43 protein-coding genes are annotated in these 45,436 nt (G+C 62.9%); 25 read left to right on the top strand and 18 right to left on the bottom strand.

Going from position 1 to position 45,436, the window contains the following annotated elements:
- Positions 1-270 precede the first annotated feature (270 nt).
- Complete coding sequence (locus VK98_RS15455) at positions 271-2,466, top strand: ATP-binding protein (protein WP_197083066.1); 2,196 nt, start codon at positions 271-273, stop codon at positions 2,464-2,466.
- Positions 2,467-2,470: 4 nt separating this feature from the next.
- Here VK98_RS15455 and VK98_RS15460 read toward each other — a convergent pair whose 3' ends face one another.
- The 5 genes from VK98_RS15460 to VK98_RS15480 all read right to left on the bottom strand — a co-directional run bounded on the left by VK98_RS15460 (position 2,471) and on the right by VK98_RS15480 (position 6,726).
- On the bottom strand, positions 2,471-3,475 hold the full coding sequence (locus VK98_RS15460; RefSeq protein WP_048414905.1) for a GlxA family transcriptional regulator: 1,005 nt from the start codon (positions 3,473-3,475) through the stop codon (positions 2,471-2,473).
- 90 nt (positions 3,476-3,565) lie between these two features.
- The gene (locus VK98_RS15465) at positions 3,566-4,354 is read right to left on the bottom strand and encodes an ABC transporter ATP-binding protein (protein WP_048414906.1); all 789 of its coding nucleotides are present in this window, start codon (positions 4,352-4,354) and stop codon (positions 3,566-3,568) included.
- Between the two features lie 27 nt (positions 4,355-4,381).
- The gene (locus VK98_RS15470) at positions 4,382-5,113 is read right to left on the bottom strand and encodes an ABC transporter permease (protein ID WP_082159062.1); all 732 of its coding nucleotides are present in this window, start codon (positions 5,111-5,113) and stop codon (positions 4,382-4,384) included.
- Entirely contained in the window at positions 5,110-5,799 is a 690-nt protein-coding gene (locus tag VK98_RS15475; RefSeq protein ID WP_048414907.1) for an ABC transporter permease, read from the bottom strand. Before VK98_RS15475 ends, VK98_RS15470 begins: the two co-directional genes overlap by 4 nt.
- Positions 5,800-5,961: 162 nt before the next feature.
- Positions 5,962-6,726: an ABC transporter substrate-binding protein gene (locus VK98_RS15480; RefSeq protein WP_048407703.1), complete on the bottom strand. Its 765-nt coding sequence runs from the start codon at positions 6,724-6,726 to the stop codon at positions 5,962-5,964.
- Between the two features lie 514 nt (positions 6,727-7,240).
- Here VK98_RS15480 and VK98_RS15485 point away from each other — a divergent pair.
- The gene (locus VK98_RS15485; RefSeq protein ID WP_048414908.1) at positions 7,241-12,052 is read left to right on the top strand and encodes an NAD-glutamate dehydrogenase; all 4,812 of its coding nucleotides are present in this window, start codon (positions 7,241-7,243) and stop codon (positions 12,050-12,052) included.
- 79 nt (positions 12,053-12,131) lie between these two features.
- Here the strand turns inward: VK98_RS15485 and VK98_RS15490 are convergent, their stop codons facing one another.
- The 3 genes from VK98_RS15490 to coaBC form a co-directional block, all read right to left on the bottom strand.
- Positions 12,132-13,145, bottom strand: a complete 1,014-nt coding sequence (locus tag VK98_RS15490; protein ID WP_048414909.1) for a GGDEF domain-containing protein — start codon at positions 13,143-13,145, stop codon at positions 12,132-12,134.
- Between the two features lie 149 nt (positions 13,146-13,294).
- Entirely contained in the window at positions 13,295-13,750 is a 456-nt protein-coding gene (gene dut / locus VK98_RS15495; RefSeq protein ID WP_019101154.1) for a dUTP diphosphatase, read from the bottom strand.
- 48 nt (positions 13,751-13,798) lie between these two features.
- Complete coding sequence (gene coaBC / locus VK98_RS15500) at positions 13,799-14,983, bottom strand: bifunctional phosphopantothenoylcysteine decarboxylase/phosphopantothenate--cysteine ligase CoaBC (protein ID WP_048414910.1); 1,185 nt, start codon at positions 14,981-14,983, stop codon at positions 13,799-13,801.
- A gap of 157 nt (positions 14,984-15,140) precedes the next feature.
- Between coaBC and radC the strand changes: the two genes are divergently transcribed.
- The 6 genes from radC (at position 15,141) to VK98_RS15530 (ending at position 19,409) form a co-directional block, all read left to right on the top strand.
- Entirely contained in the window at positions 15,141-15,815 is a 675-nt protein-coding gene (radC, locus tag VK98_RS15505; protein WP_048414911.1) for a DNA repair protein RadC, read from the top strand.
- Positions 15,816-15,915: 100 nt separating this feature from the next.
- A complete protein-coding gene (locus VK98_RS15510) occupies positions 15,916-16,167 on the top strand; it encodes a hypothetical protein (protein ID WP_019101157.1) in 252 nt (83 codons plus the stop codon).
- Positions 16,168-16,323: 156 nt separating this feature from the next.
- On the top strand, positions 16,324-16,701 hold the full coding sequence (locus tag VK98_RS15515; RefSeq protein ID WP_019101158.1) for an oxidoreductase: 378 nt from the start codon (positions 16,324-16,326) through the stop codon (positions 16,699-16,701).
- Positions 16,702-16,955: 254 nt separating this feature from the next.
- Positions 16,956-17,405: a DUF2844 domain-containing protein gene (locus tag VK98_RS15520; RefSeq protein WP_197083067.1), complete on the top strand. Its 450-nt coding sequence runs from the start codon at positions 16,956-16,958 to the stop codon at positions 17,403-17,405.
- Between the two features lie 17 nt (positions 17,406-17,422).
- Complete coding sequence (locus VK98_RS15525; protein ID WP_082159065.1) at positions 17,423-18,655, top strand: DUF3443 domain-containing protein; 1,233 nt, start codon at positions 17,423-17,425, stop codon at positions 18,653-18,655.
- 190 nt (positions 18,656-18,845) lie between these two features.
- The gene (locus tag VK98_RS15530; protein WP_048414912.1) at positions 18,846-19,409 is read left to right on the top strand and encodes a flavin reductase family protein; all 564 of its coding nucleotides are present in this window, start codon (positions 18,846-18,848) and stop codon (positions 19,407-19,409) included.
- 58 nt (positions 19,410-19,467) lie between these two features.
- On the opposite strand, the gene tyrS is transcribed toward VK98_RS15530, so the two are convergent.
- The gene (gene tyrS / locus VK98_RS15535) at positions 19,468-20,742 is read right to left on the bottom strand and encodes a tyrosine--tRNA ligase (RefSeq protein ID WP_048414913.1); all 1,275 of its coding nucleotides are present in this window, start codon (positions 20,740-20,742) and stop codon (positions 19,468-19,470) included.
- A gap of 287 nt (positions 20,743-21,029) precedes the next feature.
- Between tyrS and VK98_RS15540 the strand changes: the two genes are divergently transcribed.
- A complete protein-coding gene (locus VK98_RS15540; RefSeq protein ID WP_048414914.1) occupies positions 21,030-21,689 on the top strand; it encodes a cytochrome b/b6 domain-containing protein in 660 nt (219 codons plus the stop codon).
- A gap of 80 nt (positions 21,690-21,769) precedes the next feature.
- Here VK98_RS15540 and VK98_RS15545 read toward each other — a convergent pair whose 3' ends face one another.
- Together VK98_RS15545 and VK98_RS15550 are read right to left on the bottom strand one after the other, a co-directional pair.
- A complete protein-coding gene (locus VK98_RS15545; protein ID WP_048414915.1) occupies positions 21,770-22,207 on the bottom strand; it encodes a cytochrome c in 438 nt (145 codons plus the stop codon).
- Positions 22,208-22,298: 91 nt separating this feature from the next.
- Complete coding sequence (locus tag VK98_RS15550) at positions 22,299-22,727, bottom strand: cytochrome c (protein ID WP_048414916.1); 429 nt, start codon at positions 22,725-22,727, stop codon at positions 22,299-22,301.
- Positions 22,728-22,899: 172 nt separating this feature from the next.
- Between VK98_RS15550 and VK98_RS15555 the strand changes: the two genes are divergently transcribed.
- From VK98_RS15555 to VK98_RS15575, 6 genes are read left to right on the top strand one after another with little or no spacing between them, the layout of a single operon-like run.
- Positions 22,900-23,334, top strand: a complete 435-nt coding sequence (locus VK98_RS15555; protein WP_019101166.1) for a Fur family transcriptional regulator — start codon at positions 22,900-22,902, stop codon at positions 23,332-23,334.
- A gap of 20 nt (positions 23,335-23,354) precedes the next feature.
- Positions 23,355-24,272 (top strand): GTP-binding protein, encoded by a 918-nt coding sequence (locus tag VK98_RS15560; protein WP_048414917.1) that lies wholly within the window; start codon positions 23,355-23,357, stop codon positions 24,270-24,272.
- The gene (locus VK98_RS23805) at positions 24,269-24,439 is read left to right on the top strand and encodes a hypothetical protein (RefSeq protein ID WP_156187902.1); all 171 of its coding nucleotides are present in this window, start codon (positions 24,269-24,271) and stop codon (positions 24,437-24,439) included. The genes VK98_RS15560 and VK98_RS23805 overlap by 4 nt, the downstream gene beginning before the upstream one ends.
- Positions 24,436-25,179 (top strand): metal ABC transporter ATP-binding protein, encoded by a 744-nt coding sequence (locus VK98_RS15565; protein WP_048414918.1) that lies wholly within the window; start codon positions 24,436-24,438, stop codon positions 25,177-25,179. The genes VK98_RS23805 and VK98_RS15565 overlap by 4 nt, the downstream gene beginning before the upstream one ends.
- Before the next feature lie 2 nt (positions 25,180-25,181).
- Entirely contained in the window at positions 25,182-26,054 is an 873-nt protein-coding gene (locus VK98_RS15570; RefSeq protein ID WP_197083069.1) for a metal ABC transporter permease, read from the top strand.
- Positions 26,055-26,076: 22 nt separating this feature from the next.
- Positions 26,077-26,982, top strand: a complete 906-nt coding sequence (locus VK98_RS15575; RefSeq protein ID WP_048414920.1) for a metal ABC transporter solute-binding protein, Zn/Mn family — start codon at positions 26,077-26,079, stop codon at positions 26,980-26,982.
- Here the strand turns inward: VK98_RS15575 and VK98_RS15580 are convergent.
- A complete protein-coding gene (locus tag VK98_RS15580) occupies positions 26,975-27,640 on the bottom strand; it encodes a sulfite exporter TauE/SafE family protein (RefSeq protein ID WP_048414921.1) in 666 nt (221 codons plus the stop codon). The two genes, VK98_RS15575 and VK98_RS15580, sit on opposite strands and share 8 nt — an antisense overlap.
- Before the next feature lie 308 nt (positions 27,641-27,948).
- On the opposite strand from VK98_RS15580, the gene VK98_RS15585 reads away from it, so the two are divergent.
- Complete coding sequence (locus tag VK98_RS15585; protein ID WP_048414922.1) at positions 27,949-28,734, top strand: enoyl-CoA hydratase; 786 nt, start codon at positions 27,949-27,951, stop codon at positions 28,732-28,734.
- 249 nt (positions 28,735-28,983) lie between these two features.
- Here VK98_RS15585 and VK98_RS15590 read toward each other — a convergent pair whose 3' ends face one another.
- The 4 genes from VK98_RS15590 to VK98_RS23810 all read right to left on the bottom strand — a co-directional run bounded on the left by VK98_RS15590 (position 28,984) and on the right by VK98_RS23810 (position 33,378).
- The gene (locus VK98_RS15590; protein ID WP_053077421.1) at positions 28,984-31,059 is read right to left on the bottom strand and encodes a prolyl oligopeptidase family protein; all 2,076 of its coding nucleotides are present in this window, start codon (positions 31,057-31,059) and stop codon (positions 28,984-28,986) included.
- Positions 31,060-31,238: 179 nt separating this feature from the next.
- Positions 31,239-31,937, bottom strand: coding sequence for a DsbA family protein (locus VK98_RS15595; protein ID WP_048414923.1), 699 nt, complete (start codon positions 31,935-31,937; stop codon positions 31,239-31,241).
- Positions 31,931-32,797 carry an MBL fold metallo-hydrolase gene (locus VK98_RS15600; RefSeq protein ID WP_048414924.1) on the bottom strand — a complete coding sequence of 289 codons (867 nt, stop codon included), beginning with the start codon at positions 32,795-32,797 and terminating at the stop codon, positions 31,931-31,933. Before VK98_RS15600 ends, VK98_RS15595 begins: the two co-directional genes overlap by 7 nt.
- Positions 32,798-33,054: 257 nt before the next feature.
- Positions 33,055-33,378, bottom strand: coding sequence for a hypothetical protein (locus VK98_RS23810; protein ID WP_156187903.1), 324 nt, complete (start codon positions 33,376-33,378; stop codon positions 33,055-33,057).
- Between the two features lie 222 nt (positions 33,379-33,600).
- Between VK98_RS23810 and VK98_RS15605 the strand changes: the two genes are divergently transcribed.
- From VK98_RS15605 to VK98_RS15620, 4 genes are read left to right on the top strand one after another with little or no spacing between them, the layout of a single operon-like run.
- Entirely contained in the window at positions 33,601-34,524 is a 924-nt protein-coding gene (locus tag VK98_RS15605) for a branched-chain amino acid ABC transporter permease (RefSeq protein ID WP_043594245.1), read from the top strand.
- A gap of 18 nt (positions 34,525-34,542) precedes the next feature.
- Positions 34,543-35,643, top strand: a complete 1,101-nt coding sequence (locus VK98_RS15610; RefSeq protein WP_019101278.1) for an ABC transporter ATP-binding protein — start codon at positions 34,543-34,545, stop codon at positions 35,641-35,643.
- 2 nt (positions 35,644-35,645) lie between these two features.
- On the top strand, positions 35,646-36,416 hold the full coding sequence (locus VK98_RS15615; protein WP_019101279.1) for an ABC transporter ATP-binding protein: 771 nt from the start codon (positions 35,646-35,648) through the stop codon (positions 36,414-36,416).
- Positions 36,413-37,123, top strand: coding sequence for an ABC transporter ATP-binding protein (locus VK98_RS15620; protein WP_048414925.1), 711 nt, complete (start codon positions 36,413-36,415; stop codon positions 37,121-37,123). The genes VK98_RS15615 and VK98_RS15620 overlap by 4 nt, the downstream gene beginning before the upstream one ends.
- A gap of 48 nt (positions 37,124-37,171) precedes the next feature.
- Here the strand turns inward: VK98_RS15620 and VK98_RS15625 are convergent, their stop codons facing one another.
- Positions 37,172-38,062: a LysR family transcriptional regulator gene (locus tag VK98_RS15625; RefSeq protein ID WP_019101281.1), complete on the bottom strand. Its 891-nt coding sequence runs from the start codon at positions 38,060-38,062 to the stop codon at positions 37,172-37,174.
- Positions 38,063-38,189: 127 nt separating this feature from the next.
- On the opposite strand from VK98_RS15625, the gene htpX reads away from it, so the two are divergent.
- From htpX to VK98_RS15650, 5 genes are all read left to right on the top strand, one after another.
- Positions 38,190-39,071, top strand: coding sequence for a protease HtpX (htpX, locus tag VK98_RS15630; RefSeq protein WP_048414926.1), 882 nt, complete (start codon positions 38,190-38,192; stop codon positions 39,069-39,071).
- A gap of 101 nt (positions 39,072-39,172) precedes the next feature.
- On the top strand, positions 39,173-40,159 hold the full coding sequence (locus VK98_RS15635) for a TerC family protein (RefSeq protein WP_048414927.1): 987 nt from the start codon (positions 39,173-39,175) through the stop codon (positions 40,157-40,159).
- Positions 40,160-40,448: 289 nt separating this feature from the next.
- Entirely contained in the window at positions 40,449-41,168 is a 720-nt protein-coding gene (locus VK98_RS15640) for a response regulator (RefSeq protein ID WP_048414928.1), read from the top strand.
- The gene (locus tag VK98_RS15645) at positions 41,165-42,616 is read left to right on the top strand and encodes an ATP-binding protein (protein WP_048414929.1); all 1,452 of its coding nucleotides are present in this window, start codon (positions 41,165-41,167) and stop codon (positions 42,614-42,616) included. Before VK98_RS15640 ends, VK98_RS15645 begins: the two co-directional genes overlap by 4 nt.
- Before the next feature lie 494 nt (positions 42,617-43,110).
- Positions 43,111-44,193, top strand: a complete 1,083-nt coding sequence (locus VK98_RS15650; RefSeq protein ID WP_053077422.1) for a porin — start codon at positions 43,111-43,113, stop codon at positions 44,191-44,193.
- A 69-nt stretch (positions 44,194-44,262) separates the two neighbouring features.
- Here VK98_RS15650 and VK98_RS15655 read toward each other — a convergent pair whose 3' ends face one another.
- Positions 44,263-45,183, bottom strand: a complete 921-nt coding sequence (locus VK98_RS15655) for a LysR family transcriptional regulator (RefSeq protein ID WP_048414930.1) — start codon at positions 45,181-45,183, stop codon at positions 44,263-44,265.
- Between the last annotated feature and the right edge of the window lie 253 nt (positions 45,184-45,436).

A 45,436-nucleotide genomic window follows, 5' to 3' on the forward strand; every position in this document is an offset into this window, starting at 1 on the left:
GCCCCATTGCGAAGCCCAGCTCACACGAGCTGGGCTTTACGCATTGCGCCGCCGCGCCGGCGGCGCAGTGAAGCTCTCTTCCCCCCTTTCCCGGCCTCTTGGGCTTTCTCCTTGATTCTTAAGCCATTGTTCTTTTTTGTTCTGTCGGCTCACTTATTTTTACTGAAATTTCGGTTAATTACTCAGCAAAACCTATTGGTAATGAATAGAATTCCAGCATCAAGATTGGGAATCGAGGCGGGAATTTTGAGAAATTTCAGGCGGGACGGCGTGCATTTATTTGTATTGGCCTGGGCTCTCTGCGCGTTGTTGGTGACGGTGCTGTGGGGGATGGGCGAGCTGCAGCGTTTGAGGGACGAGTTCGAGTCGGTGGCGCAGCGGGCTCACGCCATGGTGGCGCGCAAGCTGGATCAGAACGAGTCGGTGCTGTCCTCCGTGGATGCGCTGATGGTGGCGAGCCGGCCGTTTGAGGCATCCGAGCTGTCCACCTTTGCGCGCGAATTATTGCCTCACTATCCGCAGCTTCATTCCTTTATCTTTTTTCAAAGCGTGCCTTTGGCTGAGCGGCCGCTCTTTTTGCGCCAGATGAGCAGCAAGTTCGGCGAAACTTTTTACATTCGCGATTTCGACGTGGCGGGAAGTCGCGCGTGGCGGCCAGCCGCCGCGCGTTCGCAGTCGCTGGTGATTTCCATGCTGGAGCCGGATCGACCTGAGGCCGGCCCGATGTTTGGCTACGATATTTGGGGCGATGCTTATTTCCGGCCGGCATTGAGCCGGGCTCTGGAGACCGGGCAAAGGATGGCCAGCGGCGCTTTCGAGTTGCACGAGGGCGGGGGGCGGGCTTATTTATTGTTCCAGCCCTTGTTCGAAGATAGGGAGAAGGCGCCGGGCAAGCTGGTGGGGGTGGTGGGCCTGGTCGTGTTTTGCGACCGCCTGCTGCAGGCGCCGGCCCTGGAGAGCTTGTTGCCCGGGCTGGACCTGACGTTGTATCAGGACGGGGTCCTTGCGCCCGGAGCGCCGTTGTTTCAGCGCCTGCATACTTCGTCCGAGCGTGATTGGTGGCCGGTGTTGCGCCGGCTGGAGGCTCGTCTTCCGCTGTCCAGCGTGGCGCAGCCTTTTGTGCTAGGGGTGGCCAGGGATGTCCGGGTGACGGACTTGGCGCTGTTGCCGTGGCTGTGGCAACAGTCTTTGCTGTTGGCCTTTTTCGTGTTCGCGGGCTTGGTCCACTTGCAGCGCATGGCCTTGCGGCATGAGCGTCAGCAGTCGGACGAGGCGATCTTCCTGCAAAGCGAGCGGGCTTCCGTCACGCTGAGCGCGATTCACGATGGGGTGATCATTCTGCGCCAGGACCATGCGATCGAGCTGGCGAATCCCATGGCCCTGGAGTTGATGGGGATGGCGGCGGAGGAGGTGGTTGGCCGCGTCTGTCACGAGGTGTTCCATTTGCAGGCCGAGTTGGCTGCGGAGTTGGCGGAGGATCCGATCCGCGAGTGTTTCCGGACCGCGCAGCCGGTGGTGTTGGCGGAGAGGATGCAACTGACGTCGGCGCGGGGGCAGATCCGATCGGTGGAGGGGGGCGTGTCGCCGCTGTTCTCGCGGGAGGGGCGCTTGATAGGCGTGGTGTGCGCCTTGCGCGATCTGGGACCTTTGCGACAGCGCACGGTGGCGGCGTTGGAGGCCAGCGAGAGCAAGGTCAAGGAGCACCTGGAGAAGCTGTCCCATGTGGCTAGGCTGCATACCATGGGTGAAATGGCGTCCGGCATCGCGCACGAGCTGAACCAGCCGTTGACGGCGATCGCCAACTATTGTCAGGCCAGCATCCAGTTGCTGGAGGGCGTGGAGGAGGCCCCGGCCCAGGTGAACGCGGCGTTGCGCCTGGCGGTGGCGCAGGCGGAGCGGGCAGGGGAGATCATCAAGCGCTTGCGCGCCTTGGTCAGCAAGCGCGCGATCGAGACGCGGCTGATCGACCTGAACCAGGTGGTCGGCAATTGCATGTTCCTGGCCGAGTACGATCTGAAGGAACGCGGCATCGAGGTGGTGCAGTTGTTGTCGGGTTATCCGGTGGCGGTGCTGGCCGACAGCATCCAGCTGGAGCAGGTGGTGTTGAACCTGTTGTCGAACGCGATGGACGCTCTGCGCGACGAGCCGATGATGAAGCGCCATGTGATCGTGCACACCCGGCGGGAAGGTAAGAAAGCGATTCTGGAGGTGCGCGACACCGGCCGCGGCATCACGCCGAACTCATTGGAGGTGCTGTTTCACCCGTTCTTTTCGACCAAGCCGAACGGCATGGGGCTTGGTCTGTCGATCTGCCAGACGATTGTGGAGCAGTACGGGGGCTTGATTTCGGCGGAGAACATCCCGGCCAGCGGCGCTTGTTTCCGGATCGAGTTGCCGCTGTCGCGGCAAGGCGAGCCGGATCGCTCCGCGGTGCCTTCGCCGGATGGTTGCGGCGCGGGAGTTTGAGCGTCTAGCTCTTGGCGGCAGGCGCGGGCGCCGCGGTCTGGGTGCGGTGCGAGCGTTCCTCGCGGGGGGTGATGCCGAAATGGTTGCGGTAGGTGCTGGAGAAATGCGGGCCGCTGGAAAAGCCGCAGGCAAGTCCGATCTGCACGATGGATTTGCTGGTTTGTTGCAGCAGTTGGCGCGCGCGGCTCAGGCGCAGCTCCAGATAGTATTTGGACGGCACCGTGCTCAGGTATTGCTTGAACAGGCGCTCCAGTTGCCGGCGGGAGACGCCGACATAGTAAGCGATGTCGTCGGTGCTCAGCGGTTCCTCGATATTGGCTTCCATCAGGCTGACCGCCTCGGTCAGCTTCGGTTGGCTGCCGCCGATGCGGGTGGCCAGGGGGATGCGCTGACGTTCATTGCCTGGGCGGATGCGTTCCATGCTGAACAGTTCCGACAGCTGGGCGATAAACTCGTGGCCGTGCAGATTGCCGACCAGGGTCAGCATGAAGTCGAAGGTGGCGGCTCCGCCCGCGCAGCTGAGGCGTTTGCCGTCGATTTCAAACAGGTTGGACGAGGTGATGATGTCCGGAAACTCTTCGGTGAAACGGCTGATCTCGCGCCAGTGTATGGTGGCGCGCAGGCCGTTGAAGTGCCCGGTGCGGGCCAGCCAGTAGCTGCCGCAGCCGATGCCGCCCAATTGGATTTTGTCGGGGCCGCAGGCGGAGAGTCCTTTGCTTAGGGCGTCCAGGCTAAAGTCGGGATTGATGTCGTCCGCCAGGATCAGCAGGCAGTCCAGTTTGGGCGCGCCGTCCAGCGGCAGGTCAACCGCCAGCCGTGTGCCGTTGGAGAGCGGCACCGCTTGTCCGTCCAACGACAGCAGCAGGGTTTCGTAGAGTTTTTTCTCCGCCAGCCAATTGGCGTGCAGCAGAACCTCGGAGGCGATGGCGTAATCCGCCATCGAGGCATGGGGCAAGAGCAGGAAGCCGTAGCGCAGTGGCTTGGCGGGGTGGGACGGATGCTGACCCATTGGTTTTCGCGGCGAAGGGTGGAGATTACAAAAACACACCATGCCGGGCATGAGGCCGGCATGGTGTGCGACATTTTCCTATTGTACGATTTATTTCAGGCTGCCGGAGAGGAATTGTACCAATCGCTCGCTTTGCGGGCGGATCAGCACTTCCTTGGGGTGGCCTTGCTCTTCTATCTTGCCCTGGTGCAGGAAAATGACGTGGTTGGACACCTCGCGGGCGAAGCCCATTTCGTGGGTGACCACCACCATGGTGCGGCCTTCGCCGGCCAGGTCCTTCATCACCCGCAGCACTTCGCCGACCAGTTCCGGGTCCAGCGCCGAGGTGGGCTCGTCGAACAGCATCACTTCCGGCTCCATCGCCAGCGCGCGGGCGATGGCGACGCGTTGCTGCTGGCCGCCGGACATATGGGCCGGGTATTTGTCCTCGACGCCGCGCAGACCGACCTTGTCCAGATATTTGCGCGCGCGGGCGCAGGCTTCGTCGCGGCTGAGCCCCAGCACGTGAATCGGGGCTTCGACTATGTTTTCCAGCACCGTCATGTGCGCCCACAGATTGAAGTGCTGGAACACCATGGCCAGCTTGGTGCGGATGCGGGCCAGTTGTTGGGCGTCGGCGGCCTTGAGCGCGCCGCTTTTGCGGTCGGAGACCAGTTTCAGTTCTTCGCCGGCGGCGAGGATGCGGCCGCTGTTCGGCTGTTCCAGCATGTTGATGCAGCGCAGGAAGGTGCTTTTGCCGGAGCCGGAGGAGCCGATGATGCTGATCACGTCGCCGGCGTGAGCGGTCAGCGACACGCCTTTAAGCACCTCGTGCGAGCCGTAGCTCTTATGCAGATCGCTGACTTGCAGCTTCAGATTCTTGTCGGTGGGGGTATGCATGATGATGTTCCTGTATCGCTATCCGCATTAGTGCTTGCGTGGCGCCAGATAGGCCAGCCAGCGTTTTTCCGCCTGCTTCATCAACCAGACCAGCAGGAAGGTGAGCGCGAGGTAAATGGCGCCTGCGGTGAGGAAAGGCTCGAAGGCCATGTAACTGTCCGCGTAGATGCGACGGGCCACGCCGGTGATGTCCGCCAGCGTCACCAAGCCGGCGATCGCGGTGCTCTGCAGCATCATGATGACTTCATTGCTGTAGGCCGGCAGCGCGCGGCGCAGCGCCGAGGGCAGCACGATGCGCCGCATCATCAGCCACTTGCTCATGCCCATGGCCTGGGCGGCTTCGATCTCGCCCCAGTGCGTGTTGCGGATCTGGCCGGCGATGATTTCCGTGGTGTAGGCCGCCGTGTTCAGGGTGAAGGCGAGGATGGCGCAGAAATAGGCCTCCTGCAGGTAGTGCCAGGCCCAGCTGTCGCGGACCCAGCCGAATTGGGCCAGGCCGTAGTAGATGATGAACAGCTGCACTAGCAGCGGCGTGCCGCGGAAGACGTAGCCGTAGACGCGGACCGCGCCGGAGGCCAGCCGGTTTTTGGAGACCTGCATCAGCGCCATCGGGACAGCCATCGCCATGCCCAGGGCCAGGGAGATGAACAGCAGCTCCAGCGTCATCATCAGGCCGTCGCGGGTGCTCATGACGGCCTGGCCGTCGTCGCCGCCGAAGAAGGCGGGCAGTTTTTCCAGAATCAGTTGGAAGTCGATCACAGTCCGCTCTCCTTGACGCCCAGCGAATAGCGTTTTTCCAGTTGGCCCAGCAAGAGGTTGGAGACTCCGGTGATCGCCAGGAACAGCAGGCCCACGATCAGATAGACGGTGAAGGGTTCCTGGGTGGTGGATTTGGCCGCGTCGGCGCGGTACATCACGTCGTTCAGGCCGATGACCGAAACCAGCGCGGTGGATTTGACCAGCACCAGCCAGTTATTGGAGAAGCTGGGCAGGGCGAAGCGGACCATCTGCGGAACGGTGATGCGGAAGAAGACGCGCAGCGGCGTCATGCCGTAAGCCATGCCGGCTTCCATCTGCCCTTTGGGCACCGCCATCATCGCGCCACGGAAGGTTTCCGTCATATAGGCGCCGAAGATGAAGCCCAGGGTCAGCACGCCGGCGACGAAGGGGTCGATATTGGGGCTTTCCCAGCCCATGCGGCCGCAGAAATCGTTGATCATCATCTGGACGCCGAAGAACAGCAGGAACATCCAGACCAGATCGGGGACGCCCCGGACCACGGTGGAATAGAGCTCCGCCAGCCAGACCAGCGGTTTGGAGTGGGCGGACTTGAACAGCGCGCCAATCAGGCCCAGCACGATGGATACCAGCAGTGCTGAGCCGGCCAGCTGCAATGTGAGCACCGCTCCTTGCAATATGCTGGGAAGGTAACCTTGCAAAAACATGGTGTTACTGCCTCATTCGTCAGCCTTGCGCGCAAGGCCGGTCCTTGCTCGGCCGGGTGAGCGGCCGAACAAAAAAGTCCCGGCTTGCGCGCGGAGCGGGCGGCAGCGAGCCGCCCAGCGCCGTGGGGCGCTCGGCCGGGACGGATGCGATAGCTGAGGAGCTTAGCCGCCGTAGACGTCGAAGCTGAAGTACTTGTCCTGGACTTTCTTGTAGCTGCCGTCCTTGCGTACCTGGTCTATCGCCTTGTTCAGGCGTTCGGCCAGCGCTTTGTTGCCTTTCTTGACGGCGATGCCCGCGCCCAGGCCGAAGTATTTGACGTCGGCGTAGTTCGGGCCGACAAAGGCGTAGCCCTTGCCGTTGGCGGTCTTCAGGAATTCCTGGTCGCCGACGGCGCCGTCGACGAAGACGGCGTCAACGCGGCCGGACTTCAGATCCAGGAAGGATTCGGGCGACTTGGCGTAAGGCACGATGGTGGCGCCGGATTTGCCCCAGTAGTCCTTGGCGAACTTCTCTTGGGTGGACGCGCGCAGCACGCCGATCTTCTTGCCCTTGAAGCTGTTCTGATCGACGGCGGTGCCGGATTTGGCGACGATGCGGCTGGCGATGTTGTAGTACTTGCGGCTGAAGTCGACGGCTTTCTTGCGTTCCTCGGTGATCTGCATCGAGGACAGGATGGCGTCGAATTTGTTGGCGTTGAGGGCGGGAATCAGGCCGTCCCAGTCTTGCGGAACGATCTGACAGCTGACTTTCATGGCGGCGCAAAGGGCATTGGCCATGTCGATGTCGAAGCCTTGCGGCTTGCCATCGGCGCCTTGTTTGGAGAACGGCGGGTAGTTGAGGTCAACCCCAAAACGCAGTGTCTCTGCTTGGACGGAAAAACCGGACAGCAGAGCTGCCGCTGCGGAGGCGATCAGGACTTTTTTCATGGCGTGGATTTCTACTTCTCTATCGGGTGTTCGCGTCGTTTGGACCAACGCGAACCCAAGCTTGTAAACCCGGCGCTTGGAACGAGGCTGCTCACGGTGTCTCGCCCAAGCCGGAACCATTGTAGTTATTTCTACTTTTGCCAGTAGTTGGCCGCAGCTTGCAACGGTTATCCGCCGTGCGCAAGATGGGGCCATTGTCTGGCAATCGGTGTGAGCAAGTGTTCGTATTTTAACCGATATTTCCTCTTCATGTGAAATGTCATAAAAATCAATAACTTATATTTCGTTTTTGGACTTGTGTACAATGTGGGCCTGGGAGAGAAACTTGTAAGCCGCCGTCGCATTGCTATAAGGCTAAAAGTGGCGTTCGCCACGATTTATTCTTGTGGCATTCGGTGGGGCGAGCGGGCTTTTCCATGAAAATGTACGTCCACGTCGCATTAAGGAAATCCCGGCATGATGGGGGTATCTACAATGCCTCGACACACTCCGTGCACACAACAAGAGAAGCAACATGTCGCTTACCAATAAGACCGAACTCGCGAGCCTGATCGCCGATATTCAGGCCGTAGCAGAGACCAAGCTTTCCGAAAAGGAGAAACACCAACTCGAGCCTTTCTTCCCGATCTACTTCGAAGAGGCCGAGCACGCCGACCTTAGACAGTTTTCGTCGCTGGATTTGTTCGGCGCCGCGTCGGCGCACTACGCGTTCGGCGCCAAGCGCGCGGGCGGCCAGCACAAGGCGCGCATTTACAACCCCGATTTCGAGCGCGATGGCTGGCAAAGCACCCATACCGTGATTGAAGTGGTCAACGACGACATGCCGTTCCTGATCGACTCCATCACCATGCTGCTGTCGCGCCATAGCCTGAACCTGCACCTGCTGGTGCACCCGGTGCTGTCGGTGGGCCGCGACAAGAACGGCGTGATCCAGGAGGTCAAGCGCACCGAGGACCGCAGCCTGCCGCTGGAGTCCTTCATTCATGTGCAGATTGACCGGGTTACCGATCCGGCGGTGCTGAAGCAGCTGGAAACGGATTTGAACCGCGTGATCGCCGATATTCGTCTGGTGGTGAGCGACGAACCCAAGATGCGCGAAGTGTTGGCGGTGATCAGCAAGGACCTGTCCCAGGTCAAGGGCAAACGCGCGGGCGAAGCCAAGGAAGCGGTGGATTTCCTGGCCTGGATGTCCAAGCGCAACTTCCTGTTCATGGGCTATTGCGATTACGACCTGGTGCGCCGCGACGGCAAGGACAGCCTGCGCATCGTCAAGCATTCCGGTCTGGGCATTTTGCAGGACCAGGGCGACAAGGAATACTCCGCCAGCTTCGAACAGCTGCCGCAGGAACTGCGCGAACTGGCGCACCTGCCGCAGCTGATCATCCTGAACAAGTCGCAGACCCGCTCCATCATCCACCGCCCGGCCTATATCGACTTCGTCGGCATCAAGCGCTTCAACGACAAGGGCGAGGTGATCGGCGAGCGCCGCTTCCTGGGCCTGTACACCGCCAGCGCCTATCAGGATTCGCCGAAGGACGTGCCCATCCTGCGTCAGAAAGTGGCCACCGTGGTCAGCAACTGCGACTACGTGGACGACAGTTACAAGTCCAAGACCTTGAGCTTTGTGCTGGAAGCCTATCCGCGCGACGAATTGTTCGAAATTCCGGCCGAGGTGCTGGGGCCGATCTCCGAAGGCATCGTCAGCCTGCAGGAACGCCCGCGCGTGCGCCTGTTCGTGCGCAAGGACCGTTACCACCGCTACGTCAGCTGCCTGGTGTACGTGCCGCGCGACAGCTTCAACACCGAAGTGCGTCTGAAAATAGAAAAAGTGCTGATGAACGCCTTCAACGGCACCAGCGCCGAGTTCAGCGTGCAGATCAGCGACGGCTCGCTGGCCCGCGTGCACTACATCATCCGCACCAACGCCGCCAAGCTGCCGGAATTCCACGAGGCCGACATCGAGGCTGAAATCGCTCGCCTGGTGCGCGGCTGGGTGGAGGAGCTGCACCAACTGCTGGTGGAGACCCACGGCGAGGAATTGGGCAACGCGCTGTTCAACCGCTACAAGGGCGCCTTCCCGGTGGCCTACCGCGAAGAGTTCGCGGTACGCAACGCGGTGCTGGACATCCAGCACATCGAATCGGTCAACGCCGACTCCCCGCTGGCGATGAAGCTGTATCGGCCGTTCCACCGCGGCGCTTCGGCCTTCAATCTGAAGCTGTTCCGCGAAGGCGAGGCGCTGGGCCTGTCCGCCAGCCTGCCGATTCTGGAGAATATGGGCGTCAAGGTCCGCGACGAGCATCCGTACTGCGTGCAGCGCGCCGACGGCAGCCAGGTGTGGATCAGCGATTTCGGCCTGGACGTGGGCTCCGCGGACGAGCAGATCGCCAGCGAGGAAGTGCAGCAGGACTTCCAGGAGCTGCTGACCCAGGTATTCGCCAAGCGCTGCGAAAACGACGGTTTCAACCGCCTGGCGCTGGTGGCCGGGCTGGACTGGCGTGAGATTTCGCTGGTGCGCGCCTTGGCCAAGTACCTGCGCCAGGGCGGTCTGACCTTCAGCCAGGCTTATATCGAGCAGTGCGTGGCCAACTACCCGGCCATCACCCGCTTGCTGGTCGAGCTGTTCGCCGTGCGTCTGGACCCGGCGCATGCCGACGACGCGCGCGCCGACGCCTTGCTGGCCAAACTGCGCGAGCAGCTGGACGGCGTGGCCAATCTGGACGAAGACCGCATCCTGAACGGCTTCCTGTCGGTGATCCTGGCCACCCGTCGCACCAACTTCTGGCAGAAGGGCGCCGACGGCGAGTTCAAGTCCTATATCTCGTTCAAGCTGGAATCCAATCTGGTTCCCTTCCTGCCGCAGCCGCGCCCGATGTTCGAAATCTGGGTGTACAGCCCGCGCGTGGAGGGCGTGCATCTGCGCGGCTCCAAAGTGGCGCGCGGCGGTTTGCGCTGGTCCGATCGCATGGAAGACTTCCGCACCGAAGTGCTGGGCCTGGTGAAGGCGCAGATGGTGAAGAACTCGGTGATCGTGCCCATGGGCTCCAAGGGCGGCTTCGTCGGCAAGCAATTGCCGGCGCCTAGCGACCGCGAGGCCTTCCTGGCCGAAGGCGTCGCCTGCTACAAAATCTTCATCTCCGCCTTGCTGGACGTCACCGACAATCTGGTGAACGGCCAGATCGTGCCGCCGAAGGATGTGCGCCGCCTGGATCCGGACGATCCTTATCTGGTGGTGGCGGCCGACAAGGGCACGGCCACTTTCTCCGACATCGCCAACGGCATTTCCGCCGATTACGGCTTCTGGCTGGGCGACGCCTTCGCTTCCGGCGGCTCCGCCGGTTACGACCACAAAGGCATGGGCATTACCGCCCGCGGCGCCTGGGAGTCGGTCAAGCGCCATTTCCGCCATCTGGGCGTCAACACCCAGGAGCAGGACTTCAGCGTGATCGGCATCGGCGACATGGCCGGCGACGTGTTCGGCAACGGCATGCTGCTGTCCGAGCACATCTGCCTGAAAGCGGCGTTCAACCATTTGCACATCTTCCTGGACCCGACGCCGGACGCGGCCAAGAGCTACGCCGAACGCGCGCGTCTGTTCCAGCTGCCGCGCTCCAGCTGGACCGATTACAAGCGCGAGCTGATCTCCAAGGGCGGCGGCATTTTCGAGCGCTCGGCCAAGTCCATCCCGCTGTCTCCGGAAGTGAAGGCCTGGCTGGAGACCGATAAGGACAGCATGGCGCCGAACGAGCTGATCCACGAGATCCTCAAGGCCAAGATCGACCTGCTGTACAACGGCGGCATCGGCACCTACGTCAAGGCGTCGACCCAGAGCCACGCCGACGCGCGCGACCGCGCCAACGACCCGGTGCGCGTCGACGGCCGCGAATTGCAGGCCCGCGTGGTGGCCGAGGGCGGCAACTTGACGTGCACCCAACTGGGACGCGTGGAGTTCGCGCTGAACGGCGGCCGCATCGCCACCGACGCCATCGACAACTCCGCCGGCGTGGATTGCTCCGACCACGAGGTCAACATCAAGATTCTGTTGGGCGGCGTGATGCAGGCCGGCGACATGACCTTGAAGCAGCGCAATCAGCTGCTGGCGGAAATGACCGACGAGGTGGCGCAGCTGGTGTTGCGCAACAATATCCAGCAGACCCAGATCCTGGCGATCAAGCGCCAGGAAGCCGCCGCGATGCTGACCACCCATGCGCGCATGATCGCGCACATGGAAAAAACCGGCGAGCTGAACCGTGAGATCGAGTACCTGCCGTCCGAAACCCAGATCAATGAGCGCCGCCTGGCGCGTCAGGGTCTGACCGTGCCGGAAATCGCGGTGCTGCTGTCCTACAGCAAGATTTCGCTGGATCAGGCCATCCTGGCCACCGATGTGCCGGACGACGCGGACTTCCTGTCCATCCTGACCAACTACTTCCCGAAACCGCTGCAACAGCGTTTTGGCGCGCAGATGCAGCAGCATCAGCTGAAGCGCGAGATCATCGCCAACCAGTTGGCCAACCAGATCATCAACCGCATGGGCACCACCTTCGTGTTCCGCATGCAGGAAGAGTCTCCGTTCTCCGCCGGCGACATCGCCCGCGCCTGGTGGATCGCCAGCCGCGTGTTCGATGGCGAGCGTCTGTGGAGCGAGATCGAAGCGTTGGACAACAAGGTGCCGGCGGATCGTCAGGTGGAAATGATGGTGCTGGTGCGTACGCTGGTGGAGCGCGTGACGCGTTGGGTGTTGCGCAACAAGCGTCCGTTCACCTCGGTGAACGCGGTGATCAAGCAGTACGCCGCCAAGGTGCAGGCGCTGTTGGCGCAGCTGCCCCTGCTGATCTCCTCCGACAGCTACCCGGCGGTGGCGGCGCTGGAAGCGCGGCTGAGCCAGCCGGGCATGCCGCAGCCGCTGGCGCAAGTGCTGGCGCGCCTGGAGTTCGCGGTGCCGCTGATGGACATCATCGAGATCAGCGAAGGCAGCAAGCTGCCGCTGGAACTGCTGGCCAAGAACTACTTCCAGTTGGGCCACGCGATGCAGCTGGATTGGCTGCGCGACGCGATCACCAGCCTGCCGCGCGACAACCGCTGGCAGTCGCTGGCGCGCTCGGCGCTGCGCGACGATCTGTACCGCGTGCATCGCAATCTGGCGGGGCAGGCCTTGCAGGACGCAGCCGGCGCGGAAGCCTTTGCGCAGCAGTGGATGGAGAAGCGCCATCACGAAGTGGAGGTGTGCGCGCAGATGTTCGCCGAACTGCAGTCGTTCAGCGTGCTGGACCTGGCGATGTTGTCGGCCGGCATGCGCGAGCTGAGCAACCACCTGCTGTCGTAAGCGACCGCCTGCGGATCGCGTCAATCGAAAACCGGCTCCTTGGAGCCGGTTTTTTTACGTCGGGCATACGGTCCGGGGCTTAGAACAGGTCGATTTCGCCAAAGCGTTGCGCGCTGTCGAGTTGGCCGCCGGCGACCAGGTCCTCGTAACCACATACCAGGTTGCGGCCATGCGTCTTGGCGTAATACAAGGCCCGGTCCGCCTGTTCCACCAACTGCCCCGGCAGCAATTGCGGCAGGATGCGGGTGAAGCCCAGGCTGACGGTCAGGCGGCCCACTTGGGGAAACGAGTATTGTTCGACCCGTTGGCGGAAGCGTTCCAGCGCCACCGCCGCTTCAGCCGGCGGCAGGCCCTGGAAGATAATGGCGAACTCCTCGCCGCCGTAGCGGAACAGGCTGTCGTCTTCGCGAAACGACTGCTGCATCAACTGCGCCAGCAGGAGCAGCACCTCGTCGCCCACCATGTGGCCGAACTGGTCGTTGACCTGCTTGAAATGGTCTACGTCCAGCAGCGCCAGCGTGCAGGCGTGGTGTTCGCCTGGCGATTGCAATTGCGCCGCCATTAGGTTGAACAGCCGCAAATCGAATTTGCGGCGATTGTTCAGCGCGGTGAGCACGTCGCGGTCCGCCTCGAACAGCAGGCGCAGGAAGTTCTCGTGGATCCTGGCCATGGCCTTCAGCATGGCCTTGTTGACTTTCTGTTCGGCGGTCACGTGAATGACCAGCAGGGAGACAATGCTGCCCATGCAGCGCAAGGGCAGGCAGAGGCCGTGAGGAATGCGGAAAATGCCGTCGTCCCTGTCCAGCGCGTTGAGCAGGTCGTAGAGGAAGATCGGAGGCGGCAGCCAGCTGTCGTTGGCGGTTTCGGTAATCTGGGTCTTGCAGTCGACGCTGGCGGCGCTCAGCCGCCGGCGGGTGTAGGGCACGCCGTTGACCCAGCGACAGGCGAACAACTCCACCTTGTCCACGCGCATCACCTCGACCAGGGTCGAGGCCAGGCTGCTTTCCAGCATGTCCTGTTCGCGCTGGGAGGTGAGTTCGACGAGATTGTCGAGAATCCGCTTGCTGTCGTCCTCATTGGGGCTTTGCTTCATGCCGGCGCATCCTTCTTTGCGAGCGGTGGGAGACAGCGTGGCGCTTCCGGCAGGATCCGGGGCCCGGCGGGAGCCGCGCGCGGCCATCGCGGCCGCGCGGGATCGCTCCCCTGACGGTGTGAGTATAGGCAATCGCGCGGCGGCCGGCCTCAGTTGCGTCCGGTGCTGCCGAAGCCTCCGTCGCCGCGTTCCGAGCTTTCGAAGTCGTCGACGATGTTGAAGCCCACCTGGACGATGGGCACGATGATCATCTGCGCGATGCGTTCCAGCGGCGTCAGCCGGAACGGCTCGTGGCCGCGGTTCCATACCGACACGAACAACTGGCCCTGGTAGTCGGAATCGATCAGCCCCACCAGATTGCCCAACACGATGCCGTGCTTGTGGCCCAGGCCGGAGCGCGGCAGCAGCATGGCGGCCAGGTTGGGGTTGGCGATGTGAATGGCCATGCCGGTGGGGATCAACTGGGTTTCGCCCGGGGCGATGGTGATGTCCTGTTCGATGGCGGCGCGCAAGTCGAGCCCGGCGGAACCCGGAGTCGCGTAATTGGGCAAGTTTTGTTTCAGGCGCGGGTCCAGAATCTTGACGTCGATGACGGGTTTTTTCATGAGAGTCCTTTCTTGGCGGCCGCGCGGGGCGGCCGCGGTGTCGGTTGCTTATCGGTTTTGCGGCAACAGCTTGCCCAGGTGCTCGACGATGGCCTTGGCCACCTCCGGCTTGGGCATGCTGGGCAGCGGATGGGGGCCGTCCCGGTCCAGCAGCACCACCTGATTGTCGTCGGCGCCCATGGCTTGCTGCGCCAGATTGGCCACCAGCAGCGGCAGTTTCTTGCGCTGGCGCTTGGCTTCGGCGAACTCCAGCAGGTTCTGGCTTTCCGCCGCGAAGCCGACGCAGAACGGGGCGGCGGGCAGGGCGGCGACGGTGGCGAGGATGTCCGGATTTTCCTCCAGCTCCAGGGTGGGCGGCGCCGCGCCTTTCTTGATCTTGTGGACGGACGGGTTCTTGACCCGGTAATCGGCCACCGCCGCGACGGAAATGAAAATATCGCTGCGGCCCACCTCGGCCATCACCGCGTCGTGCATTTGCCGGGCGCTGGCCGCGTCGATGCGGCGCATGCCCAGCGGAGCCTCCATGCCGGTGGGGCCGGAGATCAGCGTGACCTCGGCGCCGGCGTCGCGGCAGGCGCGCGCCAGCGCGTAGCCCATCTTGCCGGAGCTAATGTTGGTGATGCCGCGCACGGTGTCTATGGCCTCGTAGCTGGGGCCGGCGGTGAGCAGCACCTTCTTCCCGGCCAGCACCTTGGCGCGGAAAAACCCTTCCAGCAGTTCCGCGATCTCTTCCGGCTCCAGCATGCGGCCTTCGCCGGTCTCGCCGCAGGCCTGAGCGCCGTTGGCCGGGCCGAAGACGGCGACGCCGTCGGCGCGCAACTGCGCCACATTGCGCTGATTGGGCGGATTGTCCCACATTTGCCGGTTCATCGCCGGCGCCACGATCAGCGGGCAGGCGCGGGCGGCGGCCAGCGTGGACAGCAGATCGTCGCAAGCGCCGTGCGCCAGCTTGAACAGGGTGTTGGCGGTGGCGGGCGCGATCAGGAACACATCGGCGCGGCGCGACAGGTCGATATGGGCCATCGCGTTGCTGGGGCGCTCGTCCCACAGATCGGTGTACACCGCGTGGCCGGACAAGGCCTGGAAGGTGGCCGGAGTCACGAAGCGCGCGGCAGCTTCCGTCATCACCACTTCCACGCTGTGGCCGGCTTTGACGAGAAGGCGGGTCAGCTCCGCCGCCTTGTAGGCGGCGACGCCGCCGGTAATGCCTAGCAGGATTTTCTTGCTTGTCATGGACTTGTCGCAACAGGCGGTAAATGTCCAATTTTAGCGGATTTCCACGGACTGGGCGCGCTGGCCGGCATGCGGCTTCGATGATATGGTAGGCCATGCTTCATCGCGTTTGGTCTGACCATGAAAACAGTGCTATAGCCAGAGAAGGAGCGTGCAGATGTCTATCGCCCGTTGGCCGGAGGCCGAGCGTCCCCGTGAAAAGCTGTTGGCCCAGGGAGCGGCGGCCTTGTCGGACTCCGAATTGCTGGCCATCTTTCTGCGCACCGGCATGCAAGGCTTGAGCGCGGTGGAGATGGCCAGGCAATTAATGCTGGACTTCGGCTCGCTGTCCGGCTTGCTCAACGCCAGTTTCGATGAATTTCGCGCGCGCCGGGGGCTGGGCGCGGCCAAGTACGCGCAGTTGATGGCTTGCAAGGAATTGGCGCAGCGAGCCTTGGCGGAGGACATGAGCCTGACCGACGCCTTGCGCAACCCGCGGCAGGTGCGCGATTTCCTGAGGCTGGCGATTGCGGGCAAAGACGTGGAGGTGTTCGTCGCGGTATTCCTGACCGTGCAAAATCGAGTCATTGCGGTAGAAGAGCTGTTTCGCGGCACCCTGACCGAAACCCGGGTCTATCCGCGCGAGTTGGTGCGGCGGGCTCTGGCCAATAACGCGGCGGGGGTGATCATTGCCCATAACCATCCATCCGGCGTGTGCGAACCATCCGCCGCCGATCATTCTCTAACCAATACATTAAAAGCCGCGCTGCAGTTGGTCGATATAAGGTTGCTGGATCATTTCGTCGTGACCGGCGCGCGCGCGGAGTCGTTTGCCGAGCGCGGCTGGCTGTAGGCGTCGAGACGTTGCAAGGAGCGCTCGCGACGTTCGTAACCGGCACCGCGTTTGCTGTCTTGTTGGACCTTGTCTCTCACCGCATCATTAGGAGGTCGCCATGAACATCCTGCGTCTGCTGAATGAGTCCGACTATATTCAGGTTAACAATCAGTTCGTGAAGCCGGATTTCCATACGGCTTCCGAAGAGTTTTCCGATGACGACGATGTGGTGCTGGAAGCCAATCTGGACGGCCAGGAGCTGGTGTTGACCGTGGCGGATCTGGAGGAGGCGACGCCGCTGGCCGATGGCGGTTTCTGGTTGGAGGGCGTTGGCTATTTGCGTTTCCTGTCGCAGCAGAATCTGCATTGAGCCTCTCCGAGGCGTGGTGACCGCAGGCCCGGCGATGTCCGGGCCTGTCGCATTGTTGGACCTTCCCGCGATTCCGCTTGATTTGGCTCAAATAGCGACCGGGGTTAAAGCTGTTACAGTGCGGTGTTTATTTGATAGTCATATTCGGGTGGCCGCATGGAACAGATCAAAGTAGGCATGATAGGCGCGGGCGAAACCGGAACGCCGCTGTTGCGGCAGCTGTTGGACGCGCCGTTCGTCGGGATGGTGGGCGTCGCGGATTTGAACCTGGATTCTCCGGGCATTCTGCTGGCGCAGCAGCGTGGCATTTCCGTCACCGACAATTTTATCGAACTGGCCGAGCAGGGCAGCAGCATCGACATCATCATCGACGTGACCGGCTCGCGCAAAGTACGCGAGGATTTGCGTCGCTACATGCAGTTTTCCGGCAATACCCATACGGTGATCGTTCACGAGCGCGTCGCCTTGCTGATGCTGTCTCTGGGCGCGGGCAAGCTGGTGACGACCCGGCATGACGATTCGCTGGCGTATTGATTGAGAAATCCAGGATTTGACTGGCGGGCAGCTGGTTGAATTTTGAGGACGCTGGGGGGCTTTCGCCCCCCTTTTTTTTATCATTGGCCATCCTTCCCTCCGTTTGATCAGACCGCTAATCCATCCCTATTGTGCATGCCATAGTGCTATATCTTTATTTAGGTATGGCGATACACATATCCTGATTCCCGGGCAACGCATCCGGGTGCGGCTGTAGTTTCCATTCGACGGGGGTATTCATGCAGACGTCTTTCATGGCGAGACGAACCTTGATGTTCGGCCTCAGCTTCAGCTTGTTTTCCAGTCCCGTGTCGGCCACCTTGGGGCAGCCCTTGCCGGCCGGTCGCGAGCTCGTCGCTCCGCAAGCGCTGGCCTTGAAGGCCGCGCCGCCGGCGCTCTATTCCGTGGCGCAGAGCCGGGACGAGACCGGCCGCGTTATCCGCGAGTTCGCCCGGCAGGCGGACGGCGTGGTGTTCGCGGTGGCGTGGCAGGGGCCGGCGCTGCCGGACATGAGGCAGCTGCTTGGCGATTACTTCTCCAGCTATGTGTCCTCGCAACAGTCCAATCGCGCCGGCTTGAATCGCCTGGAGGGGCGAAGACCGGGGCTGACGGTGATTTCCGCCGGGCGCGCTCGCGCCTTCTTCGGTTTGGCCTATGTGCCCGCGCTGGTGCCGGCGGGCCTCGACATCGATCAACTCAAATAATCCGGGCGGGGTGCGAGATGAAACAGGCTATCTTTGGGCTGGCGCTGACGTGCGCGCTATTGCTGACGGCGTGCGGAGGAGGAGGGGGCGGCGGGATAGGCAGCGTCTCGCCGCCGGACAATGGCGGGTCGACGGCCAATTCGGTGACGATGACGGTGGACAGCGGCCCGGTGGCCAATGTCTATCAGATCAATATGCCCTATGTGTCGGTGACGGTGTGCGCGCCCGGCGGCAGCCCATGCCAGACGATCAGCCGGGTGCTGGTGGACACTGGTTCCAGCGGCTTGCGCTTGCTGGCCAGTGCTTTGAACGGCTCGACGCTGGGCAGCTTGCCCGGGGCGACGACGAACAGCCGGCAATTGGCGGAGTGCATGCAGTTCGCCAGCGGCTTCACCTGGGGCAGCGTCCGCTACGCCGACGTCAAAATGGCGGGCAAGACGGCGTCCTCCCTGCCTATCCAGATCATCAGCGACCCTGCCTACAGTTTTATCCCGGCCGCCTGCAGCGGGACGGGGAGTAATTTGGGTAGTCTGTCGACTTTGAAAGCCAACGGCATACTGGGCGTCGGCCTGCGGCAGCAGGATTGCGGCAGCACTTGCGTCAACTTTAGCAATAACAGCTATTACTATGCCTGCCCGACCGCCCTGAGCTGCCAGCCGGCCCAGGCGGCCGCGTCCTTGCAGGTGTCCAACCCGTTGGTGGGTTTCGCCAGCGACAATAACGGCGTGATGCTGCAATTGCCCGCGGTAGCGATCAGCGGCGCGCCCAGCGCCGCCGGGACGCTGTATTTCGGCGTGGGCACGCAGAGCAACAACGCGCTGGGTGCGGCCAAGGCCTTCCCCACCACGCTGGACGGCAACGGCGTTGACGTGATCTCGACCAGCTATAAATCGCTCAGTTACGGCAGCTTTCTGGACAGCGGCTCCAATGGCTTGTTTTTCCCCGACGCGACGATAGCCACCTGCGTGGTGGGCAGCAGCACTTGGTTTTGCCCCGGCGGCATCCTGAACCTCAACGCCACCTTGAGCGGCGGCGGCAACAACAGCGCGGTGGCGTTCAGCCTGGGCAATGCCGGCTCGCTGTTGCTACAGGGCTATTCCGCCTTGCCCGGCGTGGGCGCGCCGGCCAGCGGTCTGCTTCTTAGCGGTTACTTTGACTGGGGCTTGCCGTTCTTTTACGGCCGCAATGTGTATATCGGCCTGGAGGGAAGGAGCAATCCGCTGGGCAGCGGGCCGATGTTCCTGTTTTGAGAGGACCTTGCGGGTTTCTTGCAACGCAATATAAAGCGTCCTATATCTGGATAGTCATCTCGATGACTTCTCCTTTGTTGAAATTAGCAATCTATACGCCCGGCGAGCGCCGGGCTTTTTTTTATTCGCGCCGGATGGCTCCCCGCGTCTCCGGCTAGAATGTTCGCTTCATGTGTTCTCGAGTTTGCCCATGCCCCGTTTGCTCGCAGTCGATCTGGCGAAATCCTATCGTTTATTGAATCATGGTCCCACGGTGCTGGTGTCCAGCGCGGCCGGGGAGCGTAGCAATGTGATGGCGGCGGCCTGGGCGATGCCGCTGGATTTCGATCCGCCCAAGGTGGCGGTGGTCATCGACAAGGCCACCCATACCCGGGCGTTGATCGAGGCCTCGGGCGAGTTTGTGCTCAACGTGCCCTGCCGCGCCCAGGCCGAGGCGGTGCTGCGCGCCGGCGGCGCCGACGGCAGGCAGGTGGACAAATTCGCGCACAGCGGCTTGAGCCGGCTTCCGTCGCAGCGGGTGGCCGCGCCGCGCGTGGACGGCTGCATCGCCTATCTGGAGTGCAAGGTGATCAGCGAGCCGCGGAATCAGCAACGCTACGATCTGTTTATCGGCGAGGTGGTGGCGGCGGAGGCGGACGCGGAGGTGTTCGCCGACGGCCACTGGCGTTTCGACGGCGACGCCAAGCGCAGCTTGCACTATATTGCCGGCGGCGCCTTCTTCGCGACGGGGGAGGCTTTCGAGGTGGAGAAGTGAGGAGCCGGCGATAAAAAAAGCGGCCGTGACGGCCGCTTTGGTTTGAGAGGCGCAGCGCTTAGCGCCATTCCACCAGCGCGTAATTCTTCTTGCCGCGCTTGAGCAGGGTGTAGCGGCCGAACAGGCGTTCGGCGTCGCCGAAGCGCTGCTCCAGGCTATCGGCCTTGTCGCCGTTGACGCTGACCGCGCCGCTCTGGATGAAGGTGCGCGCCTCGCTCTTGGACTTGGCCAGGCCGCCGGCGGCCAGCGCGTCGATCAGGCTGTCGGCATCGCGTTCCAGCTGGATGCTGGGCAGGCCGTCCTGGGCCAATTGGGCGAAGTCGTCGGCGGTGAGGCTGCTCAGGTCGTTGTTGAACAGGCTTTGAGTGATGCGCTGCGCCGCCTCCAGCGCGGCCGCGCCGTGCACCATGGCCGTCATTTGCTCGCCCAGGATGCGCTGCGCTTCCGGTTTGCCGTCGCGGGCCTGGTCGGCGGCCTCGATCTCGGCGATCTCTTCCAGCGACAGGAAGGTGAAGTAGCGCAGGAATTTGTACACGTCGGCGTCGGCGGTGCCCAGCCAGAACTGATAGAAGGCGTAAGGCGACGTCTTTTTGGCGTCCAGCCAGATGGCGCCGGATTCGGTCTTGCCGAACTTGGTGCCGTCGGACTTGGTCACCAGCGGCACGGTCAGGCCGAACACCTGCTGCTGTTGCAGGCGGCGGGTGAGGTCGATGCCGGCGGTGATGTTGCCCCACTGGTCGGAGCCGCCGATCTGAAGCTTGCAGCCGAAGCGACGGTTCAGCTCGGAGAAGTCGTAGCCTTGCAGCAGGCTGTAGGAGAACTCGGTGAAGGAAATGCCCTGGTCCTCGCGGTTGATGCGTTGCTGGACCGACTCCTTCTTGATCATCGCGTTGACCGAGAAGTGCTTGCCGATGTCGCGCAGGAAGTCCAGCGTGTTCATCTGGCCGAACCAGTCGTAGTTATTGGCCATCAAGGCGGCGTTGTCGCCTTCGAAGCTGAGGAAGGGCTCGACCTGGCCGCGGATCTTCTCCACCCAGCCCTGGATCACGTCCGGAGTGTTCAGCTTGCGCTCGGCGGCCTTGAAGCTGGGGTCGCCTATCATGCCGGTGGCGCCGCCCACCAGCGCCACCGGACGGTGGCCGGCCTGCTGGAAGCGCCGCAACATCAGCACCGGCACCAGATGGCCCAGATGCAGGCTGTCGGCGGTGGGGTCGAAGCCGCAATAAAGGGTCACCTGCTCCTTGCTCAGAAGTTCTTCCAGCGCAACGGCGTCCGTGGTTTGCGCAATCAGGCCGCGGGCCTGCAGATCCTGAATCAGGGGGGCATGGTTCATTTATCGGGTCTCCAACTAAGGTGATGCGCGGCAATGGCGGGATGAAGGCGCCGCCGCAAAAAGTTAGGCCGCCCGTTGGCGGGCGGCGTAGCCGGACTCGCCAAGCGAGCCCAATCAAGGATATTAACCGAAAACCGGTGGTTTTTGCCCCCTTTTTGTCGGTAGAATCCGGGTAAAACCCCATTTGGATTAGGGTTTGTCGGCTCGGCACGGTATTATCATGTTGCAGTGCATGAATTCGGGTACGCCTGAGCGGGCGAGTTTTTGGATCAAGGAGTGAAAACGCGATGACGCAAATGGTAAAAGTGTGGGATGCGCCCACCCGCTTGTTTCACTGGGCGCTAGTGATTCTGTTCGCCGGTATGTGGTATAGCGGCGAGCAGGGCGGCGATTGGCTGCAATACCATATCTGGTGCGGCTCCGGCCTCGCCAGCCTGTTGCTGTTCCGCCTGATCTGGGGCGTGATCGGCAGCCAGACCGCGCGCTTCAGCAATTTCATCAAGGGGCCGCGCAGCATTGTCCGCTATCTGCGCGGCGAATTGAGCGAGAACGAGCAGCCGGGCCACAATCCGCTGGGCGGCCTGATGGTGTTGGCGATGCTGCTGGCCTTGCTGGCCCAGGTGAGCACCGGCCTGTTCGCCGCCGACGTCGACAGCTATCTGTACGACGGCCCGTTGGCCAAGCTGCTGAGCGGCGATGCGGCTGAAGCCGCCACCTCGTTCCACAAGAGCTTTTTCAATGTGATCCTGGGCCTGGTCGGCCTGCACTTGCTGGCCATCGTCGCTTATCGGGTGTTCAAGAAGAACAATCTGGTGAAGGCGATGATTACCGGCAACAAGGCCATCGCCGGCGATGTGCCGCGCTTGGAGTTCGCGCCCGTCATCATCGCGCTGGTGGCCTTGCTGGTGTCCAGCGGCGGCGTCTATGTGCTGTTGACGCGTTTGTGAGCGCAGAACGCGGCGCGTTGTTCGCGCCGCGAGGGACAAGCGGAAGGGCGGCGCGAGCCGCCCTTTTTCGTGGCCGCGATTTACTTCTCCGGGCCGCGGAAGGCGTCGTGGCAGACCTTGCAGCTCTGCGCCACCGCGCCGTAGCTTTTCTTGATGGCGGCGAGATCGCCGCCGCGGGCAGCCTGGTCCAGGTCGGCCACCGATTTCAGGAAGGCGTCCTTGTCGGCCTGGAACTTGGCCGGCTGGCTCCAGATTTCCGGCTTGGCGCGGCTCTTGCCGCTGATGCTGTTGGCGGGAAAGTGATTGAAGGGCTCGGCGGCGATCTGTTTCAAGGCGTCGGCCTGACGAATGAAGGCGTCCTTGCGATACGGGTCGCGGCCGCGCACCGCAGCGCCCATCGGCTCAAAGGCCAGCAATACTTTTTTGAAGGATTTGGCGCGGGTTTCGGCCGGTGTGTCGGCCAGCGCCAGCGGCGCCGCGACGGCGCCCAACAGCAATACGGTCAGCAGTTTTTTCATTCAGGGATCTTCGGGGCTGGGGTCTGGCGGCGCCGATGCAAGCAAACAGCCCGCTGACTAGCGGGCTGCTAAGGTCGCGGCGCGACGGGGCTCAATCCTTGCGGAAGGCGTCGTGACAGGCCTTACAGGTTTTCTGGGTGGCGCCGAACTGCACCTTGATCGCGCCCAGGTCGCCGCCGGCGGCCACTTGCTTCAGTTTGGCGGTGGCGGCCTTGTGGTTGTCGATGGCTTTTTGCCAGTCGGCGGGCTTGCTCCAGATTTCCGGTTTGGCGTCGGTTTTGCCGGCGGTGCTGCCGGCCGGGAAATGCTGCCACGGTTTCTGGGACAGAGCCTCCAGCTCGCCGGCCAGCTTGGCGAACTCGTCCTTGTTGTAAGGGGTTTCGCCCTTGACCATCTTGCCCATGCCGCCAACCACCGGCTTGTATTGCTTGAAGACGTCTTGGCGCTGAGCGATCGGATCGGCGGCAAGAGCCTGGCCGGCGAGTGTGGCGGCAACGGCTAGCATCAACAGCTTTTTCATGTCATTTCCTTATATGAGCGATGGGTGATAGGCCATAAGACTATCATGGACATTTCGGTGCACAAAGCTACCACGACGATGGATCATGATAAACCGATGAATGATTAATCCTTGTGAATTTGAGATGTTATACAGTAACATTGCGTCCTGATTAAACAAGCGGGTGTCCGGCATGGACCATCAAGCCTATCTGGCCGCGGCGGAGCGGCATTGCGAACGGCGCGGCAGCAAGCTGACCGCATTGCGCCGTCAGGTGCTGGAGCTGGTGCTGCGCTACAGCGGGGTGGTCAAGGCTTACCAGGTCCTGGCGGATCTGCAGCAGGAGCGCGGCGCCGCCGCGCCGCCCACCGTATATCGAGCGTTGGATTTTCTGGTGGAGCACGGCCTGCTGCACAAGGTGGACGCCTTGAACGGCTTCATTGTCTGCGATCACTTCGAATGCCAGCACGAAGGGCTGATCCTGGTCTGCGGCGATTGCGGCCAGGTGCAGGAGATCGACGCCGCGCCGGCCTTGAGCGCGCTGCGCCAGGCCGCGCAGGCGGTGGCTTTTTCCCTGTGTCCGCAAAACCTGGTGTTGACGGGGCGTTGCCAGTCCTGCAGCGCCTGAATCCACGAATTCCCTGATCCATGAAAAAAACCATAGTCAACTTGTTCACCGGCTTTCTCGGGGTGGGCAAGACCACGGCGTTGCGCCATTTGATCGAACGCCGCCCCGCGCATGAAAAGTGGGCGATCATCGTCAATGAGTTCGGCGAGGTCGGCATCGACGGCGCGGCCCTGAGCCAGGACGAGCTGGCGGTGGCGGAAATCGCCGGCGGCTGCCTGTGTTGCGTGGCCGGACCGCAGATGACCGCCACGGTGGCGACCCTGTTGCGCCGCGAACGCCCGGACCGTTTGCTGATCGAGGCCAGCGGCCTGGCGCACGCGGCCGGCGTCATCGACGAACTGCGCGCCAAGCCCTTGGGCGAGGCGCTGGAAGTGGGCGCGGTGTTGACCCTGGTGGATCCGCGCCAGTTCATTCAGCCGGATTATCATCGCCAGCCGCTGTACCGGGACCAGATTTCCATCGCCGACGTGCTGGTGGCCAACAAGATAGACACCGCCGACGTGCCGACGATGGACGCTTTCCGTCAACAGGCGGCGGCTTTGTTCCCGCCCAAGTCGCTGGTGGGCGAAGTGCGCAACGGCGAACTGGACCCGGCCTGGCTGGACGCCGCCGTCGCGCCCAAGCCGCGTTATCGGCCGTCGGTGCCGGACGACGCCGCCGCGCAATGGCGCTCGATGGGCTGGACTTTCGAGCCGGAGCAAGCCTTTGACGGAGAGCGGCTGACCCGCTTCTTCGATGCGCTGCCCGCCCTGGTGCCGGGCCTGGTACGCGCCAAAGGCGTGTTCAAAGTGCTGGACAGCTGGGTGTGGCTGAACTGGGCGGCCGGCCAGTGGGGCGCGGCTCAGGTGTCCTGGCGACGCGACAGCCGCTTTGAACTGATCGCCGAGGATTTCGACGCCGCCGCGGTCGAGGACACCTTGCGGAGGTGTTTCGAATGACGCCAAAACCTTCACATCAGCATGGGCACCAGCATCTGACGCCGGCCAATTTCAAGGCGCCGTTCAGTCTGCTGGCGATGTCGGCCTGGCAACGACTGGGCCTGGCCTGCGCCGCGCTGGCGGTTCTGTGGGTTCTGGTGGCCTGGGCCTTGCAGGAGGTCGCATGAGCGTCAGCCTGCGGAACCTGACGGTTTCCTATCAGCGCCATCCGGCGGTGCACCATGTCAGCGGCTGCTTCGCCGCCGGCGACGCCACCGCGATTTTCGGCCCCAACGGCGCCGGCAAGAGCACCTTGCTCAAGACCATGATAGGCGCTTTGAAGCCGGACTCCGGCTCGGTGCAGCTGGATGGTTTTAAGCGCCGGGACATCGCCTATTTGCCGCAGCAGTCCGAAATCGACCGCTCCTTGCCGGTCAGCGTGCTGGATCTGGTGTGCACCGGCTTGTGGCACGACACCGGCGTGTTCGGCGGCGTTAGCCGCCGCGGCCGCGACCAGGCTCTGCTGGCCCTGGAGCAGGTGGGCCTGGCCGACTTCGCGCTGCGGCCGATCTCGGCGCTGTCCAGCGGCCAGTTCCAGCGCGTGCTGTTCGCCCGCATCCTGGTGCAGGACGCCCGCCTGATCCTGCTGGACGAACCGTTCAACGCGGTGGACGCCAAGACCACCTACGACCTGCTGGAGCTGGTGCGCCATTGGCGCGAGGAGGGCCGCACCGTGGTGGCGGTGCTGCACGATTACGAGCAGGTGCGGGCCTATTTCCCGCACACCTTGTTGCTGGCGCGCGAAGTGGTGGCCTGGGGCGATACCGCCGAAGTACTGTGCGACGCCAATCTGAAACGCGCGGTGGACACCGCCGCGCATTGGCAATCCCAGGCCGCGGTCTGCGAAGTGGATGGAGCGCAAGCCTGATGCTGCACTTATACGATTTACTGGTGGCCCCGTTCGCCGAATTCGCCTTCATGCGCCGGGCGCTGGTCGGCTGCCTGGCCCTGGCCTTGGGCAGCGGGCCGATCGGCCTGTTTCTGGTGATGCGGCGCATGAGCCTGATGGGCGACGCGATGAGCCACGCGGTGCTGCCCGGCGCCGCGGTGGGCTTCATGATGGCCGGCCTCAGCCTGCCGGCGATGAGCCTGGGCGGTTTCTTCGCCGGCGTGCTGGTGGCGCTGCTGGCCGGCCTGGCCACGCGTTTCACCAGCATCAAGGAAGACGCCAGCTTCGCCGCTTTCTACCTGTTGTCCCTGTCCATCGGCGTCTTGCTGGTGTCGCGCGGCGGCAGCAATGTGGACTTGATGCACATCCTGTTCGGCTCGGTGCTGGCGGTGGACGACGCGGCCCTGTTCCTGGTGGCCGGCGTCGCTTCCTTCACCCTGCTGGCGCTGGCCTTGATCTACCGCCCCCTGTTGCTGGAAAGCCTGGACCCGGTCTACCTGCGCGCGGTGGGCGCGCGCGGCGGGCTGTGGCACATGCTGTTCCTGATGCTGGTGGTGCTGAACCTGGTGGCCGGCTTCCAGGCGCTGGGCACCTTGATGGCGGTGGGCCTGATGATGTTGCCGGCGATCACCGCCCGCCTGTGGACCGAGCGCATCGAAGCCCTGCTCGGCCTGTCGGTGGCCATCGCCTTCCTGGCCGGCCTGGGCGGTCTCTTGCTGTCCTATCACTTCGAATTGCCCTCCGGACCGGCCATCATTTTGCTGGCGGGCCTGGTCTATCTGCTGTCGCTGCTGTTGGCGCCGGTGGGCGGGGCTTTGCCGCGCTACATCCGCGCCCGGCATCTGGAATCCTGAACCCTTGATAAGGAAGTCGCCGATGAAGAAATCAATCATGGCCCTGTTGTTGCTGGGCCTGCCCTTGTCCGCCTGGGCCAAGCTGCCGGTGGTCGCCAGCTTCAGCATCGTGGCCGACATGACGCGCGAGATCGGCGGCGATCGCGTCGAAGTGTCCTCGCTGGTGGGGCCGGACCAGGACGCCCACGTGTTCCAGCCGTCGCCGGCCGACGTCAAGAAAGTGGCCGCGGCCAAGCTGTTGGTCACCAACGGCCTGGGCATGGAGGGCTGGATGGTGCGCTTGAGCAAGGCCGCTCATTTCAAGGGCGTGCAAGTGGAGGCGGGCAAGGGCATCAAGACCCGCGAAGCGGAAGACGAAGATCACCACGGGCACGATCACGGCCATGCCGGGCATGACCACGGGGCCATCGATCCGCACGCCTGGCACGATCCCAAGCGCGTGCTGACCTATATCCGCAACATCGAAGCCGGCCTGAGCCAGGCGGATCCGGCCGGCAAGCAGGAGTACGCCCGCCGCGCCGCCGACTACGCGGCCAAGGTGAAGGAACTGGACGCCTGGGCGGCCAAGGCCTTCGCCGCCGTGCCCGTCGCCAAGCGCAAGATGCTGACGTCGCACGACGCCTTCGGCTATCTGGGCGAGCGTTACCAGCTGCAAGTGCTGGCCATCCAGGGCGTCAGCACCGAGTCCGAGGCGTCGGCCAAGGCGGTGGCCCGGCTGGTGCGCCAGGTGCGGCAAGAGAAAGTGTCGGCGGTGTTCATGGAGAATATGACCGACAAGCGTCTGCTGGAGCAGCTGTCGCGCGAGGCCAAGGTGACGATAGGCGGCAAGCTGTACGCCGACGCGCTGTCCGGCCCGTCCGGCCCGGCGCCCAGCTATCTGGCGATGTTCCGCTACAATGTGGACACCATTCTGAAATCGTTCAGATAAGCGCCCGCAGCAACTGCCAGGCGCCGATGCCCGCAACGACCAGTCCCGCCGTCAGGCGGACTGGTCGTTGTTGCATCCAGCGGCGCAGGCTGTTGGCGAAAGCGCCCATCAGCAAGAGATTGGGCAAGGTGCCGAGCCCGAAAGCCAGCATGGCCAGCGCGCCGCCGGACGCGCTGCCGGTGGCCAGCGCCGACAGGGAGGCGCTGTAGACCAGGCCACAGGGCAGCCAGCCCCAGATCATGCCGGCCAGCAGGGCGGACTGAGGCGAGCGGACCGGCAGCAGGGGGCCCAGCAGCGGCTGCAAGCGCCGCCAGATCGGCACGCCCAGGCGCTCGATCAGATTGACCGCGCCGGACAGGCCGGCCAGGTACAGGCCCATGGCCACCAGCATCAGGTTGGCCAACAGCGCCAGCGCCAGTTGCAGGCCGCGGATGTCCAGCAGGGCGAGGCCGGTGGCGGCCAGGCCGCCCAACAGCGCGCCTATCAGCGCGTAGCTGCCGACGCGTCCCAGATTGTAGGCCAGCATGATGCGCCAGCGGCCGGTTTCGGGGGGCAGATTCAAGGTCAGCGCGGCGACGATGCCGCCGCACATGCCCATGCAGTGGCCGCCGCCCAGCAAGCCCGCCAGAAACAATATCCACCCGCTCGTTTCAATCATGCCGCAACCTGTCTCAGAAAGCTCTATGGTAACAGAGTGGCGGCCCGCGCTTGTGCGCGCGGCGGTCATATTTGCTTTTGGCATTTATTGCCTTTATCAAAATTTTACTTGGCATCTCCTTAAAGAAAGTTATAAAAAAAATGATGGTCTTGCCAGCCGACTACTGGTCAAAAGGTCAGTTTGCAATGAGAATGCTGCTTTGGCTTCGGACCTATGCGCAATGGGTCCCGCGCTGAGGATCCAGGCGCTCGACCTGGTCAAAACATATGCATCAGCGATGTAATCCATGGGGATAGAGTGAGGAAAATATGGCCAAGTATCTGACACTTGAGCGGCTGGGCCAGTCAGCGATCGTGACTCTCAAAAACGCGCCGGCAAATTTGCTGACCACGGAGAGCCTGAATGAGCTGGCTACGACGATGCGGTCGCTGGATGCGGATCCGGCTGTGCGTTCGGTGGTGTTGACCGGCGCGGGCGACGCGTTTTTTTCCGCCGGCGCCGATTTGAAGCAATTCGCGTCCGGCGACGCGGCCGAGGCCGACAAGGTGTTCGACGCCTTCGCCGAGGCTTTGCGTAGCTTGCAGCAATACCGCGGCGTTACGGTGGCCGCGATCAACGGCTACGCCTTGGGCGGCGGCCTGGAACTGGCGCTGGGCTGTGATTACATGGTGGCCGAGCGCGGAGCCAAGCTCGGGCTGCCGGAGGCCAAGGTGGGCATCATCCCGGCGGCGGGCGGCACCAAGACGCTGGCGGACAAGGTGGGCGTTTCCTGGGCCAAGCGCATCATTCTGGGCGGCGAAGTGGTGACGGCGGAAAAGGCCTTGACCATAGGTCTGATCGAGGAAGTGGTGGACCAGGGCTTCGCCAAGATCGTGGCGATCAGCCTGGCCAACAAGGTGGCGAACCAAGCGCCGGGCGCGGTGGCCGCCGCGCGTCGTCTGATCGAGGAAAGCGGCAACCTGACGCTGGCCCAGCATCTGGAGCGCGAGCGCGCCGCGGTGCGCCAGCTGATGGGCAGCGCGGAGCAGATCGAGGGCGTCAGCGCCTTCATCGCCAAGCGCAGCCCCAGCTGGGTCGAGTCCGGCGATGATTGAACATCCCGCGTCTCATGTAAAACCGCCTGTCGCCGTTTCGGCCGCAGGCGGTTTGTTTTGACGCTCCGCTCGCGCGGCTCCAGCCGTAGCCGGCGAGATCGCTGATCTTGCCGTCGTCGAAGCGGAACGCCGAGCGCCCGCTCAATTCCGGCGTGTCTCTCGCCTGGCCGCCGTCAGGCGGGTCCTGAGCCAACAGGGCCTGCTAACGGTTGCGGCCGCATTGGCGCGCGCCCTGTCTGGCGGGCGCCGTCAGCGCAGTTGACGCAGCAGGAAGGCGTATTCCATCGCCGCGATGTCGGCCTCTTGCTGATGATTGGCGGCGGCGCCGTGCCCGCCCTCGGTGCGCTCGAAATACTGCACCGGGGCGCCCATCGCCTGCATGGCCGCGAACATCTTGCGGGCATGGCCGGGATGAACCCTGTCGTCCAGCGTCGAAGTCATGAACAGGGTGGCCGGGTAGCGCGCGTCAGACTTCAGATTCTGATAGGGCGAGTAACGGCGGATATAGGCCCAGTCTTCCGGCAGATCCGGATTGCCGTATTCGTCCATCCAACTGGCTCCGGCCAGCAAGCGATTGAAGCGGCGCATGTCCAGCAGCGGCACCTGGCAGACCACGGCGTTGAACAGCTCCGGGCGCTGAGTCAGCATCACCCCCATCAGCAGGCCGCCGTTGCTGCCGCCCTTGATGCCCAGATGGCGGGCGTCGGCCACGCCGCGCTTGGCCAGGTCTTCGGCGATGGCGGCGAAGTCGTCGTAGGCGTTCTGGCGCAGGTGTTTGCGCGCCGCCTCGTGCCAGGCCGGACCGTATTCGCCGCCGCCGCGGATATTGGCCAGCGCGTAGACGCCGCCGCGATCCAGCCAGGCCTTGCCCAGCGCGCCGCTGTAGCGCGGCGTCAGCGACACTTCGAAGCCGCCGTAGCCGTACAGCAGCGTCGGATTGCTGCCGTCCAGCTTGATGTCCTTGCGGCTGACCAGGAAGTAGGGCACTTGGGTGCCGTCGCGCGAGCTGGCGAACCACTGCTGGATGCGGTAGGGGCTGGCGTCGAAAAAGCCGGGCTGTTGTTTCAGCGTCTGGCGCTCATCGCCGCCGGTCTCGGCCAGCGCCAGCGTCGGCGGGGTCAGAAAGTCGGTGTAGCTGTAGAAATAGCGGTTGTCGCGATCGGGATCGACCGCGCGTACGCTGATGCTGCCGAAGCTGGGCGTGGCCACCGGCCGCGATTGCCATTGGCCGGCCACGACCTTCCATTCCCGCAGGCGGCTGCCGACATTGTCCAGCGTGGTCAAGAGCAGGCTGTCGCGGGTGGGCGTTTGTTCCGCCAGCGAGACGGCGGCGCTGGGTTCGAACAAGGGGGTGAAGTCGCGCGCGCCGGCCAGGTAGGCGTCGACATCGATGGCCAGCAGGGAGCCGCCGCGCCAGGTTTTTGCGCCGATCTTCCAGTCCTGCTTGGGCGTCAGCAGCAGCCAGTTGTCGAAGAAATCGACGCCGGCGTGCTCGGGTTTGTCCAGCTTGCGCCATTCTCCACCCACCAGCAGCCGGGTTTCCGTGGTGAAGAAGCTGGGCGCGCGGGTGATCACGTCGTAGCGGCGGCCTTGAGCGTCTATCCTGGCCGCGTGCACGGCGACGTCGGCTTGCCGCCCTTCGAACACGGTTTGCGCCTGGGCCAGCGGCTGGCCGCGGCGCCAGGTCTTGACGACGCGGGGGTAGCCGGAGTCGGTCAGCGATCCGGGGCCGAAGTCGCTCATCACATACAGGGTATCGAGGTCCTGCCAGCTGACTTCGCTCTTGGCTTCCGGCAGATGGAAGCCGTCCTTGACGAAGGCCTTGGCGGCCGGGTCGAATTCGCGCACCACCGCGGCGTCGCCGCCGCCGCGGCTGAGCCGCAGCAGGCAGCGCTCTTGATTGGGACGCAGGCAGTCGGCCCCTTGCCAGACCCAGTTTTCCCCTTCGTCCTTGGCCAGGCGGTCCAGGTCCAGCACGGTTTCCCATTGCGGCGCGGACTTGCGGTATTCGTCCAGCGTGGCGCGCCGCCACAGCCCGCGCGGATGGTCTTTGTCGCGCCAGAAGTTGTAGTAGAGCTCGCCTATCTTCTCTACGGAGGGGATGCGGTCGTTGGAATCCAGGATGGTCAGCAGTTCGCGGCGCAGCGCCGGATAATCGGCTTGCCGGCCGATGTCATGGCGCGTGTTCGCGTTTTGCCGGCCGACCCAGGCCAGCGCTTCTTTGCCTTGAATCTCCTCCAGCCACAGATACGGGTCTTGAGCGGCGCTCGCCGTGGCGCAGAGCGCGAGCAGGGCGAAGGACAGGGTGGTGCCTAAGGTTTTCATCCGGACGGGTTTCCCTTATTTCAGCCAATGGCTGTAGACAGTGGATTGTTTTTGATGTGTCCGAATACTGTAGCGTTCGAGAATTTGTTTGTCATCAACCGTCGCGCGGACGGACAAGGCAAACGGCGGCCTTGATGGGACAGGGCCGCCGTTGGCGAGGAGGGGGCTAGGCGCGGCGCTTAGCAGCCGTCCAGCCCGCACATCGGCGGCAGGCCGACGGCGTCGGAGCGGGGGGCGGAGCCGAGCTGGGCCAGGTGCTGGCTGAACATCTCCGGTTTGCCCAGATAGGAGCCCAGGTCCAGCGCTTCGAAGCGGCCGTCCACTTCCAGCGCCGCGGACGGGAAGCCGTGCAAGCCCAGCCGGTTCATCAGCCGGCGGCTGTGGTCGATATGTTCGACGCTGCGCGCCAGGCCGCCGGCGTAGGCGTCGGCGAAGCGGTCGGCGGGCGCGCCCAAATCGGCGGCCAGCCGGGCGAGCACGGCGACGTCGGCGATCTCAAGCCCGTGCAGGTAATGAGCCGCCTGCGCGCTGGCCAGCATGGCCTGCGGCGGGATGCCCAATTCCTGCGCGGCCAGCACGGCGGCGATCGGCGGCGTCGAGTCCAAACGCGCGTCGCTGAGCAGCAGGCCGTCGAAGTAGGCGTCGCCGAAGGGCTGGCCGCTGAGGGCGGCGATGCGATGATCGTGCGGCATCACATAGCCGCGCCATTCCAGGTTCACGCGGCGGTTGTGCGGCGCGCTGAGCATGCCGCCGCCGTGCAGCGCCAGTTCGACTTCCGGCCGCGCGGCGGCCGCCAGCAGCAGCGGCGAGGCGCCGTAGCACCAGCCGCACAGCGGGTCGTAAAAGTAGTGCAGCCGGATCGCGGGGGCGTTTACCATTTCATCTCGCCCTTGTTGACCTTGGCGCCGATCTCCAGCGACATGTCTTCGCCCGCTTGCGGGAAGGCTTGCTTCATCGCCTGGATCAATTGAGCGCTATCGGCCGACTTGGCCAGATTCTGTTCGAAGCGCTGCAAATACAGACGGGTGAAGCGCACGGCGCTCAGATCGGTTTTGTCGCCCGCGTGCATATGGCCGGGCACCACGATCGCCGGTTGCAGCGCTTCCATTTCATCCAGTTGCTTGATCCAGGCCTGGCGTTCGCTCCGGCTCTGGGTGTCCGCGGTCCAGACGTGCATGCTGGGGGCGGTGACGCCGACATTGCCGACAATCGCGCGGATGGACGGAATCCACACATAGCCGCGGTGAGCCAGCACGCCGCGCGCGCCTTTGATTTCAAGCGTCTTGCCTTCCAGTTCCAGGCGTTCGCCTTTCAGTTCATCGGGCAGCAGCGGCACGCTGGGCGCGTTCGCGCCCATCTGCGGGCCCCAGTAGGCGATCTTGCCCTGGATATTGGCCTTGATCTTGGCCAGGGTGGGTCCGTTGCTGAGCACTTGGGCCTGCGGGAAGATTTTCTTCAGTTCGGCGGCGCCGAAGTAGTAGTCGGGATCGGCCTGGCTGATATAGATGGCTTTCAGCTGCTTGCCGCTGTCCAACACCTTGGCGGCGATGCGGTGGGCGTCGGCGCGGGTGAAGCCGGTGTCGATCAGGATGGCGTCTTTTTCGCCGCTGACCAGCACCGAGCTGACGTTGAAGCTATTGCCGTCGGCGTTGTAGATGGACAGCTTCAGCGGTTCGGCGGCGAGAGCGGCCGTCGCGGCCAGGGTCAAGGCGCCGGCGATCAGGGTTTGGCGAAACATCGATTCATTCTCCATAGGGCCCGGCGTCTATCGCCGGCGGTGGGTCGGTTGGATGGCGACGCTCACTATAAAACGCGCGCTTAATGGGAATAAACCATCTAAATCGCACTAAATTGTTGCTTGTTTCGATCCAATTGGAGCCGGGACCGTGGTGGCCCTGCCGCGCGTAGGCGCAGCCCGCCCGCGCGCCGCGGCAGCGGAACGCGTTGTCCGCTCTTAAGACAGTTGCTGCCAAGACGGACTGGATGGGCTATGTTTCAGCCATAAAAGCGCGAGGGCTGGAATGTCGGATGGGCGCTGGCTGTGGTGGCCTTGTTCTTGCTTGATGTTTGGTGCGCCGCGGCATGCAATTTTTGTCGGCTTGAGGCGTATTTTTGGGAGATTGTATCCATTCGAATCGCGAAAGCGATTGAATGTTGTAATGCGAATTCTTTGATGGAAGTCTTTTCGAAAGCGAACATACTTTGCGCCGAAGCATGATCAAAATCTGAAAAACGACCGGCCGGCCTAGGGTTTTCCTTTATCCGGAGAAATTCAAAACTTCTTTGGCCGGTTTCGTCTTGTTTTTCAGAAAAATGCATGAAAAACAATATGTTATATTGTTTTTAAATGGGCTTGATTTGGTGCCGTTTTAACCAATCTTTAAGATTGACAGTCGCTGGAATCCGCCTACATAATCCGTTCGCCTGTCTGACAGAATCCAAATAATCAAGGCTCGTCCGGGCACTCAAGAACAGGCAGCAGCCAATAAGAGGGGAAGCCCCGCAAGCTGCCGGTCGTCAATACAAAGGAGATCTCCCAACGTGGACATTTTTCTGCAACAAATCCTGAACGGTCTCGTTCTGGGTAGCATTTATGCGTTGATCGCATTGGGCTACACCATGGTGTACGGGATCATGGGGCTCATCAATTTCGCCCACGGCGAAGTGGTGATGTTCGGCGCCATGGTCACCATCTCCGTCATCAACGCCTTGTCCGGTTCCGGCCTGCCCGGTCCCGCCCTGGTGCTGATCGGCCTGCTGGTGGCGATTGCGGCCTGCATGCTGCTGGGCTTCACCGTGGAGCGCATCGCTTACCGTCCGCTGCGCGGCAAGCAAAGACTGGCGCCGCTGATCACCGCGATCGGCCTGTCCATCGTGCTGCAGCAGGTGGCCATCCTGATCTGGGGACGCAACTACATCCCCTTCCCGCAAATCCTCGACCATGACGTGGTGTCCTTCTTCGGCGCCAGCATCACCAAGCTGCAGATCACCATCATCGTGCTGTGTCTGGTGATCATGGCCGGCCTGTTGCTGATGGTGGAACGCACCAAACTGGGCCGCGCGATGCGCGCCACCAGCCAGAACCCGGCGGTGGCCGGCCTGATGGGCGTCAACGTCAACACCATCATTTCCGCCACCTTCGTCATCGGCTCCAGCCTGGGCGCGGTGGCCGGCGTGATGGTGGCCACCAACTACGAGCAGGCTCATTACTACATGGGCTTCATGATCGGTCTGAAAGCCTTCACCGCCGCGGTGCTGGGCGGCATCGGCAATCTGGGCGGCGCGGTGGCCGGCGGCTTGCTGCTGGGCATCATCGAAAGCCTGGGCGCCGGCTACATCGGCACGCTGACCGGCGGCTTCCTCGGCTCCAACTATCAGGACATCATCGCCTTCATGGTGTTGATCATGGTGCTGATTTTCCGTCCGTCCGGCCTGCTGGGCGAAAAGATGGCCGACCGTGCCTGATCCTGGAGACGACATATCATGACCATGGCACTCAATATCAACAAGATGGACACCGGTAAGAAAGTCGGCCTGTTCATGCTGTCCGCGGTGGCGATGGCGGTTCTGCCCTTCCTAGTGGGCGGCCTGCTGGGCAATTCCTGGGTCCGCATCGTCGACTTCGCCTTGCTCTACGTGATGCTGGCGCTGGGCCTGAACATCGTGGTGGGCTTCGCCGGCTTGCTGGACCTGGGCTTCATCGCCTTCTACGCCGTCGGCGCCTACACCTTCGCCTTGCTGGGCTCGCCGCATTTCGGCCTGCATCTGCCGTTCTACATCACCATCCCGCTGGGCGCGGTGCTGGCGGCTTTCTGCGGCATTTTGCTGGGCACGCCGGTATTGCGGCTCAAGGGCGACTATCTGGCCATCGTGACGCTGGGCTTCGGGGAGATCGTGCGCATCTTCATGAACAACCTGAACACCCCGGTCAACATCACCAACGGCCCGCAAGGCATCAACCTGATCGATCCGATCAAGGTGGGCGGCGTGTCGCTGGGCGAGACGATGAATGTGTTCGGCCTGAGCTTCCACAGCGTCTACCTCTACTACTATCTGTTCCTGGCCCTGACCGTGGGCGTGGTGATCATGGCCTGGCGCCTGCAGCATTCGCGCATCGGCCGCGCCTGGGTGGCGCTGCGCGAGGATGACATCGCCGCCGCGGCGATGGGCATCAACATCCGCAACATCAAGCTGCTGGCCTTCGCCTTGGGCGCGCTGTCCGGCGGCGTGGCGGGCGGCCTGTTCGCGTCCTTCCAGGGCTTTGTGTCGCCGGAATCGTTCAGCTTGCTGGAGTCCATCATGATTCTGGCGATGATCGTGCTGGGCGGCATGGGGCACATCCCGGGCGTGATTCTCGGCGCCGTGGTGCTGACCATCGCGCCGGAGATCCTGCGCGAAGTGATTGGCCCGCTGCAGATGAAAACCTTCGGCAAAATGCTGATCGATCCGGAAAACGCCCGCATGCTGTTGTTCGGCTTGGCGATGGTGGTGATGATGCTGGTGCGGCCGGAGGGCATGTGGCCGTCCAAGCGCCGCAAGGCCGAGTTCCGTGACGATAGAGAAGCCGCAGGGCAGAAAGGTTGAGCATGGCTGAAGTTTTGCTGAAGATAGAAGGCATCCATAAACGCTTTGGCGGCCTGCACGCGCTCAACAATGTGGCGCTGACCATCAACAAGGGCGAGATTTACGGCCTGATCGGCCCCAACGGCGCGGGCAAGACCACGCTGTTCAACGTGCTGACCGGCCTGTACGTGCCGGACGAGGGCGCGTTCGAGTTCGACGGCCACAATCTGTTCCAGCAGAAGCCGCACGTGGTGGTGGCCGCCGGCATCGCGCGCACCTTTCAGAACATCCGTCTGTTCGCCGAAATGACGGCGCTGGAAAACGTGATGGTGGGCCGCCACATTCGCTCCAAGGCCGGCGCTTTGGGCGCGGTGCTGCGCGACAGGCGCACCATGGCCGAAGAAAAGGCGATCACCGACAAGGCTTGGGAGCTGCTGGAGTACGTGGGCATCGCCGACGTCGCGCATGAGCGCGCCCGCAATCTGTCCTACGGCCACCAGCGACGCTTGGAAATCGCGCGCGCGCTGGCCACCGAGCCCAAGCTGTTGGCGCTGGACGAACCGGCCGCCGGCATGAACCCGCGCGAAACCGAGGAGCTGAAGGCCCTGATGTCCAAAATCCGCGCCGGAGGCGTGACCGTGCTGCTGATCGAGCACGACGTCAAATTGATGATGGGCCTGTGCGACCGGATCGCGGTGCTGGATTACGGCAAGAAGATTGCCGAAGGCGTTCCCGAAGAGGTGCGCAAGAACCCGAAAGTGATCGAGGCTTACCTGGGAGCGGCACACGCATGAGCATTTTGGAAGTCAAAGACCTGCAAGTGGCCTATGGCGGCATTCAGGCGGTCAAGGGCATCGATTTTCACATCGAGCAGGGCGAGCTGGTGACCCTGATCGGCGCCAACGGCGCCGGCAAGACCACCACGCTGAAAACCCTGGTGGGCATGGTGAAGAAATCCGGCGGCAGCATCCACTACGACGGCAAGGAGATTTCCACCATCGCGCCGCACAACTTCGTGCGTCACGGCCTGGCCATGGTGCCGGAAGGCCGCGGGGTGTTCGCCAAGCTGACGGTGGAAGAGAACCTGTTGATGGGCGCTTACTATCGCGACGACAAGGCCGCGATCCTGAGCGAGGCCGAACGGGTGTACGAGCTGTTTCCGCGGCTGAAGGAGAGGCAGAAGCAACTGGCCGGCACCCTGTCCGGCGGCGAGCAGCAGATGGTGGCCATGGGCCGCGCGATGCTGTCCAAGCCCAAGCTGCTGCTGCTGGATGAACCGTCCATGGGCCTGGCGCCCATCATCGTGGAAAAGATCTTCGAGATCATCCAGATGGTGGCCAAGGAAGGCGTGACCATGCTGCTGGTGGAACAGAACGCCAAGCTGGCGCTGGAAGTGTCGCAGCGCGGCTACGTGATGGAAAGCGGCCGCATCACCATGAGCGGTCCGGCCAAGGACCTGCTCAACGACGAACGCGTGCGCAACGCCTACCTGGGCGAGTAAGTCCGCGCCGCACCGTCAAACCCCGGACCCGTCCGGGGTTTTTTGCTTTCAGGACGCGGCTTCGATGGCGGCTTGCAACATGGCCTGCACGCCCGGATGTTGCAGCCGGCGGCGGTTGGCGATGGCGTAATAGTGCTCCCAGACGCCGTCGACCTCGCCCAGAGCCTGCGGCGCGTTCGCGTCGCCGCCGCTGGGCGCCGTGCTGGGAAACAGGCCGAAGCCCTGGCGGCCGAAGGCGTCCAGCAAGGCGCCGTCGTCGAACTCCGCTACGATGTCCGGTTTGATCCGGCGCTCTTCAAACCACTGGTCCAGCTGGCTGCGCAGCACATGGTGGCGGCTGGGCAAGAGCATGGGCGCCTGGTTCAGGCTGGCGGGGAAGCCTTCGGCGTAGCGCCGCCACAGCCCTGCCGCGCCGGCTATCATCACCGGGCAGCGCATCAGCAGCCAGGATTGGAAGGGCTGGGATCCGCCGGCCGTCATCGGCCGGTCCGCCAACACCACGTCCAGCCGGTGGCGGGTCAGGTCGGCCAGCAGCTCGTCGAAATCGCCTTCGCCGCATTGCAGCCTGACCTTGGCGTCCAGCCGCAGCGCCGGTTCCAGCAGCTTGAGCGCGATGGCCTTGGGCAAGACGTCCGAGATGCCCGCCGCCAGGCGTATGGTCTTGTCCAGCTGCGCGTCTTCCAGCGTTTCCTGCAATTCCTCGCCCAGCATGAAAATCTGGTCGGCGTAGCGCAGCGTCACATGGCCGGCTTCGGTCAGAACCAGCTGGCGTCCTTGTTGTCGGAACAAGGTTCGCTCCAGGCTCTGCTCCAGCCGCGAAATCTGGCCGCTGACGGTTTGGGCGCTGACGCCCAATTGTTCCGCCGCGCGGGTGACGCCGCCGGCGTGGGCGACCGCCCAGAAGTAATGCAGATGCTTGAAGTTGATCCGTTCGGACATAATGGTTCGAAAAAACTTGATGTATTTTCTGATTATATTTGATTTTTTCCGAGGGACGCAGCGTCTAGAATGCACTGTGTCGGGCGTTCCGCGGAATGCCGTCGAATTCAACGCAAGGGCCAACACCATGAAACGAGTCATCCTATTAATCGCCACCAACATCGCCGTGATGGTGGTGCTGAGCATCGTGGCCAGCTTGTTGGGGCTGAACCGCTACATGACGGGCAACGGCCTGAACCTGGGCACCTTGCTGGGCTTCGCCGCGGTGATGGGCTTCGGCGGCGCCTTCATCTCGCTGATGCTGTCCAAGACCATGGCCAAGTGGAGCACCGGCGCGCGCGTGATCGAAACGCCGAGCAACGACACCGAGCGCTGGCTGGTGCACACCGTGCAGAAGCTGGCCAGCCGCGCCAATCTGCCGATGCCCGAGGTGGCGGTGTACGAGGGCGAGCCCAACGCCTTCGCCACCGGCCCGAGCAAGTCCAATTCCCTGGTGGCGGTGTCCACCGGCCTGCTGGCCTCGATGACGGAAGAAGAAGTGGAGGCGGTGCTGGCCCATGAGGTCGCCCACATCCAGAACGGCGACATGGTGACGCTGACGCTGATCCAGGGCGTGGTCAACACCTTCGTGTTTTTCCTGGCGCGCGTGGTCGGCTACCTGGTGGACAACTTCCTGCGCCGCAACGACGAAGAGTCCAGCGGCCCGGGCATCGGCTACATGGTTACCGTGATCGTCTGTGAGATCGTGTTCGGCATCCTGGCCTCCGCCATCGTGATGTATTTCTCGCGTCAGCGCGAATTCCGCGCCGACGCCGGCGCGGCCACGCTGCTGGGCGGCGCGCGTCCGATGGTCAACGCCCTGCGCCGCCTGGGCGGCGTCGCCGCTGGCGATCTGCCGCAGAACATGGCCGCCTCCGGCATCTCCGGCGGGCGCGGCGGCCTGATGGCGCTGTTCTCCAGCCACCCCAGCATCGAGGAGCGCATCGGCGCGCTGGAACACGGTCGTTAAATCTTGACCCGCCTCCGCGGCAGCGGGGGCGGCGTGTGTGAATTCAGGCCCCGGGGCGGCTCGCTCGGCCCGGGGCCTTTCTATTGCCGAAAGGAATGCTTATGGAATGGTTGAACGCCGGTTTTGCCGGCTATCCCTTGTGGGTGTGGTTGATGTTCATGGCCATCGTGCTGGCGCTGCTGGCTTTTGATCTGGGCGTGCTGCACAAGGAGGAAAAAGAGATCGGGGTCAAGGAAAGCCTGCTGTTGTCGGCTTTCTACATCGGCGTCGGCCTGGCCTTCGGCGGCTGGATCTGGTGGTATCAGGGCGCGGACGCCGGCATGCAGTATCTGACCGGCTATGTGGTGGAGAAGTCGCTGTCCATGGACAACGTCTTCGTGATGTCGCTGATCTTCTCCAGCCTGGCGGTGCCGCGCTTGTATCAGCACCGGGTGCTGTTCTGGGGCATCCTCGGCGTGATCGTGATGCGGGCCGTGATGATAGGCCTGGGCGCGGCGCTGGTGGCGCAGTTCCAGTGGGTGCTGGTCCTGTTCGGCCTGTTCCTGATCGCCACCGGGATCAAGATGCTGTTTTCCGACGACGAACACGCGCCTATCCAGGAAAACCGCATGTATCAGTGGCTGCGCGGTCATCTGCGGCTGACGCCGGACTTGCACGGCAAGCAATTCCTGGTGCGCGGCGAGGCGCATGGCCTGGCGCGCGGCTGGTGGGCGACGCCGCTGTTGCTGGCTCTGATCATGGTGGAGAGCGCCGATCTGGTGTTCGCGGTGGACAGCATTCCGGCCATCTTCGCCATCACCCAGGACCCGTTCCTGGTCTACACCTCCAACATCTTCGCGATCCTGGGCCTGCGCGCGCTGTATTTCGCGCTGGCGGCGATGGTGCATCGCTTCCATTATCTGAAGTACGCCTTGTCGCTGGTCTTGGTGATGATAGGCGTCAAGGTGGGCTTGGTGTTCTTCAACGACGTGGGTTGGGTGACGTTCAAGATTCCCACCGCCTGGTCCTTGGCGGCGACGCTGGGCCTGCTGCTGGCCGGCGTGCTGTATTCGCTGCACAAGACGCGCGATCAGAACCCCAATGATTGAGGCGGAGCCGGAGCATGGCTCCGGCGGGGAAAGAGAAACCGGCCACGCGCATTGCGCCTGGCCGGTTTTTTGTAAACCTTGTGTAAACCTTTCTCATTTGCCCACGATTTCTCCCTCAGCCCGGCGGGCGGGCGCGGTATCCTTAGAGCCGCTAACCAAACCACGTAGAGAAGCTGAGCCAAGGCGCGCCGACGCAGGCAGCACCCATAGTACGACAAGGAGGCGCAATGCAGGATCAGGGGTTTTGTTAGCGGGTCTTATAATAAAGCCGTAATGGAGATGAGCTGTTATGACTGTCGATTTGCCAAGATTGCTGGTGGTGGATGACGACCCCGATCTGCGCGATCTGCTGCGCGACTATCTGGGCAAGCAGGGCTTCGCCGTCGACGCCGTCGGCGACGGCCAGGCCATGCATCAGGCAATCGCCGCGCAGAACTACAATATGTTGATCCTGGATCTGATGCTGCCGGGCGAGGACGGGCTGACGCTGTGCCGCAACCTGCGCGAACGTTCCTGCATGCCCATCCTGATGCTGACCGCGCGCGGCGACGAGCTGGACCGCATCATCGGCCTGGAGATGGGCGCCGACGATTATCTGACCAAGCCGTTCAGTCCGCGCGAGCTGCTGGCGCGGATCAAGAGCATTCTGCGCCGGGTATCGGATCAGCCGGCGAATGCGGCCAGCGTGCGCCGGCTGAGCTTCGCCGGCTGGACGCTGGACTTGAACGCCCAGCATCTGCTGGATGAGGCAGGCGTGGTCACCCCGTTGTCCGGCGGCGAGTTCAAGCTGCTGCAGGCCCTGGCGGAAAACGCCAACGCGGTGATGTCGCGAGATCAACTGATGGAAGCGATGAACGGCAAGGAAGCCGGCCCCTTCGACCGCACCGTGGACGTGATGATAGGGCGGGTGCGCCGCCGGCTGGGCGAGGACGCGCGCGAACCGATGCTGCTCAAGACCATACGCAGCGGCGGCTATATGCTGGCCTGCGAGGTGGAAGCGCTGCGATGAAGTGGTTGCCGCGCACGCTGTACGGCCAGATTTTGCTGACGCTGGTGGGCGGGCTGCTGCTGGCCAACGCCTTGGGCATCTATTTCATTCTCAGCGACCGCGATCGCCTGAGCAATTCCTTGCGCGTGCAGTACACCGCGCAACACATCGCCGACATCGTCAATCTATTGGACGAGTGCCCAAGCAAATACCGGGAGCAGGTGATCTCCGCCTTGAACCAGCCCACGCTGCTGGTGCGCATGGACCGCTTCTGGGAACGGCCGGAGCATCAGCTGAGTCTGCATGGCCGCTCGTTTCAGCAATTGATCAAGCGCGATCTGATCAAGCCTTACCCGCTGCAAGTGCTGTCCAAGCAGCAGGACTCGTCGGCGGGCGGCCGCGCGGCCTTGATCGATAGGGTGGGAGGACTGGGCTTGAAAAACTTCACGCCTACGCGGGACGCCGGCGTCGCCGGCTCCATTGTCAGCGAGGAGTTGACCGCGCTGGGCCCGCTGGCCGAATTCAAGACCCATCTGGCCACGGTGCAGGCCAGGCTGAGCGACGGCACGGTGCTGACCTTCAACGCTTCGCGGCCGATTTCGCTGGCCGATCAACCCATCCGCATTCTGGCCTGGCTGCTGCTGGTGGCCTTGACGGCCTCGATTCTGGGCGCTTGGGCGGTGCGGCAGCTGATCCGGCCGCTGGACCTGTTCGCGCGCGCGGCCCGGGGCCTGGCCAGCAACCTTAACCAGGCGCCCCTGCCGGAGACCGGTTCCGAGGAGGTGGCGGAAGCCGCCAGAACCTTCAACCGGATGCAGACCGAGCTGCAGCGCCTGCTGAAAACCCGCAATCAGATGCTGGCCGGCGTCTCGCACGACCTGCGCTTGCCGATCACCCGCATCCGCCTGCGTCTGGAGGGGCTGGCCGAGTCGTCGGAAAAACAGGCGATCGAGCGCGACCTGCTGGAGATGGACCAACTGATCAATGATTCGCTGACCTATCTGCGCGGCGGTTGCGGCAGCGAGCAGGTGGTGAAGCTCAACCTCAACGCCTTGCTGGAAAGCGTGGCGGAGGATATGGAGGCTTTCGGCGCCGACATCCAGCTGCACGGAGAGCCGGTGGCGCCGGTGGCCGGCAAGGTCGGCGCCTTGCGCCGTTGCCTGGGCAATCTGCTGGAGAACGCGCGCCGTTATGGCGGCGCGGGAATCGAGGTCAGCCTGCGGCAGCGGGAGGACTGGGTGGAGGTGTGCATTCAGGATCAGGGGCCGGGCATCGCCGAGGCCGATCTGGAGCGGGTGATGGAGCCTTATGTGCGCTTGGAGGACTCCAGGGCGCGCCATACCGGAGGCAGCGGTCTGGGTCTGGCGATCGCGCGGGCGATTGCGCGGGACCACGGCGGAGACCTCAAGCTGAGCAACCGGCCGCAAGGCGGTTTGTGCGTGCGGCTGACCTTGCCCGCCGGGCATTGACGGCGCAGATCTTGCCTCCAGCCGCGTTTGCGCGGCTTTTTTCTTGTCTGCGTGTTTTGCAGTGTTGAGAACGCGGCATGAGCCGCCGGCGTCTTTGTATCTGCGCAATTCTCAAAATTTACGATGTATTCACACTCTATTTACATTAAAGCCGTATTGTAAATGGACATTTACAAAGTGATTGATTACAATCAGTGTCAGAATTCACTGATACAGATTCTTTTTCGATTCTTTGAGTTCGAGTCAAGTCTATCCAATCTTCTGCCCGCCGCGTGCGGGCATTTTTTTGCTCAAATGCTTGTGGTTAATGAATTTTAACAAGTTGAGAGTGAAACTTAGCTTGAGCGTTTCAGTCTGATTGCCTGAAGTCTGATGTTGTTTTTTTGACACTACTGTTGTTTAATGACCACAAGTTTGCATGGCTAGTTGCAAATGTGAAACACAACAACTAGTATTCGCTCACTTCCTAAGTAAACAAGAAGGATAGCCACATCATGAAAAAAAGTCTGATCGCTTTGATGGTTGCCACCCTGCCGGCAGCCGCTTTCGCCGACGTAACCGTGTTCGGTACCATCAAGGGCGGCGTTGAATACGTCGACAGCAGCAAGGGCACCAAGCAAACCAATATCGACGACCTGGGTTCCCGTATTGGTTTCAAAGGCAATGAAGATCTGGGCAATGGCCTGAAAGCCATCTGGCAAGTTGAAACCGGCTTCGGCATCGACGGCCAGAGCCGCACCGGCGAAAGCAGCGGTTCCTTCGCCAGCCGCGAATCCTTCGTGGGTCTGTCCTCCAACTTCGGTACCTTCCGTCTGGGTCACCTGGCCAACTACGGCGAGTCCGACATGGCTCAAGTTAACCCGTGGGAAAGCAGCAGCAACGCGCTGCAACTGAATGCCTTCACCCGCGGCGACGGCTATGTTAAGAACGCCGTGCGTTTCGACACCCCGGAATTTGCTGGCTTCCAAGCCGCCTTCCTGTACGGCACCAAGGAAGACAAGCGCGGTTTCGATAGCAACGCTAACGCTGTTCAGAACAACGATCGCGAAACCTACAACCTGGGCCTGTCCTACGAGAACAGCGGCTTCTTCGGCAAGTACCAGTACATCCACGAAAGCCCGGTTACCGTTGCTCAGAGCGGTGGCAGCAAGGCCAACAACAAGCACCGCATCGAAGCCGGCTACAACGCCAACAACATCTTCGTGGCGCTGGGCTATCGCAATGACAAGGGCGACGCCACCGTGACGCCGGAGTACTTCTTGGCTGACTTGGGCACCGCTACTGACGGTCGCAAGTACGAATCGCAAGAATACGCGCTGACCGCCGGCTACCAGATCGGCGCCTTCATGCCCAAGTTCACCTACGCTCAGTCCAAAGACGCGAAGATTGACGGCGTGAAGAAAGATAACAGCGGCTACAAGCAGTACCTGCTGGGCGTTGACTACAGCCTGTCCAAGCGCACCACCGTGGGCGCTCAGTACGGCGAAATCAAGGCTGACAGCGCTTACCTGAAGAGCAATGGTCAGTCCACCGACAAGATCAAGGCTTTCGGTCTGAACGTCGTACACAAGTTCTAAGCGTTACGGGCTAGACGTAAAGCTGCGAACAGTTTGGAATGCCGCCCCTGGCAACAGGGGCGGCATTTTTCATGTCCGGCGCTCGGCAAGCGGCTCGCCGTGGGCGGCGACGAGGTCGTCGACGAAGGCCTGCAGTGTCGGATTGGGATGGCCGCGTTTGCGGGTGACCAGTTGGAATTCGGCCAGATAGCGCCAGCGCGCCGGGTCCAGCGCTCGCAGCAAGTCCCGCTCCGCCAGCGGCGTGGCATAGTGTTCCGGCAAAAAGCCCAGATGATGGCCGGACAGAATCAGGGCGGCGATCGCCTCCATATTGTCGGCGCGGGCGCTGATGCGCCAATCCGCCGCCGGCAGCCTGGTGTCCGGCAGCGGATAGCTGCGCCAGGCCCAGTCGTGCGCGGCCAGATCGGCGGGACTCAGCGCTCCGGCTTGTGGGAACAGCGGATGGTCGCGACCGCAGTAGGCCTGCTGCTGTTCGACGAACAGTGGTTGGTAATCAAGCTGCGGCGCGCGATGCCAGCAATAGCCGATGCCCAGATGAATGCCGCCCGACAGCAAGGCCTCCTCCAGGCCGCCCGGCGGCAGCATGGACAGAATCAATTCCACCGCTTGCGGCCGCGCGCGAAAGCGCCGGATCGCCGTCGACAGCCGCGCGTTGGCGCCCAGCGCGGTATGGCCGATCACGCCGATGCGCAATTGCCCGACCAATTGCCGGTCCAGCTGTCGGGCTTCCTGGCAGAACATTTCAATCGACTCCAGCAGTTGCCGGCTGGCGGCCAGCAGACGTTCGCCCTTGGCCGTCAGCGCGAATCCGCCGCGGCCGCGCTCGCACAGTCGATAGCCGAGCCGGGTTTCCAGCGCCGCCAGCTGATTGCTGATGGTGGATTGGCTGGTGTTCAGCGCGCCTTGCGCGGCGGAGACGCCGCCGGCTTCGACCACGGCTTGGAACACTCGGATCAGCCGCAAATCCATATCGCTCAAGGTATTGATCATGGGCCTCCGCGCCGGTAGGCGCTATGCGTGGAAACAGGCTGATTAATACATTCATTTTCATTCATGTAAACCGTGGCGCTTGATGATGTTAGCCGGGGCGGCGGCCGCATAGACTGCTTCGACCCGATCAACTAAAAACCTGCTTACGATCTGCTGCGCGTCGTGACACGTGGCGCGGCGGGTACAGCTTAGAAACGCTCATGTACCACGAGTCCATTCCGCTTTCTCAGCCGTTTTCGCCTTGTCTCGCCTT

Origin of the sequence: Chromobacterium sp. LK11 (genome assembly GCF_001043705.1) — a bacterium.
Taxonomy (GTDB): Bacteria; Pseudomonadota; Gammaproteobacteria; order Burkholderiales; family Chromobacteriaceae; genus Chromobacterium; species Chromobacterium alkanivorans.

Bases quoted from the DNA above. Each gene is read 5' to 3' on its own strand.
- VK98_RS15560 (WP_048414917.1), top strand. From the start codon at position 23,355: ATGAAAAAAACCATAGTCAACTTGTTCACCGGCTTTCTCGGGGTGGGC.
- VK98_RS15600 (WP_048414924.1), bottom strand. From the start codon at position 32,797: ATGTTTCGCCAAACCCTGATCGCCGGCGCCTTGACCCTGGCCGCGACG.
- VK98_RS15480 (WP_048407703.1), bottom strand. From the start codon at position 6,726: ATGAAAAAAGTCCTGATCGCCTCCGCAGCGGCAGCTCTGCTGTCCGGT.
- VK98_RS15580 (WP_048414921.1), bottom strand. From the start codon at position 27,640: ATGATTGAAACGAGCGGGTGGATATTGTTTCTGGCGGGCTTGCTGGGC.
- VK98_RS15550 (WP_048414916.1), bottom strand. From the start codon at position 22,727: ATGAAAAAGCTGTTGATGCTAGCCGTTGCCGCCACACTCGCCGGCCAG.
- VK98_RS15485 (WP_048414908.1), top strand. From the start codon at position 7,241: ATGTCGCTTACCAATAAGACCGAACTCGCGAGCCTGATCGCCGATATT.
- VK98_RS15595 (WP_048414923.1), bottom strand. From the start codon at position 31,937: ATGGTAAACGCCCCCGCGATCCGGCTGCACTACTTTTACGACCCGCTG.
- VK98_RS15510 (WP_019101157.1), top strand. From the start codon at position 15,916: ATGAACATCCTGCGTCTGCTGAATGAGTCCGACTATATTCAGGTTAAC.
- VK98_RS15590 (WP_053077421.1), bottom strand. From the start codon at position 31,059: ATGAAAACCTTAGGCACCACCCTGTCCTTCGCCCTGCTCGCGCTCTGC.
- VK98_RS15490 (WP_048414909.1), bottom strand. From the start codon at position 13,145: ATGAAGCAAAGCCCCAATGAGGACGACAGCAAGCGGATTCTCGACAAT.
- htpX (WP_048414926.1), top strand. From the start codon at position 38,190: ATGAAACGAGTCATCCTATTAATCGCCACCAACATCGCCGTGATGGTG.
- VK98_RS15655 (WP_048414930.1), bottom strand. From the start codon at position 45,183: ATGATCAATACCTTGAGCGATATGGATTTGCGGCTGATCCGAGTGTTC.
- VK98_RS15565 (WP_048414918.1), top strand. From the start codon at position 24,436: ATGAGCGTCAGCCTGCGGAACCTGACGGTTTCCTATCAGCGCCATCCG.
- VK98_RS15520 (WP_197083067.1), top strand. From the start codon at position 16,956: ATGGCGAGACGAACCTTGATGTTCGGCCTCAGCTTCAGCTTGTTTTCC.
- radC (WP_048414911.1), top strand. From the start codon at position 15,141: ATGTCTATCGCCCGTTGGCCGGAGGCCGAGCGTCCCCGTGAAAAGCTG.
- VK98_RS15525 (WP_082159065.1), top strand. From the start codon at position 17,423: ATGAAACAGGCTATCTTTGGGCTGGCGCTGACGTGCGCGCTATTGCTG.
- VK98_RS15545 (WP_048414915.1), bottom strand. From the start codon at position 22,207: ATGAAAAAACTGCTGACCGTATTGCTGTTGGGCGCCGTCGCGGCGCCG.
- VK98_RS15575 (WP_048414920.1), top strand. From the start codon at position 26,077: ATGAAGAAATCAATCATGGCCCTGTTGTTGCTGGGCCTGCCCTTGTCC.
- coaBC (WP_048414910.1), bottom strand. From the start codon at position 14,983: ATGACAAGCAAGAAAATCCTGCTAGGCATTACCGGCGGCGTCGCCGCC.
- VK98_RS23810 (WP_156187903.1), bottom strand. From the start codon at position 33,378: ATGCATTTTTCTGAAAAACAAGACGAAACCGGCCAAAGAAGTTTTGAA.
- VK98_RS15625 (WP_019101281.1), bottom strand. From the start codon at position 38,062: ATGTCCGAACGGATCAACTTCAAGCATCTGCATTACTTCTGGGCGGTC.
- VK98_RS15540 (WP_048414914.1), top strand. From the start codon at position 21,030: ATGACGCAAATGGTAAAAGTGTGGGATGCGCCCACCCGCTTGTTTCAC.
- VK98_RS15475 (WP_048414907.1), bottom strand. From the start codon at position 5,799: ATGTTTTTGCAAGGTTACCTTCCCAGCATATTGCAAGGAGCGGTGCTC.
- VK98_RS23805 (WP_156187902.1), top strand. From the start codon at position 24,269: ATGACGCCAAAACCTTCACATCAGCATGGGCACCAGCATCTGACGCCG.
- VK98_RS15635 (WP_048414927.1), top strand. From the start codon at position 39,173: ATGGAATGGTTGAACGCCGGTTTTGCCGGCTATCCCTTGTGGGTGTGG.
- VK98_RS15610 (WP_019101278.1), top strand. From the start codon at position 34,543: ATGACCATGGCACTCAATATCAACAAGATGGACACCGGTAAGAAAGTC.
- VK98_RS15585 (WP_048414922.1), top strand. From the start codon at position 27,949: ATGGCCAAGTATCTGACACTTGAGCGGCTGGGCCAGTCAGCGATCGTG.
- VK98_RS15460 (WP_048414905.1), bottom strand. From the start codon at position 3,475: ATGGGTCAGCATCCGTCCCACCCCGCCAAGCCACTGCGCTACGGCTTC.
- VK98_RS15650 (WP_053077422.1), top strand. From the start codon at position 43,111: ATGAAAAAAAGTCTGATCGCTTTGATGGTTGCCACCCTGCCGGCAGCC.
- dut (WP_019101154.1), bottom strand. From the start codon at position 13,750: ATGAAAAAACCCGTCATCGACGTCAAGATTCTGGACCCGCGCCTGAAA.
- VK98_RS15615 (WP_019101279.1), top strand. From the start codon at position 35,646: ATGGCTGAAGTTTTGCTGAAGATAGAAGGCATCCATAAACGCTTTGGC.
- VK98_RS15465 (WP_048414906.1), bottom strand. From the start codon at position 4,354: ATGCATACCCCCACCGACAAGAATCTGAAGCTGCAAGTCAGCGATCTG.
- VK98_RS15555 (WP_019101166.1), top strand. From the start codon at position 22,900: ATGGACCATCAAGCCTATCTGGCCGCGGCGGAGCGGCATTGCGAACGG.
- VK98_RS15515 (WP_019101158.1), top strand. From the start codon at position 16,324: ATGGAACAGATCAAAGTAGGCATGATAGGCGCGGGCGAAACCGGAACG.
- VK98_RS15620 (WP_048414925.1), top strand. From the start codon at position 36,413: ATGAGCATTTTGGAAGTCAAAGACCTGCAAGTGGCCTATGGCGGCATT.
- VK98_RS15530 (WP_048414912.1), top strand. From the start codon at position 18,846: ATGCCCCGTTTGCTCGCAGTCGATCTGGCGAAATCCTATCGTTTATTG.
- VK98_RS15640 (WP_048414928.1), top strand. From the start codon at position 40,449: ATGACTGTCGATTTGCCAAGATTGCTGGTGGTGGATGACGACCCCGAT.
- VK98_RS15645 (WP_048414929.1), top strand. From the start codon at position 41,165: ATGAAGTGGTTGCCGCGCACGCTGTACGGCCAGATTTTGCTGACGCTG.
- tyrS (WP_048414913.1), bottom strand. From the start codon at position 20,742: ATGAACCATGCCCCCCTGATTCAGGATCTGCAGGCCCGCGGCCTGATT.